Source organism: Pseudomonas sp. S60, from assembly GCF_016647865.1.
Taxonomy (GTDB): Bacteria; Pseudomonadota; Gammaproteobacteria; order Pseudomonadales; family Pseudomonadaceae; genus Aquipseudomonas; species Aquipseudomonas parafulva.
In genome coordinates, this window is record NZ_JACVVH010000003.1 from 56198 (window position 1) to 113868 (window position 57671).

Genomic DNA, 57671 nt, shown 5'->3' on the forward strand with positions numbered 1-57671 from the left:
ACAGCCAGTACAGGCGGTCGCCAATGGCCAGGTTCAGCGGCAGGCCGTACTTGTAGTGCTCGTACATGATGTCGGCACTGTCGCAGGTGGGGCCGGCGATGACCACTTCTTCCATCTCGCCCTTTTTCTCGGTCCAGATCGGGAACTTGATGGACTCGTCCATGGTTTCGATCAGGCCAGAGAACTTGCCCACGTCGGTGTACACCCAACGCTCCACGGCGGTACGAGACTTGCGCGCTACCAGCACCACTTCACTGACCAGAATACCGGCGTTGGCGATCAGCGAGCGGCCTGGCTCCAGAATGATTTCTGGCAGGTCATCACCAAAGTCTTCCTTCAGGAAGCGGATGATTTCCTCGGCATAGGTTTCCAGGCTGTTGGTACGGGTGATGTAGTTGGCCGGGAAGCCACCCCCCATGTTGATCAGCTTCAGTTCGATGCCGTCTTCTTCCTTCAGGCGCTCGAAGATCACCTTGACCTTGGCGATCGCGGCGTCCCACACACTGATGTCACGCTGCTGGGAACCCACGTGGAAGGAAATGCCGTAAGGCACCAGGCCCAGGTCACGGGCCAGGATCAGCAGGTCCATGGCCATGTCGGTCTGGCAGCCGAATTTGCGCGACAGCGGCCAGTCAGCCGTGGTGGAACCTTCGGTGAGGATGCGCACGTACACTTTCGAGCCCGGTGCGGCCTTGGCGATGTTGCGCAGGTCGGCTTCCGAATCGGTGGCGTACAGGCGCACGCCCTTCTCGAAGAAGTAGCGGATGTCCTTGGACTTCTTGATGGTGTTGCCGTAGCTGATACGGTCGGCGCTGACGCCGCGGTCCATCACCTTGTCCAGCTCGTAGATGGAGGCGATGTCGAAGTTCGAGCCTTTGTCCTTGAGCAGGTCGATGATCTCGACCGCTGGGTTGGCCTTGACCGCGTAGTAGACCTTGGCGAATTCGAAGCCGGCGCGCAGGTCGTCGTAGGCCTTGCTGATCATCTGGGTGTCGATGAGTACGAACGGCGTTTCCTGCTTGTCGGCAAAAGCCTTCATTTTCTGGAAGGTGTCGCGTGCGAAATAATCTTCGACCTGGATCGACATGCTCAGGGACTCCATGGGCAAACTGAAAATTTAAGTGGCTGCAAACTGAACGCCCTCCGTATCCCCACTTTGGTTCGCCTACTCAGTACTTGAGCCGGATGGATCGTTTCCAGCATGGACGTTCGGCGCGCACTTTAGGGCGTGAAGAATGCAGAATCAACAGGCAATCCCGGCGTGATCGCCGTGGATACACCCGCCACCCTTCGAATAACCGACTCGTATGACCGGCCGATGTTCCCCAGGCTGTTTCAAGCGTAAAGAATTGTGGAATAGCCCTGTTTCCAGGTGGTGTACACAGGCCCGCCCCCACAAGGACTTGCACGTTCTGGTGGGGGCAGCGCCGGTGGTGAGGGGCGCGGGGGTGTTCATATTTATGGCCACATTTATCGGGTACGGGCGTCCCGGTATTTGTGCATAAATTTTTTGTTACTGACCGGCGATTCCTCGTTTGCGGCTGGCAGGTGGCACGTTACGAGGCGGCCACCTCGGCCGGCGAGACGATACTGGTCTTCATCCCGCGGGAGCGCCCCGAACTCAGGTAGGCGGCGATCGACTCCTGGGTTACCTCGCCCAGGAACACCTGTTCGGCATCCAGTACCGGCAACCAGGCGCGGTTGAACTCGTACATGCGCGACAGCAGGATGCGCAGGTGCTCGTCGTGGGAGGCGGTGGCGTTGAAGGGGCGCAGGAAGTCGGCACAGGTACCTTGCTGGCGATGCATGTCGCGGCGGCGCACGTAGCCCAGTGCCTTGTTCTGGCCATCGGTCACCACCACGTAGCGGCGGTCGTGTTCGTCCAGCAGCTCCAGGGCTTCGCCTACCGGCGTCTGCGGGCTTACCGAGGGCGCGTTGTCTGCCGCGTCTTCGGCACGCACCAGCAACAGGCGCTTCAACGTGCTGTCCTGGCCGACGAAGTTGCTGACGAAATCGTCGGCCGGGTGCGCCAGCAAGGTATCCGGGTGGTCCAGTTGCAGCAGTTTGCCGGCGCGGAAGATGGCGATCTTGTCGCCCAGCTTGATCGCTTCGTCGATGTCGTGGCTCACCATGATCACCGTCTTGTTCAGCGCGCGCTGCATTTCGAAGAACTCGTTCTGGATCATCTCGCGGTTGATCGGGTCCACCGCGCCGAACGGTTCGTCCATCAACAGCACCGGTGCATCTGCCGCCAGGGCACGGATCACGCCGATACGCTGCTGCTGGCCACCGGACAGCTCGCGGGGGTAGCGCTGCAGGTATTGCTTGGGTTCAAGCTTGATCATGTGCATCAGCTCGCGGGCGCGGTCGTGGCAGCGCTGCTTGTCCCAACCGAGCAGCCGTGGCACCACGGTGATGTTCTCTTCGATGGTCATGTTGGGGAACAGGCCGATCTGCTGGATCACGTAGCCGATGTGGCGACGCAGGGTCACCTCGTCCAGGCCGCTGGTGTCCTCGCCATTGATGAACACCTGCCCGGACGTAGGGGTAATCAGGCGGTTGATCATCTTCAGCGTGGTGCTCTTGCCGCAGCCCGAGGGGCCAAGGAACACGCAGATCTCGCCTTCGTTGACGGTGAGGCTGACCGCGTCCACGGCTTTGACATCCTTGCCGTTGGCGTTGAAGGTTTTGCTGAGGTTTTTCAGTTCGATCATGAGCGCATTCCTTCTGGAGTCAGGGCACGTTGCAGGGTTTGCAGCAGCAGGTCGGCAATGATTGCCAGCAGGCTGACCAGTACGGCGCCAACCAGCAGCATCGACATGTCGCTGCGGCTGATGGAGGTGAGGATGAGCACGCCAAGGCCGCCCGCGCCGATGGTGGCGGCGATGGTCATCACGCCGATGTTCATCACCACGGCGGTACGCACGCCGGCCAGGATCACCGGTACGGCGATGGGCAATTCGACCATGCGCAGGCGCTGGCCAAAGGTCATGCCGATACCGCGCGCGGCTTCACGGATGCCTGGCTCGACGTTGGTCAGCGCCAGGTAGGTGTTGCGCAGAATGGGTAGCAGTGAATAAAGGAACACTGCCGTGATCGCCGGCAGCGGGCCCAGGCCCTGGCCGAACTTGGAGTAGAACGGCAGCAGCAACCCGAACAGGGCGATGGAGGGGATGGTCAGCAGCACCGTGGCGCTGGCCTGCAGCGGGCCGGCCAGGAACGGGAAACGGGTCATCAGGATGCCCAGCGGCACGCCGATGAGGATGGCCAGGCCCACGGCGATGCCCACCAGCATGATGTGCTGCCAGGTCAGTTGCAGGACCAATGCCCAGTCCAGGTGGGCGAACGTGTCGAACAGGCTCATGGGGTCACCTCGTGCAAGGGATGCTCACGCAGGAAGGCGGCGGCCACCGAAGACGGGCTCTGGTGCTGGACGTCGACCTTGGCGTTGAGCTGGCGCATGGTCTCGTCATCCAGTTGGTCGGCCAGGGGCGCCAGCAGCTCGGCGAGCTGGGGGTGGGCGTCCAGTACGGCTTTGCGGATCACCGGCCCTGCGGTGTAGTCAGGGAAGTAATGCTTGTCGTCTTCCAGCAGCTTGAGCTCGAACGCGTTGAGCCTGCCGTCAGTGGTGTACACCAGCCCTGCGAACACCTGGTTGTTGCGCAGGGCGGTATAGACCAGCCCTGCATCCATCTGCCGGATGTTGGCCCGGCCCAGGTGCATGCCGTAGCGCGCCTGCAGGCCATCAAGGCCGTCCGGGCGGTTGGCGAACTCGGTGTCCAGCGCCACCAGGTGCTTGCGCGATTGCTCGGCCTCGAGCACTTCGTTCAGCTGGCTGATGGTGTTCACCTGCGGGTACTCACGGGCAACTTCACTGGGCAGGGCCAGGGCATAGGTGTTGCTGAACTTCGATGGCTTGAGCCATACCAGGCCCTTGCGTGCGTCCAGTTCCTTGACCTTGGCGTACGTGGCCTCGGGGCTGGGCATGCGCTCGTCGATGTGGTTGTACGACACCAGCGATACGCCGGTGTATTCCCACATCAGGTCGAGTTGGCCGGTTTCCTGGGCCTGGCGTGCCAGGCTGCTGCCCAGGCCGCCGGTGACGCGAACGTCAAAGCCGTTGGCGCGCAGGTATTGGGCGGTGATTTCGGCCAGCACGGTCTGTTCGGTGAACACCCGGGCGCCGATACGGATCAGCGGTTTTTCCGCTGCCTGGGCAAAACCTGACAACAGCAGGCCCGCGCCCAGGAGCAAGGCGATAACTTTTTTCATGGGTTCCCTCAAGTGGTCAGGCCAGGCCGCGTTCCAGCCAGCGTCTGCTGGAAAAACTCACCAACGCATCCAGCAGTAGCGCCAGCAGTGCGGTGCAAGCTGCGCCAAGCAGCAACTGCGGTTGGTTGTTCAGGGCGATGCCAGGGAAGATCAGGCTGCCCAGGCTGTTGGCACCGATCAGAAACGCCAGCGGCGCAGTGCCCACATTCAGTGCCAGGGCCACCCGCACGCCACCGACGATGATGGGCACGGCGTTGGGCAGTTCCACCTGCCACAGTTGCTGGCGCGGCGTCATGCCGATGCCGGTGGCGGCTTCCTTGAGCGAGGCGGGTACGTTCTTCAGGCCTTCGTAGGTGTTGCGCACGATGGGCAGGAGGGAGGCGAGGAACAGGGCGAAGATCGCAGGCCCTGCGCCGATGCCCAGAACGCTGAGGGCGATGGCCAGTACGGCCAGGGGGGGGATGGTGTTGCCAACGTTGAAGAACTGCATGAAGCGCTCGGCTTTGTCGACCCTGTGCGGTCGACTCAAGGCAATGCCGGCGGGGATACCCACGGCCAATGCCGCCGCCATCGAAGCCAGCACCAGCACCAGGTGCGCTTGCAGGTAGAACGTCAGATCGTCGCGATAGCGCGCGATTGTGTCGAGGCCGATCCAGTGGACCAGCAGGGCCAGGATGACGAGCACGGTGGCCCATCCCAACAGCCCTTTTCCGTAGCGTTTCGCCACAGGTGGACTCCTTATTGTCGTCGGCGAGCACACTTCTTCTTGGCCGGCCCGATCGGGCGGCGGGTGGTGTGTTCGCGAGTAGCAGCGTGATGCCTGCAGGGCAGGGCGGTCATGCCATGAGTCGAGCCCCGTCAGGCTCGTGGATGCTGGTGAAACCAGCCCTGAACCGAGGTGGGTTGCAGGGGAGTGGACGTCTCCGGGGGGCATAAGGTTCCCATCTGAGGCGGCATTTGGCCAGCGCCCATTTCCCTTGCGGTTGCCAATTCCCTAAGCCTTTCACAGCGCTATAGCCCTTAAATATTGAGCTGTGAGGGTGCTCGCGCCCCCAGATAAAAAACTCATTCGGGAGGTTACTCAATGCTTGTTCATGACTATGACCGCTCCTTCGTCGCCCACGTGGCATGCTCGACACCGGGCTTGGAGGGGTTTCTGGATTGCGCAAAATTGGTAGTGCGCGGTGGGGAGGCGGCGCGCGTCGCCGATGACTGGCTGGTTGTGTCGTCACTGGTTGGCCGTGAACCTCACCGGTTCTGGTTCCGGTGCATGGTGGACGAAGCCAGGGGGCGTCGATACTACGACATCCAGTCCTGGAGCCGCCGTACAGGGCGGGACTTCAACTCGAAAAAACGCTACTTGGACCGTAATGGCAATGACTACGGTTGCCTGTACGATGAAAAGGTCGCAGATGAGCGATTATGGAAGGTGATGGCCCTGAACGAGCAAGGAGCCCTCGCAGGTATGGATCGCAGCTTGCAACCGGGTGATCACGTCGCAGCCCGTATCTGGACGCGGACTACCAACCTGGAGCTGTGCGCAACCGAGCGCGAGCACGTGGCAGATCATTGGTTCGCCTGTGCTCGCGCAGGTGAGGGTGAACCGCTCGACTTGCAGATCCGTATTACCGATATCGGTGAAGAACTACTGGACGACCATTGAGCCGCAACCGGCCTGTCGCCTGAACAGGCGGCACGCCGGTGCTTTGGCCCGCCTGTGAATTCGGGTATGATACTGCCCCTTTTCGATCCCAAGTCAGGCGATTTCCCATGACCAACCAGGCCGCCGAAGTCGCGAAGCGCCGCACTTTCGCAATCATTTCCCACCCCGACGCCGGTAAGACCACCATCACCGAGAAGCTGCTGCTGATGGGCAAGGCCATCTCCGTCGCCGGTACCGTGAAGTCGCGCAAGTCCGACCGCCACGCAACCTCCGACTGGATGGAAATGGAGAAGCAGCGTGGTATCTCCATCACTACCTCGGTGATGCAGTTCCCGTACCGCGAGCACATGATCAACCTGCTCGACACCCCCGGCCACGAAGACTTCTCGGAAGACACCTACCGTACCCTCACCGCGGTCGACTCGGCGCTGATGGTGCTTGACGGCGGTAAAGGCGTCGAGCCGCGCACCATCGCCCTGATGGATGTGTGCCGGCTGCGTGACACCCCCATCGTCAGCTTCATCAACAAACTCGACCGCGACATCCGCGACCCGATCGAACTGCTGGACGAGATCGAGGCGGTGTTGAAGATCAAGGCCGCGCCGATTACCTGGCCGATCGGTTGCTACCGCGACTTCAAGGGTGTGTACCACCTCACCGGCGATTACATCGTGGTGTACACGCCGGGCCACGGCCACGAACGCACTGAAGCCAAGATCATCCAGCAACTGGACTCCGACGAAGCCCGTGCCCACCTGGGCGATCAGTACGATGGGTTCGTCGAGCAGCTTGAGCTGGTGCAGGGCGCCTGCCATGAGTTCAACCAGCAGGAGTTCATCGACGGCCAGCTCACGCCGGTGTTCTTCGGTACCGCGCTGGGCAACTTCGGTGTGGACCATGTGCTGGACGCCGTGGTCGACTGGGCGCCGCGCCCGCTGGGCCGGGTGGCACACGAGCGCACCGTGGAGCCGGTGGAAGAGAAGTTCACCGGTTTTGTGTTCAAGATCCAGGCGAACATGGACCCGAAACACCGGGACCGCATCGCCTTCATGCGCATCTGCTCGGGCAAGTACGAAAAGGGCATGAAAATGCGCCATGTGCGCACCAACAAGGACCTGCGTATCGGTGATGCGCTGACGTTCTTCTCCTCCGAGCGTGAACAGCTGGAAGAGGCCTTTGCCGGCGACATCATCGGCCTGCACAACCACGGCACCATCCAGATCGGCGACACCTTCACCGAAGGCGAGGCGCTGGGCTTCACCGGCATCCCGCACTTCGCCCCGGAGCTGTTCCGCCGCGTGCGCCTGAAAGACCCGCTGAAGTCCAAGCAGTTGCGCCAGGGCCTGCAGCAGCTGGCGGAAGAAGGCGCCACCCAGGTGTTCTTCCCCGAGCGCAGCAACGACATCATCCTGGGCGCCGTGGGTGTGCTGCAGTTTGATGTGGTGGCCAGCCGTTTGAAGGAAGAATACAAGGTCGAGTGCGCCTACGAGCCCATCACCGTCTGGTCGGCGCGCTGGATCACTTGTGACGACAAGAAGAAGCTCGAGGACTTCCAGAACAAGGCCATGGAAAACCTGGCCATCGACGGGGGTGGTCACCTGACCTACCTGGCACCGACTCGGGTCAACTTGGCACTGATGGAAGAGCGCTGGCCTGACATCAAGTTCCGCGCTACCCGCGAGCACCACTGACAGCAGCCACAAGCCTCAAGCTGCAAGCTACAAGAAGAAGCGGACCTGTGTCGGGCCGCACTGCTTGCAGCTTGCAGCTTGTGTGGCTTGCAGCCGCTGTCAATTGCCGGCCTTGATGCTGGTCCATATCCGGGTGCGGATGCGGTCGATCTTGGCGGGCATGGCCTCCAGGGCGTAGAGCTTGCCCATCACCGCTTCGCTTGGGTAGATCATGCTGTTGCCCTTCAGGGCCGGGTCCACCAGGCCGTCAGCGTTCAGGTTGCCATTGGCGTACTGCACATGGTTGCTGATGTTGGCCATCACCTGCGGCTCCAGCAGGTAGTTCATGTAGGCATACCCTGCCTTTTCATCCGGTGCATCGGCCGGCATTGCCACCATGTCGAACCACAGCGGGGCTCCCTCCTTCGGGATCGAGTAGCCGACCTTTACCCCGTTATGCGCTTCCTCTGCGCGGTTCTTGGCCTGCAGTACATCCCCCGAGAAGCCCACCACGACGCAGATATCACCATTGGCCAGGTCGCCGGTGTACTTCGATGAATGGAAGTAGCTGATGTAGGGCCGTACCTGCATCAGCAGCGCCTTGGCCTTGTCGTAGTCCGCCGGGTTCTGGCTGTGGTGGGGCAGGCCGAGGTAGTGCAAGGCGATTGGCAGCAGCTCCGGGCCGTTGTCCAGCACCGCCACGCCGCACTGCTTCAACTTGCTCATGTACTCAGGCTTGAAAATCAGGTCCCAGGAGTCGACCGGTGCATTGTCACCAAGCACGGCCTTGACCTTGTCGATGTTGTAGCCGATGCCGGTACTGCCCCACAGGTACGGGAAGCCATACTGGTTGCCTGGGTCATTGACCTCCAGTGCCTTGAGCAGCACCGGGTTGAGGTTTTTCCAGTTGGGCAGCTGGGACTTGTCCAGGCGCTTGAGTGCCTTGCCCTGGATTTGCCGGGCCATGAAGTGGTTGGAAGGGAACACCACGTCGTACCCGGAATTGCCCGTCATCAACTTGCCGTCCAGGGTCTCGTTGCTGTCGTACACGTCATAGGTGGGCACGATGCCGGTGGCTTGCTGGAAGTTCTTCAGGGTGTCGGGGGCGACGTAGCTGGACCAGTTGTAGATCTTTACCGTTTCGGCGGCACCGGCCACGCTGGCGGCCAGCATCAGGGGGGCGATCAGGAGTGTGCGCATGTCGGGTTTACCTTGCTTTGTCTGTTGTTATCGAAGGCAGGCGATCAGCGGATCAGAAAATAAGCACGTACGTCTTGCGCACGGTTTCCTGGATGTCCCAGGTGCCGGTGCTGTTGGCCGGTAGCATCAGTGCGTCTCCGGCTTCTATCACCAAGGGCTCGCCACCGTCGGGGGTGAAGGTGCAGCGGCCTTTGATGAAATGGCAGAACTCTTGCTGCACGATCTGCCGCCTCCAGCGGCCCGGGGTGCATTCCCAGATACCGGTCTCCACCCCGTCGCTGCGTTCCACGCAGGTTACCGAGGTGACCGCCACCGGTTCGCCGAGCGGCACCGCCACCGGGTTGCTGGTTTGCAGCACAGCCGTGTCTGTCTGTTTGAACTGGGTGATGCTCATGAACGAGGTCCTGTCTGGGTGTAGGGAAGTCAGTGCATAAAGCCTTCCATGAAGTCCGCAAGGTGGCTGGCCAGGCGCCGGCGCCAAGGCGGGGTAGCCGGGTTGGCGAGGGTACGGTCCTCGTGGACGAAACTCTGGATGATGGCGTTGTAGCCCAGCCAGCGGCAGGGTTCGGGCGGCCAGCTGGCCAGGCTGGCGAGCGGGCGGTTGTCGTGCACCCAGGGCTGGCCGGTGAGGGCGTTGTGCTGGTTCAGAATCAGCGCCGCCAATGTGCGACCGCCCAGGTTGGTGGCCCCCACGCCCTCACCGCCATACCCGCCCGCCAGGGCAATGCCACGCTGGCGGTCGCACAGCATGTGCGGGCGGAAACGCCGGGCCATGCCCAGGTTGCCGCCCCAGGTGTGGGTAATGCGCGCGTGCTGCAACTGCGGGAACAGGTCGCTGAACAGGTAGCGGCGCAGTTCCACTTCATGGGCTTGGAGGTTGAAGTCGTCCCGCAGCCTGCCGCCAAAGCGGTAGCCGCCCCGTGCGCCGAAAACCAGGCGGTTGTCGGTGGTGCGCTGGCCATAGGTGACCTGGCGGCTGCCTTCGCTGAATGCCTGCCCCCGGTCCAGGCCGATTTCATCCCACGTGGTGTCGGGTAGCGGCTCGGTGGCGACCAGCAGGCTCTGTACCGGCAGTTGATGCTTGCCCAGCGGTGGCAGGCTGGCAGCATAGCCTTCCACTGCCGGCACGATCCACTGGCAGCGGATGCGTGCCAGGGGCGTGCTGACCTCGCCCGACCGCCAGTCAAGCGCGGGCGTGTTCTCATAAATAGGCACCCCCAGGGCTTCTACAGCACGGGCAAGGCCGCGGGCCAGCTTCGCCGGTTGGATGGTGGCGGTGTGCGGGCTGTAGATGGCGCCATAGGCATTGCTGATACGCACCTGGGCGTCCAGCTGCTCGGGGCTTAGCCACCGGTAGTCGTCCTCGGTCATGCCTTGGCGATACAGGTCGTCGAGGTAGGCGCGCAGGCTGCGCTCCTGCTCGGGGTAGCGGGCGGCGCAGTACAGCACGCCCCCCTTGCGGTAGTCGCAATCGATGCCCTCACGCTGCAGCACGGTACCGACCTCGTCGGGAATGGCGTGCAGCAGGTTGATGCTGGCCCGGCGTTGTTGCGGCGAGAGGCTCGCCAGCAGGCGGTCCTCACCCAGCAGGTTGCCCATCAGCCAGCCGCCATTGCGCCCTGACGCGCCGAAGCCGGCGATGTTGGCCTCGATCACCACGATGTTCAGCTGCGGCGCCTGGCGCTTGAGGTAATAGGCGGTCCACAGGCCGGTGTAGCCGGCGCCGATGATGCACACGTCTGCCTCGAGGCTCTCGCGCAGGGCCGGGCGAGCGCACAGCGGCTCGTCAAGCTGGTCCATCCACAAGCTCAGGCTGCGCAGGGGTTGCATTGGGGCGGGCTCCACATCCGGCGGGGTATGTGGCGATCCTAGTGGCGAACCCCGGCGGTTGTCTTACGTGCGTGCACGCAGGGAAATCTGCTTCAGGTACGCCTTGGGCGTAAGGCCGGTGTGTTCGCGGAAGCATTTATAGAACGCCGACAGCGAGTTGAAACCGGCGTTGAACGCCAGGTCGTCGATGGGCGTGGTGGCGCTGTCCTCGTCCAGGGTCGCCATCAGGTGATGCAGGCGCGCCTGGTTCACATAGCGGTAAAAGCTTTGCCCCAGCACTTGGTTCAGCAGGTAGGAGATCTGGTTGCGGCTGTAGCCGCTGGCGTTGGCCACCTGCTGCAGGTCCAGTTCCGGGTCCAGATAGGGGCGATGCCCCTGGAAGTAATGCTCCAGGTCCTGGGCCATGGTCGACAGCTGGCGGGGTGAAAGGCCCAGGCGGCTGGTGGCCGGGCGTAAACCACCGCCGCTGTGGGGGCTGCCGCCCTGGCGCACCAGGGTAGCGTATTCATTCACCCGCCAGATCAGCCCGTCCCGGACCGTGATCGCTTCGCTGGACTGGAACGCCACCAGCCCATCCCCCCCTTGCACGGTGACTTGGTACTGGATGAATGCGGTACAGCCGTCAACGCGTATCCGGTCGCTGTGCACGATGTCTTCCCCGGTCGCGTGGGGCAGGCAGGCGCGCACGTAGTCGCGCAGGTCCTGGTACCCCAGCACGCGGTTCTGGAAGAAGTCGTGGTACTGGACATCGGGGTGATACAGGGCAAGCACGCCATCGAGGTCACGGTACTTCCAGCACAGGTGGTAGCGCAGGACGGTATCGGCAGTGAGCGGCGTCTGGGCCGGGCCATCGGGTAGGGTCATGGGCAAATGATGCCTCGTCGCCCGGCTTGCCACAAGAATGCAGAACACCTGACCCCAGCAGCCCATTCGCGCATTTTGCACGATGAAAAAATGGCGTTTTTTTATAAGTGCTTGATTTGTATAGACGTCATTTTTTGTGACAACTGGCACAGCCGCTGCAACGTTTACTGCGCGAATGGACTTCTCGCTAACAACATACAGGCGAACACATCATGATCCCCTCTGCCGACTACTCCGTTGTCGATACACAAAGCCGCTCAGGTGTTTCCTGGGCGGCGATCTTCGCTGGCGCCGCTGCTGCAGCCGCCGTATCTCTCATACTGGTGGTGCTGGGTGCGGGGCTTGGCTTTGCGGCCACCTCGCCCTGGGCCAATGAGGGGGCAAGCGCGAAAGCCTTGGGCATTTCCACCATTGTCTGGTTGTTGGTGACGCAGATCATCGCTTCCGGCCTGGGTGGCTACCTGGCCGGTCGCCTGCGCGTCAAATGGGCGAACCTGCATGGCGATGAAGTGTATTTCCGTGACACTGCGCATGGCTTCCTGTCCTGGGCTGTCGCCACGCTGGTGGCGGCCATGCTGATACTGGGCACCGCAGGCAACCTGGTAGGTGCCGGCGCCAGTGCTGCGTCGCAGGCAGCAGGTGTAACGGTAGCGGCAGGCGGTGCCGCGGCTTCGCAAGCCTCTGACGACTCCCTGGGCTACTTCGTTGATGGCCTGTTCCGTGGCGAAGGCCCGGCACCGGTCAGCGATGACGCTGCCAATGGTGTAGCGGCCCGCATTCTGGCCAAGGGTGCTGCCGGTGACGGTGCGCTGGCCCCGGAAGACCGCGCCTACCTGGCACAGCTGGTGGCTCAACGTACCCGCATGACCCAGGCTGAAGCTGAAGCCCGTGTTGATCAGGTGATGGCTCAGATCCAGCAGCTCAAGACCGACGCCAAGCAGGCGGCCGACACCGCTGCCAAAGTGGCCGCATGGACTGCCCTGTGGACCTTCGTCGCCCTGCTGTGCGGCGCCTTCTTCGCCAGCGTCGCCGCCCTGTACGGTGGCCGTCGCCGCGATCACGTGCAGTGGGTTGAAGGCGACTACGTCGCTCACCGCACCATTCAACGATAAGCAAGGAGAATAACTATGCGCTCGATTCTACTGTGGATGCTGGGTATCCCAATTCCAATCATCATTCTTATCGCATTGTTCGTGCACTGATCGCTGCACTGACAACATGCACTGAATACAAAAGGGCCGCTGCAAGCGGCCCTTTTGTTTTTGCCTGGCGGCCTGAACCGGCGGCCTGATTCGTTACAGGAACTGCTCGGCGTAGTGGCACGCCACCTGCCGCGTGCCTACCTGCCGGAACCCTGGCAGTTCCTTGCTGCACCGGTCTGTGGCATAGGGGCAGCGCTTGTGGAACGCGCAGCCCTCAGGCGGGTTCAACGGGTTGGGCAGTTCACCGGCAATGCGGATGCGCGGCTTGAGCGGGTCCGGGTGGATAGCCGGTGTGGCTGACAACAGTGCCTGGGTGTAAGGGTGCAACGGCTTTTCGTAGATGTCGGCCTTGGGCCCCATTTCTGCCGGCCGGCCCAGGTACATCACCAGCACCTGGTCCGCCACGTGCCGCACCACCGCCAGGTTGTGCGAGATGAACACATAGCCGGTACCGAACTGCTGCTGCAGGTCCATGAACAGGTTCAGCACCTGGGCCTGGATCGACACGTCCAGTGCCGAGGTCGGCTCGTCCGCCACCAGCACCTTGGGTTGCAGCATCATTGCCCGGGCCAGGGCGATGCGCTGGCGCTGGCCACCGGAGAACATGTGTGGATAGCGCTGGTAGTGCTCCGGGCGCAGGCCCACCTGTTCCATCATCTTCTGCACTTTTTCACGGCGCTCGGCTTTGCTCAGCGACGTGTTGATCAGCAGCGGCTCGGCCAGCTGATCACCAATCTTCTGGCGTGGGTTCAGCGACGCGTAGGGGCTCTGGAACACCATCTGCACATCGCGCCGCAGCTGCTTGCGCTCGGCCTTGCTGGCGCCGTTGACCTCGGTGCCGGCAATCTGCAGGGAGCCGGAGGTGGGTTGCTCGATCAGGGTCAGCGCACGGGCCAGGGTCGACTTGCCACAGCCGGACTCGCCCACCACTGCCAGGGTCTGGCCGGCTTCCAGCTCGAACGACACACCGTTCAGTGCACGTACCAGGGCATGGCCCTTGAACAGCCCGCGAGACACTTCGTAATGCCGGGTCAGGTCCCGGGCGGATAGAACGACGGCCATCACGCCACCTCCTGGTTCAGCGGGTAGAAGCAACGGGCTTGGCTGTGGGCCTTGGCCTCCAGGGCCGGGCGTTGTTGTCGGCAGTTGTCCTGTACATAGGGGCAGCGGGGCGACAGCAGGCAGCCCTGTGGCCGGTCATAGCGGCCAGGCACGATGCCGGGCAGCGTGGCCAGCCGCTCGGCGCCGGCGCTGTGCTCGGGGATCGCTGCCAGCAGCGCCTCGGTGTAGGGGTGGGCCGGGATGTCGAACAGTTCCGGCACCTGGCCCACCTCCACGGCCTGGCCTGCGTACATCACGCACACGCGCCGGGCCGTTTCGGCAACCACCGCCAGGTCGTGGGTAATCAGGATCAGCGCCATGTTGCGCTCCTGCTGCAGGTTCACCAGCAGCTCCATGATCTGCGCCTGGATGGTCACGTCCAGGGCCGTGGTGGGTTCGTCGGCAATCAGCAGTTTCGGCTCGCCGGCAATGGCCATGGCGATTGCCACCCGCTGGCTCATACCGCCCGACAGCTGGTGAGGGTAGGCATCCAGGCGGCTTTCTGCGGCCGGGATCTCGACCTTGTTCAGCAACTCGAGGGCACGCTGGCGCGCCGCCTTGCCCTTCAGGCCCAGGTGCTGGCGCAGCACTTCTTCAATCTGGTAGCCCACGGTGTAGCTGGGGTTGAGGGCGGTCATCGGGTCCTGGAAGACCATGGCGATGTCCTTGCCCACCACCTTGCGCCGCTGGCGGCCGCTGAGGGTGAGCATGTTGGTGCCGTCGAAGGTCAGGGCGTCGGCGGTAATGCGCCCGGGGGCGTCGATCAGCCCCATCAGGGCCATCATGGTCACCGACTTGCCAGAGCCGGACTCGCCGACGATGGCCAGGATTTCCCCGGCCTGCACGCTCAGGTCCAGGCCGTCGACCACGGGCACCGCATTGGCGTCGCCAAAGCGCACGTTGAGGTTGTTGATTTGCAACAGTGACATGGGCGTGCTCCTCAGGCGGCGTTCTTGAGTTTCGGGTCCAGCGCATCGCGCAGGCCGTCGCCCATCAGGTTGATTGCCAGCACGCTGAGCAAAATGGTCAGGCCGGGCAGGCTCACCACCCACCAGGCGCGCTCGATGTAGTCGCGGGCAGAAGCGAGCATGGTGCCCCACTCAGGCGTGGGTGGCTGGACACCCAGGCCAAGGAAGCCAAGGGCTGCCGCGTCGAGAATGGCTGAAGAAAAACTCAGCGTGGCCTGCACGATCAGCGGGGCCATGCAGTTGGGCAGTACGGTGACGAACATCAGCCGCCCCAGCCCGGCACCGGCCAGGCGCGCAGCGGTGACGTAGTCCCGGTTCAGTTCGCCCATGACGGCGGCGCGGGTCAGGCGTACGTACGAAGGCAGCGACACGATGGCGATGGCAATCACGGTGTTGATCAGCCCAGGGCCGAGTATGGCGACGATGGCCACCGCCAGCAGCAGCGAGGGCAAGGCCAGCATCACGTCCATCAGGCGCATGATCGAGGGGCCGAGCAGCTGCGGGAAGAACCCGGCCAGCAGGCCCAGCAGGATGCCCGGGATCAGCGACATCACCACCGACGACAGGCCGATCAGCAGCGACAGCCGCGCACCCTGGATCAGCCGCGAAAGCAGGTCGCGGCCCAGTTCGTCGGTGCCCAGGATGAACTGCCAGGTGCCGCCTTCAAGCCATACCGGCGGCGTTAGCAGAAAGTCGCGGTACTGTTCGCTGGGGTCATGCGGCGCGACCCAGGGTGCGAACAGTGCGCAGAACACCACCACGCACATGAATGCCAGGCCCATCACTGCGCCTTTGTTACGGGCGAAAGCCTGCCAGAATTCCTTGTAGGGCGAGGGGTAGAGCAGGCTGTGGTCTACCGGGCTTGCCGGCGACACGGGTTTTGCAATCGGGTTGTTCATGGCGTGGCCCTCAGCGCTGATGACGGATGCGTGGGTTGGCCAGGCCGTAGAGGATATCCACCACGAAGTTGACCAGAATCACCAGGCAGGCGATCAACAGGATGCCGTTCTGGACCACGGGGTAGTCACGGGCGCCGATGGCTTCGATCAGCCATTTGCCGATGCCCGGCCAGGAGAAGATGGTTTCGGTCAGCACCGCACCGGCCAGCAAGGTACCCACCTGCAGACCGAACACCGTGAGCACCGGGATCAGCGCGTTGCGCAAACCGTGCACGAACACCACGCGGGCCGGTGACAGGCCCTTGGCGCGGGCGGTGCGCACGTAGTCTTCGCGCAGCACTTCCAGCATCGAGGAGCGGGTCATGCGCGCGATTACCGCCAAGGGGATGGTGCCCAGCACGATGGCCGGCAGAATCAGGTGCATCACGGCATCCTTGAACGAGCCTTCTTCGTCGCTGAGCAAGGTGTCGATGAGCATGAAGCCGGTTTTGGGCTCGATGTCGTACAGCAGGTCGATACGCCCGGAAACCGGCGTCCAGCCCAGGCTCACCGAGAAGAACATGATCAGGATCAGGCCCCACCAGAAGATCGGCATGGAGTACCCCGCCAGGGACAGGCCCATCACCCCGTGGTCGAACAGCGAGCCGCGCTTGAGTGCGGCGATCACACCTGCCAGCAGGCCGACGATGCCGGCGAACAGCAGGGCGGCCATGGCCAGTTCCAGGGTGGCCGGGAACAGGGTCATGAACTCGCGCCACACGCTCTCGCGGGTACGCAGCGATTCACCCAGGTCGCCTTGGGCCAGCTTGCCCACGTAGTCCAGGTACTGGGCCGGCAGCGGCTTGTTCAGGCCCAGGCGTTCCATGGCCTGGGCGTGCATTTCCGGGTCGACCCTGCGCTCGCCCATCATCACTTCCACCGGGTCGCCGGGGATCAGGCGTATCAGCGCGAAGGTCAGCAGCGTGATACCAAAAAACGTCGGTATCAGCAGGCCAAGGCGCCGGGCAATAAAACTCAACATCGTCGGGGTACCTCATCAGGCCGTGGGGCTGGCCGCCCTCACGGCAATGCCGCCGGTCCCCGTCTGGGTTGCCGGCGGTCGTTGTTGTTCTACTTCACCTTGGTGGTAGCGAAGTTGTTGGTGGTCAGGGGGCTGATCACATAGCCCTCCACGTTGTCACGCATGGCGGTGAACACCTTGGGGTGGGCCATGCTGATCCAGGGTTGGTCGTCATCGTACACCTTCAATGCCTCGCTATAGAGCGTTGCACGCTCGTCGTTGTCGATCACCTCGCGGGCGCGGGTAATCAGTTGCTGGAATTTCGAGTTGCACCAGCGGGCATAGTTCTCGCCGTTCTTGGCCGCCTCGCAACTGAGCAACGGGGTAAGGAAGTTGTCCGGGTCGCCGTTGTCGCCGGCCCAGCCGCTGGACACAAGGTCTGCCTCGCCTTTTTTGGCCCTGCGCAGCATCTCGGCCCATTCCATGACGCGGATGTCGAGCTTCAGGCCGATCTGCGCCAGGTCAGCCTGCAGCATTTCGGCAGACAAGCGTGGGTTGGGGTTGGTGGGGCCGCCGCCGTTGCGGGTGAACAGCGTGATCACGGTGCCCTCCGGCACGCCGGCCTGGCGCAGCAGGGCACGTGCCTGGTCGAGGTCGCGGGGCAGGTTATGGTTGGTGGTGTTGTAGCCCATCATGGTCGGCGGGTAGGGGTTCACCGCCACCAGCGCATTGCCCTTGCCGAACAGCTGGTCCACGTGGGTCTGGCGGTCGAAGGCCATGTTGATGGCCTTGCGCACGCGCACGTCGCTCAGGTACGGGTGCTGGGTGTTCATGGCGATGTAGCCGGTGACCAGCGCTTCGGTCTGCGCCACCTTCAGGTTGGGGTCCTTGATGATTGACGGCACGTCATCCGGTTTGGGGTAGAGCGCCACCTGGCATTCGTTGGCACGCAGTTTTTGCAGGCGCACGTTGCTGTCGGTGGCAATGGCGAAGATCAGCGCGTCGGCAGGCGGCTTGCCGCGGAAGTAGTCAGGGTTGGGCTTGAAGCGCACCTGGGCGTCCTTGTTATAGCGCTGGAAGATGAACGGGCCGGTACCGACGGGCTTGCTGTTGAGCTCGGCGGTTTTGCCGGCCTTGAGCAGCTGGTCGCCGTACTCGGCGGAATAGATGGAGGTGAAGGCCATGGCCATGTCCCGCAAGAACGGCGCTTCTGGGCGGGTGAGGGTGATGACTACGGTATGGTCGTCTGTCTTTTCCACCGATTTGAGCAATTGCTTGAAGGCCATGCTTTCGAAGTACGGGAAGCCGATGCTGGTCTTGTCGTGCCACGGATGGGCCGGGTCGAGCTGGCGACGCAGGCTCCACAGCACGTCATCGGCATTGAAGTCGCGGGTGGGGGTGAAGTAGCCGGTGGTGTGGAATTTCACCCCCTGGCGCAGGTGGAAGGTATAGGTCAGGCCGTCGGCAGACACCTCCCATCGCTCGGCCAGCGATGGCTGGATGTCGGTGGTGCCAGGCTTGAACTCGACCAGGCGGTTGAACAGTGTTTCGGAGGCTGCATCGAAGGTGACGGCGGTGGTGTACTGCACCACGTCGAAGCCTTCCGGGCTGGCTTCGGAGCATACCACCAGTGGTTTGGCCGCCAGCTGCGCGGTGGCGCCCATTATCATTGCGGCCACTGCCAGGCGCAGTGCCAGTGATCTGTTGACTACCTTGTGCATGGGTTGATGTCTCCCTGCGTGACTGATTCCAGCGTAGCTGCCCCGGCCCGCCAGGAAGCCGGCCGGGGCGGCTGCGGTCAGAGGATGTTGAACGGAATGGTGGTGACGACCCGGAACTCGTCCAGGCTGCCGTCGCCCTGGGCCTTGCTGGCCCGGTGCGTGGTGTAGGTGGCGCGGATACTGGTGTCTTTCAGCGGCCCGCTCTGCACCGCATAGCTGGTGCCGATACCCCACTCGTAATGGGTTTCGCCATCCAGGCCCCTCACGTCGTAGGCGGTGCCTCGGTAGTGGGTGCCGTCAATGCCCCAGCCGCGCGCGTTGTACAGGTTGAACTTGAGGCCTGGCACGCCGTAGGGCGCCATGTTCAGCACATAGGACAGCTGCAGCGACTTCTCGTTGGGGCCGTTGAAGTCCGACAGCAGCGAGTTGGCCAGGTAGATGCCATTGGTTTCGTGCAGATAGTCGAAGTACTCGTTGCCGTTGACCTGCTGCCAGGAGGCCGTCAGGGTGTGCGCCTGGTGCGTCAGGCCCAGCGACAGGCTGTAGGTATCGTTGTCGATCTGCCCCATCTTGCGGCTGCCGGCGTCCTTGGTCTTGTAGTAGTTCAAGCCGGTGGTCAGGCTTAGCACCCCGCTGTCGCCAAGCACATGGCTGGCGCCGAAGTAGTACTGGTTCCAGAAGTCGTCCACCTTGGTGGCGTACAGGCTGGTGGTCAGGCTCTTGAAGGGCTGGTAGTTGATGCCGGTGGTACTGGCGCGGTCGGTTTCCACGCCCAGGGCGCCGTACTCGCTGCGAAACTTGCTCAGGCTCTGCTCGGTGCGCGGCGATACCCGGTCGAAGGTGCCCACGTCGAACGTCAGGTTCTCGAACTCGGCGCTGTGCAGAAAGGCACCCTGAAAGCTCGACGGCAGGGCCCGGTTGCCGATGAAGGCGATCATCGGGGTGTCTACGGACTGGCGGCCCAGGGTAAGGGTGGTGTTGGACACCCGCGCCTTGACGTTGCCCAGGCCGAGCTTGCTCCACTGCCCCAGCGGGTCGCCATCGCTGTGGGTGAGGGTACGGTTGTTGGGCCCGGCGATGGCCTGGCGGCTTTGCTGCAGGGCGATGGCATTGTAGCCAGCAGCTTCCACGGCGAAGCCCACGGTGCCCTGGGTAAACCCGGAGCTGTAATTGAGGATGCTACCCTGCACCCAGTTCTCGCGGCTGTGTGTCGGGTGGCGGGTGCCGTCGCCTTTGTAGTACTTCCACAGCGGCGCGCGGGCGGCACGCTCACGGGCGTACCAGTTGCGCGTGCTGCCAGACAGGCTCTGGCCTTCCAGAAAGCCGCTGGCCTGGCTCTGCTCATTGCCTGAGGCAAGTGTGAGCGGTTGGTAGGCCTGGCTTTGCGGCTCGGCCTGGGCCACGGTGGTTGCGGCACCAATCGCTAGGGCGAGTGCGCTTGAAGTGAACAGTCTCACGTTGGAAGCTCCTTTTCATTTCTAGTTATTGCCGGCCTCGTGGGCCGGGTGGTTGCAGCGGTGTTGCCTGGGGCGCCATGGGATCGCCATGGCTGAAACAGGGCTTTACGCCTGCTGCGCAGGCCCGCCTTGCAGGTCCCTCCCCCCTGCAGGGCGGCGCGGCCGACGGCGCGTCAGTCGACGCTCACGCCAGAAAAGTTGTTGCGGCCGAATGGGCTCACCTTGAACCCGCTCACCTGGGTGCTCAGGGGCTGGTTGACGGTTGAATGGGCGACGGGGGTGATGGGCACCTGTTGCTTGAGCCGCTGTTGGGCCTGCTGGTACAGCGTGGTGCGCTGGGCTGGGTCGGTGACCTGCTTGGCACGCTTGACCAGGCTGTCGTACTGCGGGTCGCACCACAGCGAGTAGTTGTTGCTGCCGATGGCATCGCAGCTGTAGAGCGTGCCCAGCCAGTTGTCCGGGTCGCCGTTGTCGCCGGTCCAGCCGATCAGGGCCACGTCGTGCTCACCACTCTTGAGGCGTTTGACGTACTCGCCCCACTCGTAACTGACGATGCGCACCTTGAAGCCCAGCTTGCTCCAGTCCGCCTGCAGCATCTCGGCCATCAACTTGGCGTTAGGGTTGTAGGGGCGCTGCACGGGCATGGCCCACAGGGTGATTTCGGTACCGGGTGCCACCTTGGCCTGCTCCAGCAGTTGCCGGGCTTTTTCCGGGTCGTAGGGGGCGTCCTTGATGCGCTCGTCATACGACCACTGGGTAGGCGGCATGGCATTGACCGCCCGCTGCCCGGCCTCCTGGTACACCGCCTGCAGGATGGCCTGCTTGTTCACCGCCATGTCCATGGCCTGGCGTACTTCCAGGCGGTCAAAGGGTGGATGCTGGGTGTTATAGGCGATGTAGCCCAGGTTGAAGCCTGCCTGCTGCATGACCTGCAGCTTGCTGTCCTGGCGCAGCGCTGGCAGGTCGGCCGGGCGTGGGTGCAGGGTGACCTGGCATTCGTTGCGGCGCAGCTTCTGGATCCGCACCGACGGGTCGACGTTGATCGAGAACACCAGGTTGTCGAGCTTCACGTTTTCCGGCGCCCAGTAGCTCTGGTTGCCCTTGTAGCGAATCTGCGAGTCCTTCTGGTAGCGCTGGAACACGAACGGGCCGGTACCGATAGGGTGCTGGTTGATGTCGCTGGGGCGGCCGCTTGCCAGCAATTGTTCGGCGTACTCGGCAGACAGAATGGAGGCAAAACTCATGGCCAGGTTCTGGATGAACGCCGCATCGACCGTGTTCAGGGTGAACACCACGGTCATCGGGTCGGTCTTTTCGACGCGGGCGATGTTCTTGTCCAGGCCCATGCTGACGAAGTAAGGGAACTCGGTGGGGTAGGCCTTGCGAAACGGGTGAGCCTTGTCGTGCATGCGGTTGAAGGTGAACAGCACGTCATCGGCGTTGAAGTCGCGGCTGGGGGTGAACCCCTTGTTGCTGTGAAACTTCACCCCTTCGCGCAGGTGGAAGGTGTAGCGCAGGCCATCATCGGAAACCTCCCAGTGGGTGGCCAGCGCCGGCTGCACCGCGGTGGCGCCGCGTTCGAACTCCACCAGGCGGTTATAGAGGGGCTCGGCGGCATCGTTGTCGGTAGCCGTGGTGTATTGGGCGGTATCGAAACCGGCAGGGCTGCCCTCGGAGCAGAACACCAGGTTGCGGGCCTGCAGCGCAGGGGAAAGGCCCAGCACGCCCAGGGCGAGCAGGGTGGTGAAGCAGGTAGCGTTACGCATGGCAAATCCTTGTGCGTCAGGGTTGCACCGCCGTGTGGCAGGAATGGCGGCAACAGTTCGTCGACCCCGCAGCCAGAGGCGGCCGGGCAACACGTTGACTAGCGGAAAACCCGGGCACCCGATGCTGGCGGGTGCCCGATCAGGCTATTGGTCCACGCTGACGCCGTAGAACGCGTTCAGCGAGAAGGGGCTGATCTTGAAGCCCTTCACCTTGGCGCTCATGGGTTGGTAGACGGTGGAGTGGGCGATCGGGGTGATCGGCACCTGCTCCTTGAGGATGTGCTGGGCCTGTTTGTACAGCTCGGTACGTTTGGCCTGGTCGGGGGTGGCCTTGGCCTGTTTGATCAGGTCGTCGTAAGGCTTGTAGCACCATTTCGAGAAGTTGTTGCCGTCGACCGCATCGCAGCCGTACAGGGTGCCCAGCCAGTTGTCCGGGTCGCCGTTGTCGCCGCTCCAGCCAATCAGCATGGCGCCCTGTTCGCCGCCTTTGGAGCGCTTGATGTATTCGCCCCACTCGTAGCTGACGATCTTGGCCTTGATGCCGATCTTGGCCCAGTCTGACTGGAGCATCTCGGCCATCAGCTTGGCGTTGGGGTTGTAGGGGCGCTGCACGGGCATGGCCCACAGGGTGATTTCGGTGCCGTCCTTGATGCCTGCTTCTTTCAGCAGTTGCTTGGCTTTTTCCGGGTCGAAGGGGGCGTCCTTGATAGTGGTGTCATACGACCACTGGGTTGGCGGCATGGCGTTGACCGCCAGCTGGCCGGCGCCCTGGTACACCGACTCGATGATTTTCTGCTTGTCCACAGCCATGTCCAGCGCCTGACGCACCTTCAGCTGGGCCAGCGGGTTGGGCTCGTTGCTGCCCTTTACCTTGTCCATCACGTTGTAGGCGATGTAGCCGAGGTTGAAACCGGCCTGGTGGGGCATCTGCAGGTTCTTGTCGGCCTTCAGCGGCTCGATGTCGGCGGGGCGGGGGAACAGGGTGACCTGGCATTCGTTCTTCTTCAGCTTCTGCATGCGCACCGAAGCGTCAGTGGTGATGGCGAAGATCAGGTTATCGATCTTCACGTCATCAGGTTGCCAATAGTCCTTGTTGCCCTTGAAGCGGATCTGCGCGTCCTTCTGGTACTTGCTGAACACGAACGGGCCGGTGCCGATGGGCTTCTGGTTGATGTCGGCCGGCTTGCCCTGCTTGAGCAACTGGTCGGCGTACTCGGCCGACTGAATGGAAGCAAAGCTCATGGCCAGGTTCTGGATGAACGCGGCGTCGACGTCGTTGAGGGTGAACTTGACCGTGTGTTCGTCCAGTTTCTCCACCTTGGCGATGTTCTTGTCCATGCCCATGTCGGTGAAATAGGGGAACTCGGTGGGGTACGCCTTGCGGAACGGCTGGTCCTTGTCGAGCATGCGGTTGAACGTGAACAGCACGTCGTCGGCGTTGAAGGGCCGGCTGGGCTTGAAGTAGTCAGTGGTATGGAACTTCACGCCTTCGCGCAGGTGGAAGGTATAGGCCTTGCCGTCGTCGGACACCTCCCAGCGGGTGGCAAGGCCCGGCACCACTGCAGTGCCACCGCGCTCGAATTGGGTCAGGCGGTTGAACATGGTCTCGGCCGACGCATCGAAGTCGGTCCCGGTGGTGTATTGCCCCGGGTCGAACCCGGCCGGGCTGCCCTCCGAACAGAACACCAGGTTGGACGCGGCCAGTGCTGACGGTGCGCCGGTGAGCATGCCTGCGCCTAGCAGGAACGGAATGACTGCATGTTTGAGCATGATGGCCTCATTGTTGTCATTGTTCGGATGAGGTGGCCTCGTGAGCCGACCTGCGGATACTCATGCACGGCTGATTGCCAATGCAACAGGCACAAGGATAGATGGCACCAGAAAGGTAGTACGGCCGTACATGGATGTCGCATTCATGTAACTTTAGGCGAAGTTAAACGTTTGCGTTGGCAAAATGATGGCGTTTTTCGGATTATTTCTGCGCAGGGAATGATGTAGGACACATCTCAAATATGTGTAGGACAGGGCTGATATGTGCACCCAGACACGCAAAAGCCCGATCGCATTCACGACCGGGCCCCTGTTTACAGCGCGCTGCCTTCAGGGCATTTGCACCTCGATCAGGCCATCGGCGTTCATGCTGACTTCGCTGGTGCCGGCCTCGATGTCTGGCGCGGGTGCTGCTTCGTCAGCCGCCATGGCTTTCATCGCCATCGGTGCGCTGCGCAGGTACGGGCGTGGATAGCCGCTGCTGTTGAGGTTCAGGTTGACCACTTTGTAACCGGTACCGCCCAGGGCTTCGGTGGCCAGTTGCGCACGTGCCTTGAAGGCATCCACCGCATCCTTGAGCAGGGCGTCCTCGCTGGCTTTGCGGGTAGCCGGGGCGATGGAGAAGTCCATGCCGCCCATTTTCAGGTCCTGCAGCAGGTCGGCGGTCAATTGGGACAGGGCGGGGAAGTCAGCGCTTTCCAGGCGCAGTTCGGCGCGCTCGCGCCAGCCGGTGATCTTCTGGCCCTTGGTGTCGTAAACGGGGTAGCTGTTACGGCTGCCCTGGCTGATCTTGACGTCCTTGACCTGGCGCGACTGCTGCACGGCCTTGTTCATGGTTTCGGTGATCTGCTTGGCAAGCTTGCCTGGGTCGGTGTTCTGCGCTTCGCTGTACAGGGTCACGACCATCAGGTCGCGCGCCACTTCCTTGCTGACTTCGGCGCGCAGCGAGACCTGGTTGAAGCGCGGCTCATCGGCGGCCAGGGCCGGCAGGCTGGCGAGCAGACCACAGGACAGCAGAAGGGCGGCGCCGCGACGTTGAATTTGCATAAGGTGCTCCTTGGCAGAGAAAGGCGTGGGGTGTGGCCATCCATTCCACGCATGGCAGTCAGACCGGAAAACAGTGTAGTGGGTTCAGCGGTGCCATCGGCAACCTGTGACAAAGTGTGGCGCTTTGCCGCATTGCTGCAGCGAGGCGCCCGGCTTCGGTATACTCCAGCCGATTTTCTGGAGCACTCATCAGGAGAGCTCATGCTCGCCGCCGTACAACCGCTGTCCGCTACCCGCCAGAACCTCTGGCGCCTGACTGTCATCCGGGTTCTGGTCCTGGCCGCCCAGGCGGGTTCCGTGGGCGTGGCCTACTGGACCGAACTGCTGCCGCTGCCCTGGCTGTCGTTGGCTGGCACCTTGGCCTTGTCCTCGTTGCTGTGCGCGTTCACGGCCCTGCGCCTGCGCTTGTCGCTCCCGGTCACCGAACTGGAATACGCCCTGCAACTGGCCTGCGACCTGCTGATCCACAGTGCGCTGCTGTATTACTCAGGCGGTTCCACCAACCCGTTCGTGTCGTATTACCTGGTGCCTCTGGCGATCGCGGCGGTGACGCTGCCCTGGCTGTACTCGCTGATACTGTCCGGCATCGCGCTGACCGCCTACAGCCTGCTGCTGGTGCAGTTTTACCCGCTGGAAGGCCTGCCCCTGGCGCGGGACAAGATGCAGGTGTACGGCATGTGGCTGAGCATTGCCTTGGCCGCTGCGGTGATCACCTTCTTTGCCGCACGCATGGCCGAAGAGCTTCGGCGCCAGGAGCAACTGCGTTCCGAGCGGCGCGAAGAAAGCCTGCGCGACGAGCAATTGCTGGCGGTGGCTACCCAGGCTGCCGGCGCGGCCCACGAACTGGGCACGCCGCTGGCGACCATGAGTGTGCTGCTGAACGAAATGCGCCAGGACCACCACGACCCGCTGCTGCAGGAAGACCTGCAGATCCTTCAGGACCAGGTAAAGCTGTGCAAGCAGACCTTGCAGCACCTGGTGCGCGCTGCTGAAGCCAATCGGCGCCTGGCGCTGGTTGAGCAGGACGTGACCGCCTGGCTGGACGAGGCGCTGAACCGCTGGCACCTGATGCGCCCCGAAGCCAGCTACCGCTTCCAGCGCCTGCGCGATGGCCAGGTGCCCCGCCTGACCCCACCGCCAGACCTGACCCAGGCGTTGCTGAACCTGCTGAACAATGCTGCCGATGCCTGCCCCGATGACCTGGAAGTGCGCCTGGACTGGGACGCCCAGGACATCGTCATCAGCATCCGCGACCATGGCCCGGGTGTGCCACCGGCCATTGCCGAAGCCATTGGCAAACCTTTCATCACCACCAAGGGCAAGGGTTTTGGCCTGGGCCTGTTCCTGAGCAAGGCCAGCGTGACCCGTGCGGGTGGTTCGGTGAAACTCTATAGTCATGATCAAGGTGGCACCCTGACCGAATTGCGCCTGCCCCACGGCACGCGAGGAGAAGAAAGATGAGCGAAGAAAACCAGGTCGAAAGCGAAGAGCTGCCCCACCTGTTGCTGGTGGATGACGACGCCACCTTCACCCGGGTGATGGCCCGGGCCATGAGCCGTCGTGGCTTCCGGGTGAGCACCGCAAGCTCTGCCGAAGAGGGCCTGGTGCTGGCCCAGCAGGACCTGCCGGACTACGCCACCCTGGACCTGAAAATGGAAGGCGACTCGGGGCTGGTGTTGCTGCCCAAGCTGCTGGCCCTGGACCCGGAGATGCGCGTGGTGATCCTGACCGGTTATTCCAGCATCGCCACAGCGGTGGAAGCCGTGAAGCGCGGTGCCTGCAATTACCTCTGCAAGCCGGCCGATGCTGACGATGTACTGGCGGCGCTGCTGTCGGAGCACACCGACCTGGACACCCTGGTGCCGGAAAATCCCATGTCGGTCGACCGTTTGCAGTGGGAGCACATCCAGCGCGTGCTCAATGAGCACGAGGGCAATATCTCGGCCACCGCACGCGCCCTGGGCATGCACCGCCGTACCCTGCAACGCAAGCTGCAGAAGCGCCCCGTCCGCCGCTGAGTCGCTGCCCCTAGTTGGCGCGCGCCATGCACGCGCCGACCGGTGTATCATTAGCCGCCTAACGGTAACCCCCACCCGGATGGTGCGCGCATGCTTGCCCTTCTCGTCCAGACGCTGAACATTACGGCGCCTGTCTTTGCCATGCTGTTCATGGGCGTGCTGCTGCGGCGCATCAACCTTATCGACGACAACTTCAACCGTGTTGCCTCACAGCTGGTGTTCAACGTCTGCATGCCCGCGTTGCTGTTTCTGGGCATCTACCACGCCGACCTGGCCGCCGCAGTAAAACCAGGCGTGATGCTCTACTTCGTGATTGCCACCCTGGTCGGGTTTGCCATCGCCTGGGGCATGGCAGTATGGCGCAGCCCGGTGGCAGACCGTGGTATCTACACCCAGGGTGCGTTTCGCGGCAATAACGGCGTCATCGGCCTGGCCCTGGCAGCAAGCCTGTATGGGGACTACGGCATTTCTCTGGGGGCAGTGCTCGCCGGGCTGGTCATCCTCATGTACAACTCGCTGTCGGCGGTGGTGCTGGCGGTCTACAGCCCAGACCTCAAGTCCGATCCGTGGAGCATCTGCAAGAGCATCTTCAGGAACCCGCTGATCATCAGCGTGCTGGTGGCTACCCCCATGGCCTACGGCCAGGTACCGCTGCCCAACTGGTTGCTCACCTCGGGTGACTACCTGGCCCAGATGACCCTGCCGTTGGCGCTTATCTGCATTGGCGGCACCCTGTCGCTAACGGCGCTGCGCGACAGCGGCCGGCTGGCCATGGATGCCAGCCTGGTGAAAATGGTCTGGCTGCCGCTGGCCGGCACCCTGGGTGCGTGGCTGTGCGGTTTTCGTGGCGCCGAGTTGGGCATCCTGTTCCTGTACATCGGCAGCCCCACCGCTGCGGCCAGCTACGTGATGGCCAGGGCGGCCAATGGCAACCATGAACTGGCAGCCTCTATCATCGTGATTACTACGCTAATGGCGGCAATTACCACCAATATTGGTATTTTCATCTTGCAGTGGGGCGGATGGATCTAGATCCTTGGCCGACAACCAAAGCAATAACACTGCCCCACCAGCGAAAGGACACTTCATGCAAGACCAGAACAGGCCCGAGCAGTTACAGCGCGGGCTGAAGAACCGCCATATCCAGCTGATCGCACTGGGCGGCGCCATTGGCACCGGGTTGTTCCTGGGCATCGCCCAGACCATCCAGCTGGCCGGCCCCTCGGTGCTGCTGGGCTATGCCATCGCCGGCCTGATGGCCTTCCTGATCATGCGCCAGCTGGGTGAAATGGTAGTGGAGGAGCCGGTAGCCGGCAGCTTCAGCCATTTTGCCCACCGCTACTGGAGCGAGTTCGCAGGGTTCGTTTCAGGCTGGAACTACTGGGTGGTCTACGTGCTGGTGGGCATGGCAGAGCTGACCGCTGTGGGCATTTACGTGCAGTACTGGTGGCCAGGCTTCCCCACCTGGGCGACAGCGGCGATCTTCTTCGTGGTGATCAACCTGATCAACCTCACCCAGGTGAAGGTGTATGGCGAAATGGAGTTCTGGTTCGCCCTGATCAAGGTCGTGGCCATCCTCAGCATGATCGGCTTTGGCGCCTGGCTGTTGGCCAGCGGCACGGGCGGCCCGGATGCCAGTGTCGCCAACCTGTGGCAGTACGGCGGGTTCTTCCCCAATGGCGTCACCGGGCTGGTCATGGCCCTGGCCGTGATCATGTTCTCGTTCGGTGGCCTGGAGCTGGTGGGCATCACCGCTGCAGAAGCCGACAACCCGCGCCAGAGCATCCCCAAGGCCACCAACCAGGTGGTGTATCGCATCCTGATCTTCTACATCGGCGCGCTGGCCGTGCTGCTGTCGCTGTACCCGTGGCAGAAGGTGGTGCAGGGCGGTAGCCCCTTCGTGATGATCTTCCACAATGCCAACAGCGATGTGGTGGCCACCATCCTCAACGTCGTGGTGCTCACGGCAGCCCTGTCGGTCTACAACAGCTGCGTGTATGCCAACAGCCGCATGCTGTTTGGCCTGGCCAGCCAGGGTGATGCGCCGCGCCAGTTGCTCAAGGTCAGCCGCAGTGGCGTACCGCTTACAGCCCTGGGCGTGTCGGCACTGGCTACGGGCCTGTGTGTGGTGATCAACTACCTGATGCCGGGTGAAGCCTTTGGTTTGCTGATGGCCCTGGCGGTGTCGGCGCTGGTGATCAACTGGGCGAGCATCAGCATTACCCACCTGAAGTTCCGCAAGGCCAAGCTCGCAGCAGGGGTGACGCCGTTCTACAAGAGCCTGTGGCACCCGCTGAGCAATTACCTGTGCCTGGCGTTCATCGTGTTGATCTTGGTGGTGATGTACCTGACCCCGCCGATTCGCATTTCGGTGATGCTGATCCCGGCCTGGATTGCTGCGTTGTGGGTGGCGTTCAGGCTGAAAAAGGCTCGCCAGGCCAGCTAGGCAGGGCTGGCCTCATCGCGGGTAAACCCGCCTCTACAGGGCTTTACCCGCGAAAAGGGCGTCGCCTGCCGCTAATGCTGGCGGCGCCAGGCTCGCACGGTGGTGTACAGCAGCACCAGTGCAAGCACTGGCAGTACATAGAGCAGCATCAGGCGTTCCAGGCGGCCAGCCAGTGGCATGCCCATGGTGAATGCTGCAACGTGTAGCCCATACGCCAGGTACAGGCACAGAAACACAAGCCCTTCTGCGCGGGTGATGCGGTAGCCCGAATAGAACACGGGCAGGCTCAGCACCGCCACGCCAAGCATCACAGGCAGGTCGAAATCCAGTGCGTTGGGTGATATCGACAGTGGCTCGGGGGTGACCAGGGCCGTGAGCCCCAGCACGCCGAGCAGGTTGAACAGGTTGCTGCCGATTACCGTGCCCACGGCAATTTCGCGCTCGCCGCGCAGGGCGGCGATCAGCGCCGCCGCCAGTTCGGGCAAGGAGGTGCAGATGGCCACCACGGTCAGGCCGATCACTCGTTCCGACAGCCCAAGGTCGGTGGCCACTTCCACCACGGCGTCCAGCAACAGGTGGCCGGCAAGGGTCAACAGGCCCAGGCCGGTCAGCACCTGCAGGGCCGTGCCCGCCCAGAAATGGCCGGCGCTGGAGGTGGCCGTGCGCGGGGCCGGGTACGTGCGCGCGTAGTGGCGGGACTGATGCCACAGCATCGCCAGGTAACCCACAAGCCCAAGCAGCAGCAATGCCCCCTCCAGCCTCCCCAGGTAGCCGTTGGCGGCCAAGCCGTAGACCAGCAGGCTTGCCACGATCATCAGAGGGATGTCCAGGCGTACCAGCTGGCGCGATACCCGCAGCGGAATAATCAGCGCGGCCAGGCCGAGGATGGCCAGTACGTTGAAGATGTTGCTGCCGATCACGCTGCCTACGGCAACGTCCGGCGCGCCCTGGTAGGCGGCCTGCAGGCTGACGGTGAGCTGGGGTGCCGTGCTGCCGAAGGCCACCAGGCTCAGGCCGATGATCAGCGGGCGAACATGCAGCCTTTGCGCCAGGCGCAGCGACGCACGCACCAGTAATTCGGCGCCGCCGACCAGCAGCAGCAGGGCGATGCCCAACTGCAGAAGGCTGAAGGTGGGAAGGGTGGCCAGGTCGAAAATGATAGGGCTCCAGTCGTGTCAGTCACTAAGCCCTTGTACCCGCACGCGCGCTGTTCCGCTACGCAGCATGCCGATTTTTTCTGCGGCGGCGCGTGACAGGTCGATCAGGCGATTGCGGGCATGTGGGCCGCGGTCGTTGATGCGCACCACCACGCTGCGCTGGTTGGCCAGGTTGGTCACCAGTACGCGGCTGCCGAATGGCAAGGTGCGGTGGGCGGCGGTCAGGCCGTGCTGGTTGAAGGGCTCGCCGCTGGCTGTGCGTTTGCCGTGGTGGCGTGAGCCGTAATACGAGGCGGTGCCGGTCTTGTCATAACCGCGTGGGTCGATGTCATGGCTGGCGCAGCCTGCCAGAAGGGCGAAGAGGGCGAAGGTGCCCAGGGATCGTTTCAGCAAGTCGGGCGCTCCAGTATGGCCACATCGCGGGTAAACCGCGCCCACAGCCCATTGAATGGGGCCGCTGTGAGCGCGGGTCAGGCCGCGAACGAGGGCCAGGCCCTCGCAGGTCTACATGGGTAAAACAGTCAGCCTTCGAGCTTGGCCTTGAGCAGTTGGTTCACCTGCCCGGGGTTGGCCTTGCCTTTGGATGCTTTCATCGCCTGGCCAACGAAGAAGCCGAACATCTTGCCGCGCTTGGCCTCATCGGCTGCCCGGTACTGCTCGACCTGTTCGGCGTTGGCCGCCAGCACTTCGTCGAGCATCTGCTCGATGGCACCGCTGTCGGTCACCTGTTTCAGGCCGCGGCTTTCGATGATGCTGTCGGCATCCCCTTCGCCGGCAGCCATGGCTTCGAATACCGTCTTGGCGATCTTGCCGCTGATGGTGTTATCGCGGATGCGCAGCAGCATGCCACCCAGGTGCGCAGCGCTGACCGGGGCCTGGTCGATTTCAATGCCCAGCTTGTTCAGCAGGCTGCCCAGCTCGACCATGACCCAGTTGGCCGCAAGCTTCGCATCGCCACCGATCTTGACCACTTCCTCGAAGTAGTCGGCCTGCTCACGGCTGGAGGCCAGTACGTTGGCGTCATAGGCCGACAGGCCGTACTGGCTCTGGAAGCGCTCGACTTTCTGCGGCGGCAGTTCCGGCAGGCCGGCACGCACGGTTGCCAGGAAGCTATCTTCGATCACCACTGGCAGCAGGTCTGGGTCGGGGAAGTAACGGTAGTCGTTGGCTTCCTCCTTGCTGCGCATGGAGCGGGTTTCGTCTTTGTTCGGGTCGTACAGGCGGGTTTCCTGCACCACCTTGCCGCCGTCTTCGATCAGGTCGATCTGGCGCTGGATCTCGCTGTTGATCGCGCGCTCGATGAAGCGGAACGAGTTGACGTTCTTGATCTCGCAGCGGGTGCCGAACTCGGTCTGGCCCTTGGGGCGGATCGACACGTTGCAGTCGCAGCGCAGCGAGCCTTCGGCCATGTTGCCGTCACAGATGCCCAGGTAGCGCACCAGGGCGTGGATGGCCTTGACGTACGCCACGGCCTCCTTGGCGCTGCGCATGTCTGGCTCGGAAACGATCTCCAGCAAGGGTGTGCCGGCGCGGTTCAAGTCGATGCCGGTGGAGCCGCTGAAGTCTTCGTGCAGGCTCTTGCCGGCGTCTTCCTCCAGGTGCGCACGGGTGACCCCGATGCGCTTGAGGGTGCCGTCTTCAAGGGCGATGTCCAGGTGACCCTTGCCGACGATTGGCAGGTCCATCTGGCTGATCTGGTAGCCCTTGGGCAGGTCGGGGTAAAAGTAGTTCTTGCGGGCAAACACGTTGCGCTTGCCGATTTCAGCATCGATGGCCAGGCCGAACATGCACGCCATGCGCACGGCTTCCTGGTTGAGTACCGGCAGTACGCCGGGCATGCCCAGGTCGACCAGGCTGGCCTGGGTGTTCGGTTCCGAGCCAAACGTCGTGGCACTGCCGGAAAAGATCTTCGACTGGGTGGCGAGCTGAGTGTGGATTTCCAGCCCGATCACAACTTCCCATTGCATGTGTGAATTCCTCAGAAGCCGTTAGGGGCGCGGGTGTGCCAGTCGGTCACCTGCTGGTAGCGGTGCGCGACATTGAGCAGGCGGCCTTCCTGGAAGTACGGTGCCAGCAGCTGTACACCGACCGGCAAGCCATCGACGAAGCCGGCCGGCATCGACAGGCCAGGCAGCCCGGCGAGGTTGGCGGTGATGGTGTAGACGTCCTCAAGGTAGGCGGCGACCGGGTCGCTGCTCTTGGCGCCCAGCTTCCAGGCCGGGTTCGGCGTGGTTGGGCCGAGGATCAGGTCGACATCGTTGAAGGCGGCCATGAAGTCGTTCTTGATCAGGCGGCGGATCTGCTGCGCCTTGACGTAATAGGCATCGTAGTAGCCGGCCGACAGGGCATAGGTGCCGACCATGATGCGGCGCTGCACTTCGGCGCCGAACCCTTCGCCACGGGAGCGCTTGTACAGGTCGGTGAGGTCTTTCGGGGCGTCGCAGCGGTGGCCGAAGCGCACGCCGTCGAAACGCGACAGGTTCGAAGACGCTTCGGCCGGCGCGATCACGTAGTAAGCCGGGACGGCATGCTGCATGTTCGGCAGGCTGATTTCCTTCACCACCGCGCCAAGCTGTTCCAGTTCCTTGACGCTGGCCTGGACCAGGTCGGCGATACGCGGGTCGAGGCCCGCGCCGAAGTACTCCTTGGGCAGGCCGATGCGCAGGCCCTGCAGGGGCGCATTGAGGTTGGCGCTGTAGTCCGGCACCGGTTCATCGATGCTGGTGGAGTCTTTGGCATCGAAACCGGCCATGCCTTGCAGCAGCAGGGCGCAGTCCTCGGCGGTACGGGCCAGCGGGCCGCCCTGGTCGAGGCTGGAGGCGTAGGCGATCATGCCCCAGCGCGAAACGCGACCGTAGGTCGGTTTGAGGCCGGTGAGGTTGGTCAGCGCGGCAGGCTGGCGGATCGAGCCGCCGGTGTCGGTGCCGGTGGTCACCGGCAGCAGGCGGGCCGCTACGGCAGCGGCCGAACCGCCAGAAGAACCGCCTGGCACGTGGTCGAGGTTCCAGGGGTTTTTCACCGCGCCATAGTGGCTGGATTCGTTGGCCGAACCCATGGCGAACTCGTCCATGTTGGTTTTGCCCAGGGTGACCATGCCGGCTTCGGCCAGCTTGGCTACCACGGTGGCGTCGTAAGGCGCCTTGAAATTGTCGAGCATCTTCGACGCGCAGCTGGTGCGCACGCCCAGGGTACAGAACAGGTCCTTGTGGGCAATGGGCGCACCCAGCAGCACGCCGGTGTCACCGGCAGCGCGGCGGGCGTCGGCGGCACGTGCCTGGCTGATGGCCAGGTCGTCGGTGACGCTGATGAAGCTGTTGAGTTGCGGGTCGATCTGCTTGATGCGGGCCAGCAGGGCGCTGGTCAGCTCTTCGGAAGAAAACGACTTGTCGGCGAGCCCGCGGGCGATCTCGGCCAGGGTCAATTGATGCATGGCAGGCGCTATCCCTTACTCGATGACTTTGGGAACCAGGTACAGACCGCTTTCGGTCTTCGGTGCGATGGCCTGGTAGGCCTCGCGCTGGTTGTGCTCGGTGACCTGGTCGGGACGCAGCCGCTGGCTGGCCTCCAGGGGGTGAGCCAGGGGCTCGATGCCAGTGGTATCGACCGCTTGCATCTGGTCGACCAGCCCGAGGATGCTGTTCAGGGCGTCGGTAATGCGTGGCAGTTCGCCATCATTCAGCCCCAGTCGGGCCAGATGGGCGATCTTTTCCACGTCGCAGCGTTCAAGCGCCATGGTGATCTCCAAGGGAAACAAAGAACGGAATTAGTGTCCGCGGTGAGGAACATGTCAGCTTTTTGGCGGTCCAACGGCCGCGATCATCGGCTGGCATGCTCGGAAAAACAGCCAATTTAACATATTGGCTCCTTGCCCAAAATCCCTGCCATTGTTAGAGTTTGCCGCACTTTTTTACCCACGCTTTCCCCAGGGTCACTTTCCCATGTTCAAGAAACTGCGTGGCATGTTTTCCAGCGATCTGTCCATCGACCTGGGTACTGCCAACACCCTTATTTACGTGCGTGAGCGCGGTATCGTCCTGAATGAGCCCTCGGTTGTTGCCATCCGTACCCATGGCAATCAGAAAAGCGTCGTCGCCGTCGGTACCGAAGCCAAGCGCATGCTGGGCCGTACGCCTGGCAACATTGCTGCCATTCGTCCGATGAAGGACGGCGTTATCGCCGACTTCAGCGTTTGCGAAAAAATGTTGCAATATTTTATCAACAAGGTTCACGAGAACAGCTTTCTGCAGCCCAGCCCCCGTGTGCTGATCTGCGTACCGTGCAAGTCCACCCAGGTTGAACGCCGCGCCATCCGCGAATCGGCCCTGGGTGCAGGTGCCCGTGAAGTGTTCCTGATCGAAGAGCCCATGGCCGCTGCCATCGGTGCTGGCCTGCCGGTTGAAGAAGCCCGCGGTTCGATGGTGGTGGATATCGGTGGTGGCACCACCGAAATCGCGCTCATCTCCCTGAACGGTGTGGTCTACGCAGAATCTGTCCGCGTGGGCGGCGACCGTTTCGATGAAGCCATTGTCACTTACGTACGCCGCAACTACGGCAGCCTGATCGGTGAATCCACCGCCGAGCGCATCAAACAGGAAATCGGCACTGCCTACCCAGGTGGCGAAGTGCGTGAAGTCGATGTGCGCGGCCGCAACCTGGCCGAAGGCGTACCACGCGCGTTCACCCTCAATTCCAACGAGGTGCTCGAAGCCCTTCAGGAATCGCTGGCCACCATCGTTCAGGCGGTCAAGAGCGCCCTGGAGCAGTCTCCGCCAGAGCTGGCCTCGGACATTGCCGAACGTGGCCTGGTGCTGACCGGTGGTGGTGCGCTGTTGCGCGATCTGGACAAGCTGCTGGCCCAGGAAACCGGCCTGCCGGTGATCGTTGCCGAAGATCCGCTGACCTGTGTTGCCCGTGGCGGCGGTCGCGCCCTGGAAATGATGGACAAGCACGCGATGGACCTGCTCTCCAGCGAGTGATCCCCTCGCTGTTCACGAGCCCCGGTTTACAGGTAGTGCGCACAGTGCTACCTGTATGTGCTGGGCTGGCGCCCGCCCGGGCGCCTTATCCGTCAACCCGCAACCAGGCTGGTGCGTTGTCCCATGTCCAATGACCTCCTGAGTCGTCCACGAGGAACGGCCCATTAAACCGCTTTTCTCCAAGGGCCCTTCGCTGGGCGTGCGCCTGCTTGTTCTGGTAGTGATGTCGGTCGCGTTGATGGTTGTCGACGCGCGCTTCGACCTGCTTAAACCTGTGCGCAGCCAGATGGGCCTGGTGCTCATGGAATCCTACTGGATCACCGACCTGCCACAGCGTGCCTGGCAAGGGGTGGCGGGGCAGTTCGGCAGCCGCAACGAGCTGATTGCCGAAAACGAGAAACTCAAGACCGAAGCCCTGCTGCTGCAGGGGCGCCTGCAGAAGCTGGCAGCCCTCACCGAGCAGAACGTGCGCCTGCGCGAGTTGCTCAACTCATCGGCACTGGTTAACGAAAAGGTCGAGGTGGCCGAACTGATCGGTGTCGACCCCAACCCGTTCACCCACCGTATCCTGATCAACAAGGGTGAGCGTGACGGTGTGTTCCTGGGCCAGCCGGTGCTCGATGCGCGTGGCCTGATGGGCCAGGTGGTCGAGTTGATGCCCTACACCTCACGGGTGCTGCTGCTCACTGACACCACCCACAGCATTCCGGTACAGGTCAACCGTAACGGCCTGCGCGCCATTGCCAGCGGTACCGGCAACCCCGAGCGCCTGGAGCTGCGTCACGTGGCCGACACGGCAGACATCAAGGAAGGGGATTTGCTGGTCAGCTCCGGCATGGGCCAGCGTTTCCCGGCAGGCTACCCCGTTGCCACGGTCAACGAAGTGATCCACGACTCCGGCCAGCCGTTTGCCATCGTGCGCGCCATCCCCACTGCCGCGCTGAACCGCAGCCGCTACATGTTGCTGGTGTTCAGTGATCGCCGCACCCCTGAAGAGCGCGCCACCGATGCTGCCATCGCTCAGGAAGAGGCCGACCGCAAGGGTGCGCCGGCAGCCGGGCAGGGCACAGCCGCACCCGAGCAGGCTGCGCCGGCAGCGACCACGCCCGCCACACCGGCTGGCACCACGCCAGCCAAGCCGGCCACACCCGCAGCGCAACCTGCCACACCGGCTGCGGCGCCGGCGGCAACCGCTCAACCCAGGAGGCCGTGATGGCAGCGTCGCGCCGCAACAACGGCTGGTTCATCTGGCTGACCTTCGCCATCGGCCTGCTGCTCAGCGTGTCGCCCATGCCTCAGTTCATGGAAGTGTTCCGCCCCATGTGGCTGGCCTTGCTGGTGTCGTTCTGGACCCTCGCCGTGCCGCACAAGGTCGGCATGACCACGGCATTCGTGCTCGGCCTGGCCGAAGATGTGCTCTACGGCACCCTGCTTGGGCAAAACGCGCTTATTCTCACCCTGATCACCTTCCTCGTGCTGTCGCTGCAACAGCGCTTGCGCATGTTCCCCATGTGGCAGCAGAGCCTGGTCATCCTGGTGGTGTTCGGTATTGCCCAGCTGGTTCAGCTGTGGCTCAGCGCGCTCACCGGTAACCGCCTGCCGACCCTGGCACTGGTCTGGTCGGCCGTGATCAGTGCTCTGCTCTGGCCATGGATAAGCTTTGCCTTGCGCGACGCACGCCGACGCCTGCACATCAATTGACGGCCACGGTGCCACTGACAGGGAGATGTCCGATGACCCCGCTTTACCTGGCTTCTGGCTCACCCCGTCGGCGCGAACTGTTGGCTCAGATCGGTGTCGACTTTTCCGTTGTCAGTGCCTCTGTCGACGAAACCCCGCTGCCGGATGAAGGCGTCTCCGAGTACGCCCTGCGCCTTGCCCGTGCGAAGGCTGCTGCCGGCTTGGCCGGGCTCGACGGCCCCGGTGTGGTGCTGGGTGCCGATACCGTGGTGTCGATTGGCGGCCAGATCCTTGGCAAGCCCCGTGACCGCGAACACGGGTTGGCCATGCTCGCGCAGCTGTCAGATGACCATCATCAGGTGATCACCGCCGTGGCCGTGACCGACGGCGCTCGCTGCCTGGACGTGTGCGTAGGTACTCATGTCTATTTCCGTGCCATCAGCCCAGAAGAAGCGCAGCGCTACTGGGCCACCGGTGAGCCCCATGACAAAGCCGGCGGCTACGCCATCCAGGGCCTGGGCGCAGTCTTCGTCAGGGAACTGATGGGCAGTTACTCGACCGTGGTCGGCCTGCCCCTGTTCGAAACTGCGCGCCTGCTGGATGCGTTTTCCATCGCGTGCTGGCAGCAACACGGCGTATCAGCGCCGCGCTAGCCAACCACCCCACTGCGATCCATCATTACCGAACATCCTTGACGAGAGCGTGCCATGAGTGAAGAGATCCTGATCAACATCACCCCGATGGAGTCACGCGTGGCGGTGGTGGAAAACGGGGTACTGCAGGAGGTGCACGTCGAGCGCACCCAGCGCCGTGGCATCGTCGGCAACATCTACAAGGGCAAGGTGGTACGGGTATTGCCGGGCATGCAGGCGGCCTTTGTCGATATCGGGCTGGAGCGGGCGGCGTTCATTCACGCATCGGAAATTTCCCAGCGCGAAGGCTCTGCGGTGGAAAACATCACGGCCCTTGTCCATGAAGGCCAGGCCCTGGTGGTTCAGGTCACCAAGGACCCGATCGGCACCAAGGGCGCGCGCCTGACCACCCAGCTGTCGATCCCCTCGCGCTACCTGGTGTACATGCCGCGCAGCAGCCATGTGGGCATTTCCCTGAAGATCGAGGACGAAGCCGAGCGCGAGCGCCTCAAGCGTGTGGTCAGTGACTGCATGGACAGCGAAAATATCAAGGACGCCGGTGGTTTCATCCTGCGCACCGCTGCAGAAGGTGCCCGGGCCGAGGAAATCCTGCAGGACATCCGCTACCTGCGCAGGCTGTGGGAGCAAATCGGCGCGCAGATCAAAAGCTGCGGTGCCCCCATGGTCATTTACGAAGACCTGGGGTTGGCCCTGCGCACCCTGCGTGACCTGGTAAACCCCAAGATCGAGAAGATCCGCATCGACTCCCGGGAAACCTTCCAGAAAACCACGCAGTTCGTCGAAGAGCTGATGCCGGAGATCGCCGACCGCCTCGAACACTACCCGGGCGAGCGGCCAATTTTCGACCTGTATGGCGTGGAGGACGAAATCCAGCGTGCCCTGGAGCGCAAGGTGCCGTTGAAGTCTGGTGGCTACCTGGTGGTCGACCCGGCCGAAGCCATGACCACCATTGACGTGAACACCGGTGCCTTTGTCGGCCACCGCAACCTCGAAGAAACCATCTTCAAGACCAACCTGGAAGCCGCTACCGCCATCGCCCGGCAACTGCGCCTGCGCAACATCGGTGGCATCATCATCATCGACTTCATCGACATGGAAGATGAAGAGCACCAGCGCCAGGTGCTGCGCACCCTGGAAAAACAGCTGGAGCGTGACCACGCCAAGACCAACATCATCGGCATCACCGAACTGGGGCTGGTGCAGATGACCCGCAAGCGGACCCGCGAGAGCCTGGAGCAGGTGCTGTGTGAGCCGTGCCAGGCGTGCCAGGGCCGCGGCAAGTTGAAAACCCCTGAAACCATCTGTTACGAAATCTTCCGTGAGATTCTGCGCGAGGCTCGCGCCTACCAGGCCGAGGGCTACCGCGTGCTGGCCAACCAGAAGGTAGTGGACCGTCTGCTGGATGAGGAATCCGGCAACGTCGCTGAACTGGAGGCCTTCATCGGTCGAACCATTCGCTTTCAGGTCGAGTCGATGTATTCGCAGGAGCAGTATGACGTGGTGCTGCTCTGAGGCCGCCTGACGCCCGCCGTGGCCTGGCAAAACCCATTCCACGGGCCATGCTGCATAGACGACCTGGAGGGCCTTGGCCATGGCGCGTGTAAGCCGCGTTCTTGTCGTCCTGACCCGCTGGGGGCTGGGCGTTTGCGCCCTGCTGGTGGTATTGCTGGCGCTTTACGCCAGCCTGGGGCGCGAACTGGTACCCCTGGTGGCCGAGTACCGCGCCGACGTGGAGCGCAAAGCGGCCGAGGCGCTCGGTGTACCCGTGCACATCGGCGCCCTGGAGGGCCATTGGAGCCGGCTGGCCCCGGTGTTCAAAGTACGCGACCTGCAATTGGGCGAGGGCGCATCGGCCCTGCGCCTGGACGATGTGCGGGTAGTGCCGGACATCTGGGGCAGCCTGCTGGCCCGTGAAGTCAGGCTGTCACGCATTCAGCTCAGCGGCCTGCAACTGATTGCCCGTGAAGACGAGCAGGGCGGCTGGCAACTTGAGGGCCTGCCCAAGCAGGACGACGCGCCACTGGACCCGGCAAAACTGTTGCAGCGCCTTGGCCAGCTCGGGCGCCTCGATATTTTCGATAGCCAGGTGACCTTGCAGGCCTGGCAGCGCGACCCGTTGACCCTCACTTATATGAGTGCAGGTTTGCGTGCCGGCAGCGCTCGCCAGGTGCTGGAACTGCGCGCCACCCTGCCTGATGGGCAGCCCCTGGCACTCAACCTGCGCAGCCGCGCCTCCGCCGACGCCTGGCGCGATGCCCAGGTGCAAACCTACCTGAGCCTGCCGCAAAGCGACTGGGCGCGCTGGTTACCGCCCCGCCTGCTGGGCCAATGGCACGCCGACACGTTGCAGGCCGGTGGTGAGTTCTGGGTAGACTGGCGCGACCGCCAGTTGCAACAGGCGACAGTGCGGCTCAACGCGCCGCAATTGCAAGGCGCGCTCGAGGGCCGCAAGCCGGCGAAAGTGAACAACCTCGCCTTCAATGCCTGGTTCCAGCGCCAGGGCGACGGTTTTGATGTGGTGGTCGACTCGCTGGCCATGGACCTAGCCAAGCAACGCTGGGAGTCGCACCTGCAACTGCAGCAACGTGCAGGTCAAGCCCCGGCCGATGAAACCTGGCACCTGCAGGCAGACCGCCTCGACCTCACGCCCCTGACCCCGCTGATCCATGCGCTGGCGCCGTTGCCCTCACAGGCGATGGCCGTGGTTGATGGGTTGCAGGTGACCGGTGCGCTGCGCAATGTGCGAATGCAGGCAAAACCCAAGGCTGAAGGTGATCAGCGCCTGCAATTCGAAGCCAACCTGGAAAAGGTCGGCTTCAACGCCTACCACAACGCGCCTGCCGCCGGTAACGTCAGCGGCAGCATCAGTGGCGACCTGGGCCACGGCGAGCTGCGCCTGGACACCGACGCGTTCATGCTGCACCTGTACCCTATCTTCGCCAAGCCCTGGCACTACCAGAAGGCCAACGCGCGCCTCACCTGGGCCCTCGACAAGCAAGGGTTCACCCTGGTTGCCCCTTATCTCAAGGTAGTGGGCGACGAGGGCAAGATTGCCGGTGATTTCCTCATCCGCCTGTGGTTCGAAAAAGGCCGCGAGGATTACATGGACCTGCGGGTTGGCCTGACCGACGGCGACGGCCGCTACACTGCCAAATACTTGCCCGAGGTGCTGACCCCGGCCCTTGACCAGTGGCTGCGCAGCGCCATCGTCAAGGGGGCAGTGGACGAAGGCTACTTCCAGTACCAGGGTTCGCTCAACCACGGTGCCGTGCCTGAGGCGCGCAGCATCAGCCTGTTCTTCAAGGTGCATGACGCTGCCCTGGACTTCCAGCCTGGCTGGCCACAGGTGCAGCAGGTGGCTGGTGATGTGTTCATCGAAGACAGCGGGGTGCGCATCCGGGCGCGCCAAGGCTTGTTGCTCAATACCAAGGTCAGCGACGTCAAGGTCGATATTCCCCACGTTGCAGAGGGTCGGGACAGCCACCTGTATCTGGACGGCAGCTTCGATGGTCGCCTGGCCGACGGCCTCAGCATCCTCAAGGAAGCTCCCATCGGCACCAGCGACATCTTTGCCGGCTGGGAAGGCGAGGGCCCGCTCAAGGGCAAGGTCAAGCTCGACATCCCCCTGGCGCATGGGCAGCAGCCAAAAGTGCAGGTGGACTTCGCCACGCGCGATGCCCGGCTGAAGGTTGCGCCGCCCACGTTGGAACTGAGCCGGCTCAAGGGTGATTTCAGCTTCGACTACGACAAGGGCCTGAGCGGCAAGGGCATCACCTTGCAGGCCTTCGGCAAGCCGGTGACGGCGCAAATTGCCGCAGAAGGCCAGCCGGGGGAGATGCAGACGCGCATCAGTGCTAACGGCCAGGTGCCGCTCAATGCGTTGACCCGATGGCTGCAGTTCGATCAGGCTCTACCGGCATCCGGCGACTTGCCATATGACCTGCAGTTGAGCCTGGGCAGCCGGGAAAACCTGCTCACCGTCAATTCCACCCTCAAAGGGCTGGCAATCGACCTGCCTGCACCTTTCGGTAAAGCCGCAGGTGATAGCCGCGCCAGCCGCTTCAGCATGACACTACAGGGCCCGCAGCGACGGATCGATGCCGCCTACACCGACCTTGCCCAGCTGGCCTACACTGCGCCAGCCGACAAGCTGACCCAAGGCGGCGGTGAATTGCTGCTTGGCCCGGGGCGGGCTCAGCCTCCTGCAGGCCAGGGGCTGCGGGTACGGGGCCGGCTGGAGGCCCTCGACCTGGCGCCCTGGCAGGCGCAAGCCGAAAAGCTGGGTGGCAGCGACCCTGGTGGCAGTGCCAAGCAACTGCTGCAGAGCGTGGACCTGACCATTGGCCAGCTCAAGGCGTTTGGCACGCAGCTGAACCAGGCCGTGGTGCGCCTGGCCCGCAGTGGCCCGGCCTGGGCGCTGCGCCTGGACAGCCGCGAAGTGATTGGGGACGCCCGCCTGCCTGACGCCAAGGGCGCGCCCATGACGGTGCACCTGCAAACGCTTCGCCTGCCTGCCAGCGATGCCGGGCAGGCACAGGCCGAAGAGGGTGCCGACCCGCTGGCGTCTTTCGACCCGCGCAAAGTGCCACCGCTGGACCTGCGCATCGACAAGCTGTACCGCGGGGATGAACTGTACGGCAGCGCCGCCATCAAGCTGCGGCCAACCACGCGTGGCGTTGCTGCCAGCGACCTGGACCTGGACCTCAAGGGCCTGCGCATCAATGGCGGCGGCGGCTGGGAGGCAGGTGTGGGCAGTGCCAGTAGCTGGTACAAGGGGCGGTTGCAGGGCAAGAACCTGGCCGATGTACTCACTGCCTGGGGCTTTGCCCCGACCGTGAGCAGCCGCGATTTCCGCCTGGATGTGGACGGCCGTTGGCCGGGGTCGCCGGCTGCGATCAGCCTCAAGCGCTTCTCGGGGAGCCTGGACGCAGCACTGCGGTCCGGCCAGTTCGTCGAAGTGGACGGTGGTGCCCAGGCATTGCGGGTGTTCGGCCTGCTCAACTTCAACTCCATTGGGCGGCGCCTGCGCCTGGACTTCTCTGACCTGTTCGACAAGGGCCTGGCCTACGACCGGCTCAAGGGCTTGCTGGTGGCGAGCAACGGCGTATACGTGACGCGCACGCCGATCTCGGTCACCGGGCCTTCGAGCGATTTCGAACTCGATGGCACGCTGGACATGGTGCGCGACACGGTCGCGGCCAACCTGCAGGTCAGCCTCCCGGTCACCAACAACCTGCCACTGGCGGCGCTGATCGTGGGTGCCCCGGCAGTGGGGGGCGCACTGTTCCTGGTCGATCGGCTGATTGGTGACCGCGTCTCACGCATCGCCAGTGTGCACTACCGGGTAGAAGGCCCGTGGAAAGAGCCTAGAATCACCTTTGTGAAACCTTTCGAGAAGTCCCGCTAGGAGTGCCCATGAAGGCTGCGGTCATCCAGATGGTCAGCCAGGACGGCGTACTGGAAAACCTGGCGCGTGCCAGTGCCTTGCTGGAGCAGGCAGCAGCAGGCGGCGCGCGCTTGGCCGTGCTGCCGGAAAACTTCGCCGCCATGGGCCGCAAGGACGCCGCCGCCATTGGTCGCGCCGAAGCGCTGGGGCAGGGGCCGATACTGCCATGGTTGAAACGCGTCGCCCGCGACCTCAAGTTATGGGTAGTGGCAGGTACATTGCCATTGCCGCCTGCAGGTCAACCGGATGCCAAGGCGCATGCCTGCTCGCTGCTCATCGATGAGCACGGCGAGCAGGTGGCACGTTACGACAAGCTGCACCTGTTCGACGTGGATGTGGCCGATAACCGTGGCCGCTACCGCGAGTCTGATGACTATGCCCACGGCGCCCAGGTGGTGGTGGCAGATACACCGGCGGGGCGTGTGGGGTTGAGCGTGTGCTACGACCTGCGCTTCCCCGAGCTGTACAGCGAATTGCGGGCGGCGGGTGCCGAACTGATTACAGCACCTGCCGCCTTCACCGCTGTGACGGGAGCGGCGCACTGGGACGTGCTGGTGCGTGCCCGTGCCATCGAAACCCAGTGCTATGTACTGGCGGCGGCGCAGGGCGGTACGCACCCTGGCGAGCGCCACACTTACGGCCATGCAGCGATCGTGGACCCGTGGGGGCGGGTCGTTGCACAACAGGCGCAAGGTGAAGCGGTACTGCTTGCCGAGCGCGACAGCGAACAACAGGCGTCCATCCGGGCGCGCATGCCGGTGATCGAACACCGGCGCTTTTTCTCGCAGGGCGCGTTGCGGCCTGCGCACACCTCGGAGTGACTATGAGCCAGATGTTATCCACCGTCAGCGAACAGCTCCTGACACCAGGCGGCCTGACCCTGGACAGCCTGCAGAGCGTGCTGGGTGAATTGGCCGGCCCCGGTATCGATGCGGCCGATCTGTATTTCCAGGGTCAGGTATCCGAAACCTGGGCGCTGGAAGACGGCATCGTCAAGGAAGGCAGCTTCAACCTCGATCAAGGCGTCGGCGTACGCGCCCAGGCCGGTGAAAAAACCGGCTTTGCCTACAGTAATGCGATCAACCTTGAGGCGCTGACCTCCGCTGCCCGTGCCGCGCGTTCAATTTCCCGCGCCGGGCAGAACGGCAGCGTGCAGGCCTTCCGCACACAGCAGGTGCCAGCGCTGTACACGGCGGACAGCCCGCTGGACGTGCTCAGCCGTGCCGAAAAGGTCGAGCTGCTCAAGCGTGTCGATGTGGCCACCCGCGCGCTGGACCCGCGTATTCAGCAGGTCAGCGTGAGCATGGCCGGGGTCTGGGAACGCATCCTTGTTGCGGCAGCCGATGGCAGCCTGGCTGCAGACGTGCGCCCGCTCGTGCGCTTCAACGTCAGTGTCATCGTCGAGCAGAATGGCCGCCGCGAGCGGGGCGGGCAGGGCGGTGGCGGGCGTACCGACTACCGCTTCTTCACCGAAGAGCGGGTGATGGGCTATGCCCGCGAGGCCCTGCGGCAGGCCCTGGTAAACCTGGAGGCCATACCGGCGCCGGCAGGTACTCTGCCGGTGGTACTGGGCTCCGGCTGGTCCGGTGTGCTGCTGCACGAGGCTGTGGGCCACGGCCTGGAAGGTGACTTCAACCGCAAGGGCAGTTCGGCGTTCAGTGGCCGCATCGGTCAGAAGGTGGCCTCCAGCCTGTGCACCATCGTCGACGACGGCACCTTGGAAGGGCGGCGGGGTTCGCTGAGCGTGGACGACGAAGGGACCCCGACCGAATGCACCACCCTGATCGAGAACGGCGTTCTGAAGGGCTACATGCAGGACAAGCTCAACGCGCGTCTGATGGGCATGGCGGTGACGGGCAATGGGCGCCGTGAGTCCTACGCGCACCTGCCGATGCCGCGCATGACCAACACCTACATGCGCGCAGGCGAGAGCGACCCGCAGGAAATCATCGCGTCGGTGAAAAAAGGCATCTACTGCGCCAACCTCGGTGGTGGGCAGGTCGATATCACCAGCGGCAAGTTTGTGTTTTCAACCAGTGAGGCTTACCTGATCGAAGACGGCAAGATCACCGCACCGGTAAAGGGCGCTACCCTGATCGGCAATGGCCCGGAAGCCATGAGCCGGGTGTCGATGGTCGGCAACGACCTTGCCCTGGACAGTGGCGTAGGCACCTGCGGCAAGGATGGGCAGTCGGTGCCGGTGGGGGTGGGCCAGCCAACCTTGAAGCTGGACGCAATCACCGTCGGTGGTACCGGCGCGTGAATACGCCCGCAGGCTGCCGGCCGCGGGGGGGGGGGGGGGGCCCCCCCCGGGGGGGGGGGGGCCCCCCCCCCCCCCCCCCCCCCCCCCCCCCCCCCCCCCCCCCGGCCCCCGCCCCCCCCCCCCCCCTCCTGTAGGACACTTCACAAGTCACACTTTCACGCACGTTCATATCTAATAAACTGTCGGCGCACTAAGCACGCTGCACCTCGTCCGGCACGTTGCAATCACTGCTTGTTGTTCCAATCCTCGAGTCGCTCGCACATGTCAATCACTACCACTCTCTCGGCAGTGCTTGCATCTGCGCCCTTTGACAAAACGTACTCATCAAGCTGGTCATACCTGAACACACGCCCCTGGCAAACCAAGTCTTCGTAGCAATCTTCGATGTCTTCCAAGCCGGAGTCCGAGCGCGTCATCACCACTTTCGTCTCAGGGTCGAACGCCTGTAGCAAATGAATCAGCTCAGCGACTTTCATGGACTCACCTCATACCCGACGACCAGCCGACCTGGCGTCAGCATAGAAGACCTCAAGGAGCTCACAGTGCGAGGACTTCTCCTTCACTTATTTTTCACACCAAAGTAGGCACCCGAAGCTCAGGCACCAATTGAAGATCAGCGGGATTCCGCTCAATCCACCATTTCAGCCATCTGCATCCTCACCAACTGCGCAAGCTGAGGGTTTTTGATGACCCGCATCCCACGCTCGATCGGCCCATCAATCTCCGACATCAATACACGAGCACGATGCGCAACATCGGTCAGCCCTACAGCCTCAGAGGCGATGGCGATATGGTTGAGGCGCACCCAAACACCATGGATGAGGTTCTGAGTGAGTTTCAGGTGCTCCATCGCGAAGTTCAAGCCAGTCGAGAGGTAGCTATCTATGTTGCTATCGAGGCTCCGTGAAAGGTAACGAGACAAGCTGTATTCTTTTTCGAGCTCGCCCTCTATGAAGCCAGCTGGGTCAGCCGCCCCCCGTACCGCGAAGGTCATCAGATCTGGGTGGTATCGGTAGGTATTTACCTTCATGTCATTGTTGAAAAAGGTGAGGTACTCGTTTTCGTGCAAGAAATTGACCACGATCTCATCAAGCTCGGGTTGCTTAACCAGCATATCCCCCACATCGTTTATGGTCTGAATGTCATATGTGGCATTTAGTTCTGGATTGGACTGGACTAAGGCCCTGACCTTCGCCAACCACTCAAAGGTAATTTCCGCATTCTTCTTAAGGGGGTCATTGGACTTAGCGAACTCAACTTCATCTGGAAGGGCCTCCCGAACCACGCCCGGAACAACTTCAAATGCCTTGGTTCTGGCGAGCTTGCCCGGCGTGCAGTAGTGAGGCGAGTTGAGGTTGATGAAGTCGTAACCAATCTCAGCATAAGCCAGGGCAACAAGCCGTGAGCAGAATTGTTTCTTGGTTGATTCGAGCTTCATCAAGCGCCGTGGGAGAGCGAGAGTAGCCTCATCCAGCGCGTACAAGGAACCAACCTGATTGCGTGCGTAAAGACAGATCTGATCCAGCTCCTGCTCGCTCAGAGGTTTCTTGCTCCGCAGTACCACACAGTGGCTCGGCTTATCCAAAATGATCCGCTGAGGGTTCTTCGAGAAGACTCCTGCCTGTACCGCCTCGATCAGCGTACCTTCCACCCATATCGACGCATGCGAGTAGCGTGATGCGGTACCCAGTCGCACTCCCTTGCTGATCAAGGTGTTCTCAGCAGTCAGGACGATGTCGCCCCGCTTGAGCAGTGAACGCTCAATTGTGTATTTCTTTTCCATCGATGTACGCCTCATGAGATTGGAGGCGCAGCTCAGGGACGTAATCGATGTAGGTGACGTTGCCCATTTCGAATGAGGTTCACCACATGCTTCAGTACGAAATCAAGGCCGCGCACACCAGCGAAATGAGGGCACAACGCCATCCTTCAAGCTGACCGCAGCCGGTGAATAGATGACAAATTGTTTCCACGACACGATGAAGGTAGATCAGGTGCCTCTTGGCTTTGCCCGCGCTGTGGCTTGAGCAACAAGTGGATCATCAGGCCAAAAATGCTTTGGGTACCTACCTTTCAAATCCTTCTTCACCTCAATGTAGGTGGACGCCCAGAAGTTCGCCAAATCCTGTGTCACCTGTACTGGGCGGCGCGCTGGGGATAGCAAATGCAGCTTGAGAACTTGGCGACCATTAGCAATCCGTGGCGTATCTGCTTGGCCAAACAGCTCCTGCAATCTCACTGCAAGAACCGGCGGACGTTCACTGTAGTCAATTCGAATATTCGACCCGGACGGTACCGAAACCGTCTGGGGCGCCTGCGCTTCCAACTGCTGCGGAAGAGGCCACGGTAGCAGGTTGCGTATGATAGAAGACAGATCGAGCTGACCAAAATGGCTGAGCCGTGTGACCTTACCGACATAGGGGCCGAGCCAATCCTCGAGCGACATTAGCAAGGCTTCATCACGAAGATCGGGCCACTCGCTCTGCTTACCCGACTCTTCATCCAACAGGCGCAGCAGCTCAACCCTTGCTTGCCACTGACGAAGTTCGGGCGCCCACGGAAGAAGCTCCAGTCCCTTCCGGCGAACGTAGTTGAGCAAGGCCTGAACGCGCGCTTCATCGCTAAGGTCGGCCAGAGGCGCACGCGACAAAATCAACTCCCCGACTTTCACCTGCCGCTCGGCGCGGAGCACACCCTCACGCTCATCCCAATCAAGCTCGTCGATCAAGCTGACCTGCTCTTTAAGGACAGTGTCGAACAATGCTTCATCCAGATCGGCAGCCAGATAGATCCGTTCTTCACGCTGGCCCAGCCGGCTTCCCAGGTCGGCGACTACCAACCAGGGATGCTTCATCAACGCATCGGTCTCGGTGAACATCGCTGCACGGCCATTAGCCAAGCGATACTCAGCCCCACCAGCACGACGCTGTTGTGCAACACGATCTGGATACGCCAAGGCAAGCAAGCAGCCCACCCACCTCGAGTGGTCTGAATCAGCGACTGGTTGCGATGCTGGGCCGCGCAAGTACGACCGGTATTGCCTCGCTAGTTGCTTCGCTCTTTGAGCACCGCCTTGCTCACTCCTCTGTGCTCTCTGCTCACCGGACAGGATGGCCAAGCGACTATGAAGGTATGCACCACCACCACGCTGGATATCCCGCTCGCCAAGCAAAGCAGCGATATTGCACGCTGTCTCTGTCAGACCCAGTTCGTGACCTCGCAACAGTAGATGGGCGATTCGAGGGTGGCTTGGCAGCTCGGCCATCGCTTGGCCGTGCTTTGTCAGTTGCCCATCAGGCTGTAATGCGCCAAGGCGCCGAAGCAAGTCGTTGGCTTGGGAGTAAGCAGCTGCGGGCGGAGCATCAAGCCACTTTAGGTCGCCCGGCTGAACGCCCCATTTAGCCAGTTGAAGCGCCAAGCCAGTGAGGTCAGCCTGCTGAATTTCAGGCGAGCTGAAAGAGGCCATTTGGTCATGCTGCGTCTCAGACCAGAGTCGATAGCAGACACCGGGCTCGACTCGACCTGCCCGACCTGCTCGTTGAGTTGCACTAGCCTTGGATATTCGCTGAGTATCGAGTCGCGTCATCCCACTACGAGGATCGAAGCGTGGAACCCTCTCAAGACCGGCATCGAGCACGACCCGCACACCGTCGATGGTGATACTGGTCTCAGCGATGTTTGTGGCCAGCACAACCTTCCGCTTTCCTGCCGGTGCCGGATCCATCGCAGCCCGCTGCTGACTCAGATCGAGCTCACCATGAAGGGGGCAAAGAAGAACGTCACGCTGAAGTGATGCCGACTGGGTCAAAGCATCTTCCAGGCCTGTTACGACTCGACGGATCTCGGCTTGACCAGGAAGGAAAACCAGCAAGCTGCCAGGCTGATCAGCAAGTGCTTCAAGGCACGCACTGATGACTCGCGGCTCGATGTATTCTCCAGGTTGCTGAGGTTTTCCCCAGACTGTCGAGACCGGGAACATGCGTCCCTCGCTCGTCACGATCGGAGCGTCATCCAGCAGGCGCGATAACCTTTCACCTTCGAGCGTTGCCGACATCAGCAGCACCTTCAGTGGGGCATCGTCCCGGAAAAGCTCGCGCCCATTGAGCGTCAGCGCCAAGGCGAGATCGGCATCTAGATTTCGCAAATGGAATTCGTCGAAGATTACGAGCCCCACACCTTCAAGTGCAGGATCGCTCTGCAGACGACGCGTCAGTATTCCTTCTGTCACCACCTCGATCCGCGTCTTTGGCCCGACTTTGCTGTCCAGGCGAATCCGATAGCCAACGGTCTCACCGACCTTCTCACCTAGCTCGCTGGCCATTCGCTCCGCAGCAGCTCGCGCAGCAAGACGGCGAGGTTCCAACATGATGATCGTCTGCCCTTGGAGCCATGGCTCATTGAGCAAGGCAAGCGGGACACGAGTCGTTTTACCGGCGCCAGGCGGTGCTTGAAGCACCACCTCATTTCGATTTTGAAGGGCTTCAAGAAGGGCCGGCAACGCGGCGTTGATTGGCAACGAACTCATGTGTACTCCTGCGGCAGGAGCGCAGTATACAAAGGTTCACCAGGGGTAGATGCGATGGATGAGGACTCACGAACCCCGTGCCCTCTCATGTGCAGCCTCAACCGTGCTGCGATTGGGTTTATCTGCTAAACCTCTTGGGAAACGCCTCTCGAAATTCGACATGAGAGTGCGTTTTAAATTGTGTAATGGCCCCTAGCCACAAAACCTGTTCATGTATACAGTATTAGTAAGCAGCATCCGTGCAGAATGACCTTTCGGCGAATACGTAGGCCAAATGGATTGATCTCGTATAAGCTTTGCCGCCGAAAAAATGCACGCCCACAATGCCCACGTTCGTCGCTGAGGCGACAGGAAGGATTCGAATGAGCAAGCGGCTTCCCAACCTGAGGCTTACGTCGCGTAGATGTGCGTTCTGTGGTGCCTCCTGGCAACCAGCGGAAGGCATCGACGCGCTCAAATCGTATTGCCCTTGTTGTGCTGATGCTCGTCGCGCCCTTGCTGAGGCTCACTTCCAGCTTAAGCCGCTGAGCGCTGCCGACTTCAGCGGCGGGTACCTACTACCTTGCCGCCTGCGAAGCGCTGCCGGCTAAAGCACCGCTTACCGAAAGTACGCTTCCAGTTCGCGATCAACCTGATTGCGGCCTATGACCTTCGTGGATGCGCCCAGGCTCCGATTGTTACCTTTGCCCAAAGGTTGGCTCCAGGCCCGCCACTCATGCTGGCGTTGACCATGAATGTTCCACTCAACGACGTTTAGCCGCTTGGGCGACTGCAGTTCCCACCTCACCAGATCCTCAGTCACCATAGGCACTGTCCACTCAGGCTCAGTCGGCAAAGCCGAAATGGCATTGAGTACCTCTTGGGTAGTCGCATAACGATCGTTGGTGTTATCAGCCATCATCTTTCGAATGACCTTACGCCACGGCTTGGGAACATGTGGCAGCCAGCGCAGACGTTCAATGAAGCCGCCTTGGGCGATGACATCTGCAGGACACTCGTTCTGGAACACGTACCAGACCTGTCCGTGCAACAACCGGAACAGCGTCATACCCAAGGCCCAGATATCGCTCTTGATACTGGTACCCCTGCCCTGCCACACCTCCACAGCAATATGGTCTGCGTACCCCGCAGCTGAGCCGTAGCCAAGGAGCAACCTGTCGGTGACCAGACCGAAGTCACCGAGCTTTGCCATGCCGAGATGGTCGAGCAGGATGTTGCCTGGCTTGATGTCCCTGTGAAGCATCTCGCGCCCGTGCAATGCGTGCAGCCCGATCAGCACATCGATCGCGACCTTCCGCACGGCAGCGAGAGTCATCGGCCCCCGTTCAAAATGAGCTTGCAGGGAGCCACCGGGGCAGTACGCCATCGTGAAGCGGATGGCATCCTCCACCTCGTCTATACCGTAAACCTGAACGACATTGCGGTGAGTGGCGGTCTTCAGGTGCTGAGCCTCGGCGAGGAATTCCCTCCTGATATCCACCCACTCTTCATCGTCGTTTTCCGCCTTACGGGAAACCACTTTTACTGCCACTTGCCCATGAACGGCGTCTTGACCAAGGAACACTTCACCGAAGTGCCCGTTCCCCAATTTGTCCAGGATTTGGAGTTTCGGAACGACACTGGTCATGGTCGAGCTCTGTGTGCAATCACAAGCATTGCGGCCTCACGACTCCCCTTGCGCAGCTTCGCTCCCTCTAGCTTCTCTGCCCAAAACGCATCGTCGTTCACGCAATCATCGACCTTCCGACCGTAGGTTCGGCTGATCACTTCTTTCTTGAGAACACGGGTCTCACAGGCAGACGCAGCAGCGCACATGATCACACCACGAAGCTCTGCGCTATCGAGAAGCCCCCCGTGGGCCTTGCCTTGAGGTACTGAGCTCGCCTTGACCACTACCTGGTCAATTCCATTCACTTCAAGGTAATCCTTGCACCGATGGAAAAGCGTTTCGTATCCCTTCTGCCGATCCCCTGTGGGCAGCTTCCAGGTCACATCGGTAACCAGTGAGATAGGGGCATCACAGTCATCCGGAATCTGCGTATCAACGACAGTCACTTCCCCGGAACCTACCATCAGACCAACGCAGCGTGTTGCCATGTACTTTTCCTTGTGAAGGCAATTAAATATCACGCCATGGTATTACAGCCGCTTACACCGTCAATTGCCTAGTTGTGTGTGTGAACGTTGCCAGACCACCGAATTCGGGGCCAACGCCGTCTAGCCTGCTGGTTTCAACGAAACAAGAGATCCGACGGTTGGTTCAAACCTGAGCGTCTGGGGACGAATGTTGGCGGCCAAGATCCTGCGAGCCATTGGGAGGCCAAGCGGGCGTCTTTAGCTGGGTTTGTGAGTGGAGTTCGATAGACGCTGGAAGCTGAACGCAACAAAGGGACATGGCCCGATTGGCCATTCGTAACGGCACTACTTGGGACTGAACAGTGGATGACTGGCAGGTAACAAAACGAAAAATATGGGCCACCGCGAAGGCTTGCTTGTTCTGGACTGGACGTCAGATCAAGAAAGTCTTCATGGGCATGTGCATGCTGGTGGGCACCACCTGGGGCTCCATGATCATCGCCCTACTCACCATCGGCAGCGCCGCGATGATCTCCGTGATGAGCGGCGACATCAAAAACGAGTACACCGCCGTACACACCTGGCCCGAGTTCTTCGCAACAGACTACCTGTGGCCGTCCATTCAGCTCTCCATCGCCGCAGTCATCTTGGTGTTCTTACGTGAGGTAGGGGTAGTCACCTCAACCCGGAAGAAGGAAAAAGAGCTGCAGGATCGCCTGACCACCATGCCGCCCAAGCAGTTTCTCGCCGCCTACAGCGACGCGATGATCGACATTCGGCAGCTTTACGAGGGCCTACTAGAAGAAAATGCGCCGCCGTTGACCCGTAAAGGTCTCGCAGGCGACATCCGCATGATGCTCACTAAGATTCTGGTCTTGGCACAGAACTGGGACAGTGCGCCCTCCGAAACGTACAGGGCCAACATCATGATGATTGAGGAAGACAAGGATCTCATCCGCAGGGAGTACTCGAAGCAGGTAAACGACAGCCCCTTCTTCCTGTTCAACTCCAACATCGATGCTCGCTTGGATAACGCAGACGGCATCCTACACATCACAGACCTTGAGCTCTCAACCTTGGTCGGCGCCCAGGTTTTGGCAAAGCCGGACACCGATATCGTGCCGATTTGCTTCCCGTTCAAAATGGATGCGTCGGATCACGCCAAATCGCACCCGAATCTACCCGGCGGGCCTGTAGCGGTCTCTACCATGGCATCTCAATACATCGAAGACTCCCGCACACACTTCAAGCAGTGGCTAGATGATGAGGCACTACAAAATCCGCATATAACTGAACACTATAAAACGACAATCTCCCGTTATTACAACTCTCATCGCTACGCTACGTCCATTCTTTCCATTCCCTTAGTTTCTCGTAATAATGGTGAGGGGATGCCACACCCAATTGGATGTTTAAATATCTACAACAATAAAGCGAACATCCTTATGGGTGATAGCCGCAATGCACAATTCGTACAGTTATTGCAACCAATTTGCGCGTATTTGCATGATATGATATTCTTATACCGTGAAACTAACGACATGGAGGCTAGTTAAAATGACCGAACTTGCCAGAACTGAAGACGTTGCTGAGACTACAGGTGACGTAGCAGTAGAGGTCTCCAATGCTCGGAAGAACAAAGCTTTCGCGAAGATTTACAATAGCCGTATGTCTCGCGAAGAGCTTAGGGCTTCTATGCTGGAGAAGGCGAAGAACGTTGTCGAGAAAGGCATCGGCTCGCTCGATCTGGTAACCGTAGTCGAGCACCGCTAGCCGCTCAGTACCCCATCACTGCGATGCGCTAGCAGCTTACTTGAAGGCCACCGAAAGGTGGCTTTCTCGTTTCTGTCTTCAATGCAACCATCCGCCCCGCAAGGCAAGCCACCACACATGCTTACAGCAACACTCACGTCCCTCATACGTACACGCTCTGGTGGCAAAAACTCTCTTGTGGCCTCAGTCGCGCTGTGTCGGGATTCGTCGTTTTGCAGTCGCACATTCGGCAACGCCGGCTTGGCTCTTGTGATCTTAGCTCTGAGGCTCCTGCTGCTCTAAACTAGCTGGAGTGACATCCACTTCTCGGCATACGCTCCAAATATCACGCTCGTCCAGGTAGGTCGTCAGAACGGTAGCGTCGGTGGCATGCACCACTACTTTCGAATTCCTGTCACCCTCTAGCTCACTATAGAAAACATACTCGACTTTGGTGTACATCCTGACAATTCTTGGCGCCTGCATTACCTGCCCAAAGACTTCAAACTTCCAACCCTCATCGTCAGAAATCCTGATCACCTCACCAGAACCATCATTCTCGATGCTCGCGAACGAACATCCTTCATGGTAATTAAACCCTCCAGTGCATATCTTGTGAGGCTGCTGATGACTTACCACCGGCGCCTTCACTAGTCGCGAATAGTATTTCAGGGTTGCGTATGTTTCTTTATCGATTTCAATATTGGTTATGACCAGAGGCTCAGCGCACTTCTCAGCCAGCGTCCTGACATAGCCAATATAATTAATTAAGAATTTAACTTGAGCATGGAAGCCTTCAGCATCCGAACTAGTTCGCGAATTGAAAGATGCCTCTCCCTGACCAATTTCGATTTCAACAACGAGACGCCCTATATCTAATTGCTGAGCGGCCTTAATAAGCTTATGGAAGCGAGGAACCTCAAGTACATTCTTGCCAATCCAAGGCTCTAAGCTAAAGGACAAGTTAAAATTCGAATCAGATCCATCGTGCGAGCAGTAAGCCTTGAGCTTGAAGAAATCGTCAAAAGCGCTTCCCTCAAAAACCGTCCTCACTGAGCCTGAGCTGTAGTAGCAAGGGAAAGTATCGAGCACTGTTTCGTGCCCCTCCGGCGTCCTGACATAAAGAGTCGTACGCGCCTCCTTCTTGGGCGCAGACATTGTCAGTACCGCTTGTTCAACCCCATAGATGCTCTGATGGATAGCTTCGAAAAGCTTAGAGCCTATGACCTTGAAATGCGCACCTGGGATTGTTAGCTCTCGTCCCTCCTCCAGAAAAGCTTTCTCGGCTGCTAGATATCCGTCAATTTTATCAAGGTCTTCGATAACAAGATTGACTACAACGTCTTCGTCGATCGCACGGATGACATGCGTATATGTGTCTCCAGTTTTGTTTAACTGCACAGTGAATCGCGGATCTAGGTCAGCCAGATTAGATTCGTAGCCTTTAATAATTTCGGCTACTGGCGTCTGCAGTGGGTCATCGGCTCTGTTAATGAATCGATGGAGCAGATCGGTTGAACCTTTATCTGCAGCAGCTTTGACTTCTTTCTCAGTGAAGCTCTTTTGGTTCAGGAGGGAGTTGGATCTAGCCTCAGCATCGCGCTTCCACTGGAGTAGCGTTGTGACGCTGTAGGGGGACTCGTCAGCATCAATGAGCTTCGAATGTGTTTGGCACATCCAAATGCCATTGTCGAAGTGCTTACGCTCTTCTGGAGACTGGTGCTCATCGTATCGTGGGCCTCCTGGTGCAGCAGCTTTGATGTGGCATGCGACACCAATGCCTACAGTGCCTTTTCCGTTCGATTTCGCGCCATGGGTATGTACGTAGCAACCCGGGAAAGAACACACGTTTCCAGCGCTGTCGCGAAGCTTCTGCGTTGTCGTTCCTAGGAAGTTGTCGCGCTTTGGAGCTGTCGCTGCCTTCTTCTTTGCGCTGGTCTTTGGCTTGGATTTCGGCCCGCTCATGCACTGTCCCGGTGATGAATTTGGATGTGCTGATGATGCTTGGAAATGGAGCGGATTGCGATGGTTGGAGGGGTGATGGTGTGGTTGGGTGGGAGGGGTCTGGAGGGCTTTTGGGTGTTGCTCTGATCGACGTGGTTGAGTGGGTTGGGTTTGAGATCGTGGCACCTACCGGAGGTGGGATTTGGGATCGCACCGAGGTTGCTTGGTGAAGGGAGGCTAAAGCGCAATGCTTGGGAGGTTCACTGACTCGAAGGCAAGGGCAGCGTGTGTAGATGTGAAGACTGGAATGGCGGGAGAGAGATCTTGGTGAGTGATTTTTGACAAAATCACTGCCTATTTCGGTGTAAATGGCAAAACGTGGAATTCGTCGAAAATCAGCAACCCCACCCCCTCCAACGCGGGGTCGGCCTGCAAGCGGCGGGTCAGGATGCCCTCGGTCACCACTTCGATGCGCGTCGCGGGCCCTACCTTGCTGTCCAGCCGAATGCGGTAGCCCACCGTTTCGCCCACCTTTTCCCCCAGCTCGCTGGCCAACCGCTCGGCAGCAGCCCGAGCTGCCAAGCGGCGCGGTTCGAGCATCAGGACCTTCTGGGTGCCCAGCCAGGGTTCATTCAGCAATGCCAATGGCACACGGGTGGTCTTGCCGGCGCCGGGCGGTGCTTCGAGCACCGCTTCGTCACGGGTGTGCAAGGCCTGGCGCAGCGCAGGCAAAACGGCATCGATCGGTAAAGAAATCATGGTGGCCCTCGAACTGTGACGCGAGTATAACGGCGAACCGACCCTGCTCTATCATGGTCTTAGCTGTTGGTTGCGGGCGCCTTGCCTGCCCTGCTGAATGCCCTCCGGAGATCTACATGCGCATCCCATCCCGCGTAATCGGTGGCGCCCTCGTCGTCACCCTGCTGACCCAGCTGACGGCTTGCGGCACGATTTTCTACCCAGACCGTCGCGGCCAGATCGACGGCAAGGTCGACCCGGCCATTGCCGTGCTCGATGCCATCGGCATTCTGTTCTACGTGATCCCGGGGCTGGTCGCCTTTGGCGTCGACTTCGCCACCGGTGCCATCTACTACCCGCGCGGCCAAACCGCCCAGGTGGACCCCGCCAAGCTGCGTAATGCCGTCACCCCGGATGGCAAGGTGGACAACCTGAAGCTGCAAGCCATTCTTGAAAGCGAACTGGGCCAGCGCCTGCCGCTGGACGACCCACGGCTTATCCAGCACCGCGGCAGCGCGGAGCAGCTGGCCAGCCTGGGCCTGGCACCTGCGGCCTGACCCCGCGAGGCCCTGCCATGACGACCCCGGCCGAACACCAGCGCCTGCTGCGCCTGGCTACCCGCGCCTCGTTGGCAGTAGCCAGCATTCTGGTGGTGAGCAAGGCGCTGGCCTGGTGGCTGAGCGGTTCGGTCAGCCTGCTGGCCGGGCTGACCGACTCGGCACTGGATGCAGTGGCTTCCTTCCTCAACCTGCTGGCTGTGCACTATGCGCTGCGGCCCGCCGATGACGACCACCGCTTCGGCCACGGCAAGGCCGAAGCCCTGGCCGGCATTGCACAAGCGCTGTTCATCGGCGGCAGTGCGGTGCTGATCGGCCTGCAGGCGGTCGAGCGCCTGCAGGCACCGCAACCCTTGGGCGACACGGCAGTGGGTATCGCCGTGATGCTGTTGTCGCTGGCACTCACCGTCGCGTTGCTCGCCTTGCAGCGCAAGGTCATCCGGGTGACGGGCTCCACGGCAGTGCGCGCCGACTCGCTGCATTATCGCTCCGACCTGCTGCTCAACGGCAGCATCCTGCTGGCCTTGCTGCTGGCCCGTTTCGGCTGGCCACAACTTGACGCCTTGTTCGGCCTGGGCATCGCTTTCTACATCTTGTGGAGCGCCTTGCAGATTGCCCGTGAAAGCACGGCCATCCTCATGGACAAGGAGCTGCCGGGTGATGTCAGCGATGACATGGCCCGCCGAGTGCTGGCTATCGACGGGGTACAGGGGGTGCACGACCTGCGCACGCGCATGTCAGGCAACCAGTGGTTCGTGCAGTTGCACATCGAACTGCCCGGCCAGTTGCCTCTGCACCAGGCCCACAGCTTGTGCGTGCAGGCCTCGGAGGTGATCCGCCAGCATTACCCGAAGGCGGATGTGATCGTGCACGCCGACCCTCTTTGACGGGCACGCCTCAGTTGATGCTGTAACCCCTGCCGCTGAAGCAGGCGCCCAGCGCCCGGCGGTAGTTATCCACAACCGGCGCCGGGGGCGCATAGGCTGCGGTGGCGGGGTCGAAGCCTGACT

Annotated in this window: 49 protein-coding genes and 1 pseudogene (2 of these 50 running past the window's edge); 19 read left to right on the forward strand and 31 right to left on the reverse strand. The window is 61.7% G+C overall.

Translation table 11 applies throughout. The features are described 5' to 3' along the window. The 5 genes from IAE33_RS02205 to IAE33_RS02225 all read right to left on the reverse strand — a co-directional run. On the reverse strand, positions 1-1087 hold the 5' portion of the coding sequence (locus IAE33_RS02205) for a type III PLP-dependent enzyme (RefSeq protein ID WP_028631575.1). It extends 77 nt beyond the left edge of the window; only the first 1087 of its 1164 coding nucleotides appear in the window; its start codon is at positions 1085-1087; its stop codon lies beyond the left edge, outside the window. A 469-nt stretch (positions 1088-1556) separates the two neighbouring features. Beyond that, positions 1557-2714, reverse strand: coding sequence for an osmoprotectant ABC transporter ATP-binding protein OsmV (locus IAE33_RS02210; protein ID WP_028631574.1), 1158 nt, complete (start codon positions 2712-2714; stop codon positions 1557-1559). Further along, a complete protein-coding gene (locus tag IAE33_RS02215; protein WP_028631573.1) occupies positions 2711-3364 on the reverse strand; it encodes an ABC transporter permease in 654 nt (217 codons plus the stop codon). Before IAE33_RS02215 ends, IAE33_RS02210 begins: the two co-directional genes overlap by 4 nt. Then, positions 3361-4272 (reverse strand): glycine betaine ABC transporter substrate-binding protein, encoded by a 912-nt coding sequence (locus IAE33_RS02220; RefSeq protein WP_201161916.1) that lies wholly within the window; start codon positions 4270-4272, stop codon positions 3361-3363. The genes IAE33_RS02215 and IAE33_RS02220 overlap by 4 nt, the downstream gene beginning before the upstream one ends. A 16-nt stretch (positions 4273-4288) precedes the next feature. After that, positions 4289-4999: an ABC transporter permease gene (locus IAE33_RS02225; protein ID WP_028631571.1), complete on the reverse strand. Its 711-nt coding sequence runs from the start codon at positions 4997-4999 to the stop codon at positions 4289-4291. A gap of 357 nt (positions 5000-5356) precedes the next feature. Between IAE33_RS02225 and IAE33_RS02230 the strand changes: the two genes are divergently transcribed. Both IAE33_RS02230 and IAE33_RS02235 read left to right on the forward strand, forming a co-directional pair. Further along, complete coding sequence (locus IAE33_RS02230) at positions 5357-5935, forward strand: hypothetical protein (protein WP_201161917.1); 579 nt, start codon at positions 5357-5359, stop codon at positions 5933-5935. Between the two features lie 107 nt (positions 5936-6042). Continuing rightward, entirely contained in the window at positions 6043-7626 is a 1584-nt protein-coding gene (locus tag IAE33_RS02235) for a peptide chain release factor 3 (RefSeq protein WP_201161918.1), read from the forward strand. A gap of 99 nt (positions 7627-7725) precedes the next feature. Here the strand turns inward: IAE33_RS02235 and IAE33_RS02240 are convergent, their stop codons facing one another. The 4 genes from IAE33_RS02240 to IAE33_RS02255 all read right to left on the reverse strand — a co-directional run bounded on the left by IAE33_RS02240 (position 7726) and on the right by IAE33_RS02255 (position 11499). Then, positions 7726-8805, reverse strand: a complete 1080-nt coding sequence (locus IAE33_RS02240; protein ID WP_201161919.1) for a polyamine ABC transporter substrate-binding protein — start codon at positions 8803-8805, stop codon at positions 7726-7728. Between the two features lie 52 nt (positions 8806-8857). Further along, positions 8858-9199, reverse strand: a complete 342-nt coding sequence (locus IAE33_RS02245) for a cupin domain-containing protein (RefSeq protein ID WP_028631568.1) — start codon at positions 9197-9199, stop codon at positions 8858-8860. A gap of 29 nt (positions 9200-9228) precedes the next feature. Continuing rightward, positions 9229-10635 (reverse strand): NAD(P)/FAD-dependent oxidoreductase, encoded by a 1407-nt coding sequence (locus tag IAE33_RS02250; RefSeq protein ID WP_201161920.1) that lies wholly within the window; start codon positions 10633-10635, stop codon positions 9229-9231. A 63-nt stretch (positions 10636-10698) separates the two neighbouring features. After that, positions 10699-11499, reverse strand: coding sequence for an AraC family transcriptional regulator (locus IAE33_RS02255; RefSeq protein WP_201161921.1), 801 nt, complete (start codon positions 11497-11499; stop codon positions 10699-10701). Positions 11500-11711: 212 nt separating this feature from the next. On the opposite strand from IAE33_RS02255, the gene IAE33_RS02260 reads away from it, so the two are divergent. Beyond that, positions 11712-12611, forward strand: a complete 900-nt coding sequence (locus IAE33_RS02260; RefSeq protein ID WP_028631565.1) for a hypothetical protein — start codon at positions 11712-11714, stop codon at positions 12609-12611. Positions 12612-12794: 183 nt separating this feature from the next. On the opposite strand, the gene IAE33_RS02265 is transcribed toward IAE33_RS02260, so the two are convergent. From IAE33_RS02265 to IAE33_RS02305, 9 genes are all read right to left on the reverse strand, one after another. Continuing rightward, positions 12795-13763: a peptide ABC transporter ATP-binding protein gene (locus tag IAE33_RS02265; protein ID WP_201161922.1), complete on the reverse strand. Its 969-nt coding sequence runs from the start codon at positions 13761-13763 to the stop codon at positions 12795-12797. Further along, positions 13763-14731: an ABC transporter ATP-binding protein gene (locus tag IAE33_RS02270; RefSeq protein ID WP_028631563.1), complete on the reverse strand. Its 969-nt coding sequence runs from the start codon at positions 14729-14731 to the stop codon at positions 13763-13765. The genes IAE33_RS02265 and IAE33_RS02270 overlap by 1 nt, the downstream gene beginning before the upstream one ends. Positions 14732-14742: 11 nt before the next feature. After that, the gene (locus IAE33_RS02275; protein WP_028631562.1) at positions 14743-15669 is read right to left on the reverse strand and encodes an ABC transporter permease subunit; all 927 of its coding nucleotides are present in this window, start codon (positions 15667-15669) and stop codon (positions 14743-14745) included. 10 nt (positions 15670-15679) lie between these two features. Beyond that, entirely contained in the window at positions 15680-16690 is a 1011-nt protein-coding gene (locus IAE33_RS02280; protein ID WP_028631561.1) for an ABC transporter permease subunit, read from the reverse strand. An 89-nt stretch (positions 16691-16779) separates the two neighbouring features. After that, entirely contained in the window at positions 16780-18390 is a 1611-nt protein-coding gene (locus IAE33_RS02285; protein WP_201161923.1) for an ABC transporter substrate-binding protein, read from the reverse strand. A 77-nt stretch (positions 18391-18467) separates the two neighbouring features. Next, positions 18468-19847, reverse strand: a complete 1380-nt coding sequence (locus IAE33_RS02290; RefSeq protein WP_201161924.1) for an OprD family porin — start codon at positions 19845-19847, stop codon at positions 18468-18470. A 173-nt stretch (positions 19848-20020) separates the two neighbouring features. After that, positions 20021-21613: an ABC transporter substrate-binding protein gene (locus IAE33_RS02295; protein WP_201161925.1), complete on the reverse strand. Its 1593-nt coding sequence runs from the start codon at positions 21611-21613 to the stop codon at positions 20021-20023. A 144-nt stretch (positions 21614-21757) separates the two neighbouring features. Then, the gene (locus tag IAE33_RS02300) at positions 21758-23383 is read right to left on the reverse strand and encodes an ABC transporter substrate-binding protein (protein ID WP_060482234.1); all 1626 of its coding nucleotides are present in this window, start codon (positions 23381-23383) and stop codon (positions 21758-21760) included. A 330-nt stretch (positions 23384-23713) separates the two neighbouring features. Further along, positions 23714-24430, reverse strand: a complete 717-nt coding sequence (locus IAE33_RS02305; RefSeq protein WP_201161926.1) for an SIMPL domain-containing protein — start codon at positions 24428-24430, stop codon at positions 23714-23716. Between the two features lie 201 nt (positions 24431-24631). On the opposite strand from IAE33_RS02305, the gene IAE33_RS02310 reads away from it, so the two are divergent. The 4 genes from IAE33_RS02310 (at position 24632) to IAE33_RS02325 (ending at position 28894) form a co-directional block, all read left to right on the forward strand. After that, a complete protein-coding gene (locus IAE33_RS02310) occupies positions 24632-25891 on the forward strand; it encodes an ATP-binding protein (protein WP_028631556.1) in 1260 nt (419 codons plus the stop codon). Beyond that, the gene (locus IAE33_RS02315) at positions 25888-26448 is read left to right on the forward strand and encodes a response regulator transcription factor (protein ID WP_028631555.1); all 561 of its coding nucleotides are present in this window, start codon (positions 25888-25890) and stop codon (positions 26446-26448) included. The genes IAE33_RS02310 and IAE33_RS02315 overlap by 4 nt, the downstream gene beginning before the upstream one ends. A gap of 90 nt (positions 26449-26538) precedes the next feature. After that, positions 26539-27480 (forward strand): AEC family transporter, encoded by a 942-nt coding sequence (locus IAE33_RS02320; protein WP_201161927.1) that lies wholly within the window; start codon positions 26539-26541, stop codon positions 27478-27480. 55 nt (positions 27481-27535) lie between these two features. Next, positions 27536-28894: an amino acid permease gene (locus IAE33_RS02325; protein ID WP_060482233.1), complete on the forward strand. Its 1359-nt coding sequence runs from the start codon at positions 27536-27538 to the stop codon at positions 28892-28894. Between the two features lie 71 nt (positions 28895-28965). Here IAE33_RS02325 and IAE33_RS02330 read toward each other — a convergent pair whose 3' ends face one another. From IAE33_RS02330 to gatC, 5 genes are all read right to left on the reverse strand, one after another. Then, positions 28966-30009 (reverse strand): calcium/sodium antiporter, encoded by a 1044-nt coding sequence (locus IAE33_RS02330; protein ID WP_201161928.1) that lies wholly within the window; start codon positions 30007-30009, stop codon positions 28966-28968. Between the two features lie 60 nt (positions 30010-30069). After that, positions 30070-30444: a septal ring lytic transglycosylase RlpA family protein gene (locus tag IAE33_RS02335; protein ID WP_201161929.1), complete on the reverse strand. Its 375-nt coding sequence runs from the start codon at positions 30442-30444 to the stop codon at positions 30070-30072. Between the two features lie 128 nt (positions 30445-30572). Continuing rightward, on the reverse strand, positions 30573-32018 hold the full coding sequence (gene gatB, locus IAE33_RS02340; protein ID WP_028631550.1) for an Asp-tRNA(Asn)/Glu-tRNA(Gln) amidotransferase subunit GatB: 1446 nt from the start codon (positions 32016-32018) through the stop codon (positions 30573-30575). A gap of 11 nt (positions 32019-32029) precedes the next feature. Then, positions 32030-33481, reverse strand: a complete 1452-nt coding sequence (gatA, locus tag IAE33_RS02345) for an Asp-tRNA(Asn)/Glu-tRNA(Gln) amidotransferase subunit GatA (protein ID WP_201161930.1) — start codon at positions 33479-33481, stop codon at positions 32030-32032. A gap of 15 nt (positions 33482-33496) precedes the next feature. Further along, positions 33497-33784, reverse strand: a complete 288-nt coding sequence (gene gatC / locus IAE33_RS02350; protein ID WP_028631548.1) for an Asp-tRNA(Asn)/Glu-tRNA(Gln) amidotransferase subunit GatC — start codon at positions 33782-33784, stop codon at positions 33497-33499. A 205-nt stretch (positions 33785-33989) separates the two neighbouring features. Between gatC and mreB the strand changes: the two genes are divergently transcribed. The 8 genes from mreB (at position 33990) to tldD (ending at position 45069) form a co-directional block, all read left to right on the forward strand. Beyond that, on the forward strand, positions 33990-35027 hold the full coding sequence (gene mreB / locus IAE33_RS02355) for a rod shape-determining protein MreB (RefSeq protein ID WP_003255163.1): 1038 nt from the start codon (positions 33990-33992) through the stop codon (positions 35025-35027). A gap of 223 nt (positions 35028-35250) precedes the next feature. Then, positions 35251-36240 (forward strand): rod shape-determining protein MreC, encoded by a 990-nt coding sequence (gene mreC / locus IAE33_RS02360; RefSeq protein ID WP_060482229.1) that lies wholly within the window; start codon positions 35251-35253, stop codon positions 36238-36240. Beyond that, positions 36240-36728 carry a rod shape-determining protein MreD gene (gene mreD / locus IAE33_RS02365; RefSeq protein WP_060501773.1) on the forward strand — a complete coding sequence of 163 codons (489 nt, stop codon included), beginning with the start codon at positions 36240-36242 and terminating at the stop codon, positions 36726-36728. The genes mreC and mreD overlap by 1 nt, the downstream gene beginning before the upstream one ends. A gap of 32 nt (positions 36729-36760) precedes the next feature. Beyond that, positions 36761-37360 carry a Maf family protein gene (locus IAE33_RS02370; protein ID WP_201161932.1) on the forward strand — a complete coding sequence of 200 codons (600 nt, stop codon included), beginning with the start codon at positions 36761-36763 and terminating at the stop codon, positions 37358-37360. Between the two features lie 54 nt (positions 37361-37414). Next, on the forward strand, positions 37415-38872 hold the full coding sequence (gene rng / locus IAE33_RS02375; protein ID WP_028631544.1) for a ribonuclease G: 1458 nt from the start codon (positions 37415-37417) through the stop codon (positions 38870-38872). 79 nt (positions 38873-38951) lie between these two features. After that, a complete protein-coding gene (locus tag IAE33_RS02380; RefSeq protein ID WP_201161934.1) occupies positions 38952-42767 on the forward strand; it encodes a YhdP family protein in 3816 nt (1271 codons plus the stop codon). An 8-nt stretch (positions 42768-42775) separates the two neighbouring features. Next, the gene (locus IAE33_RS02385) at positions 42776-43627 is read left to right on the forward strand and encodes a carbon-nitrogen hydrolase family protein (RefSeq protein WP_201161936.1); all 852 of its coding nucleotides are present in this window, start codon (positions 42776-42778) and stop codon (positions 43625-43627) included. A gap of 2 nt (positions 43628-43629) precedes the next feature. Then, entirely contained in the window at positions 43630-45069 is a 1440-nt protein-coding gene (gene tldD / locus IAE33_RS02390; RefSeq protein ID WP_060482225.1) for a metalloprotease TldD, read from the forward strand. 224 nt (positions 45070-45293) lie between these two features. On the opposite strand, the gene IAE33_RS02395 is transcribed toward tldD, so the two are convergent. The 5 genes from IAE33_RS02395 to IAE33_RS02415 all read right to left on the reverse strand — a co-directional run bounded on the left by IAE33_RS02395 (position 45294) and on the right by IAE33_RS02415 (position 51691). Continuing rightward, complete coding sequence (locus IAE33_RS02395; protein WP_201161938.1) at positions 45294-45545, reverse strand: hypothetical protein; 252 nt, start codon at positions 45543-45545, stop codon at positions 45294-45296. A gap of 152 nt (positions 45546-45697) precedes the next feature. After that, entirely contained in the window at positions 45698-46852 is a 1155-nt protein-coding gene (locus IAE33_RS02400) for a YiiX/YebB-like N1pC/P60 family cysteine hydrolase (protein WP_201161939.1), read from the reverse strand. A 207-nt stretch (positions 46853-47059) separates the two neighbouring features. Further along, positions 47060-49594 (reverse strand): ATP-dependent helicase HrpB, encoded by a 2535-nt coding sequence (gene hrpB, locus IAE33_RS02405; RefSeq protein WP_201161941.1) that lies wholly within the window; start codon positions 49592-49594, stop codon positions 47060-47062. A gap of 598 nt (positions 49595-50192) precedes the next feature. Then, entirely contained in the window at positions 50193-51221 is a 1029-nt protein-coding gene (locus IAE33_RS02410; protein WP_201161943.1) for a serine/threonine-protein kinase, read from the reverse strand. After that, the gene (locus IAE33_RS02415) at positions 51218-51691 is read right to left on the reverse strand and encodes a hypothetical protein (protein ID WP_201161945.1); all 474 of its coding nucleotides are present in this window, start codon (positions 51689-51691) and stop codon (positions 51218-51220) included. The genes IAE33_RS02410 and IAE33_RS02415 overlap by 4 nt, the downstream gene beginning before the upstream one ends. Positions 51692-52032: 341 nt before the next feature. On the opposite strand from IAE33_RS02415, the gene IAE33_RS02420 reads away from it, so the two are divergent. Further along, positions 52033-53226, forward strand: a complete 1194-nt coding sequence (locus IAE33_RS02420) for a hypothetical protein (RefSeq protein ID WP_201161947.1) — start codon at positions 52033-52035, stop codon at positions 53224-53226. A 1-nt stretch (position 53227) separates the two neighbouring features. After that, positions 53228-53443 carry a hypothetical protein gene (locus IAE33_RS02425; RefSeq protein WP_201161949.1) on the forward strand — a complete coding sequence of 72 codons (216 nt, stop codon included), beginning with the start codon at positions 53228-53230 and terminating at the stop codon, positions 53441-53443. Between the two features lie 255 nt (positions 53444-53698). On the opposite strand, the gene IAE33_RS02430 is transcribed toward IAE33_RS02425, so the two are convergent. Both IAE33_RS02430 and IAE33_RS02435 read right to left on the reverse strand, forming a co-directional pair. Then, positions 53699-55387 (reverse strand): hypothetical protein, encoded by a 1689-nt coding sequence (locus IAE33_RS02430; RefSeq protein WP_201161950.1) that lies wholly within the window; start codon positions 55385-55387, stop codon positions 53699-53701. A 357-nt stretch (positions 55388-55744) separates the two neighbouring features. Next, positions 55745-56125 (reverse strand): annotated as a pseudogene (locus tag IAE33_RS02435) (DEAD/DEAH box helicase); the annotation flags it as partial. A 116-nt stretch (positions 56126-56241) separates the two neighbouring features. On the opposite strand from IAE33_RS02435, the gene IAE33_RS02440 reads away from it, so the two are divergent. Together IAE33_RS02440 and IAE33_RS02445 are read left to right on the forward strand one after the other, a co-directional pair. Continuing rightward, the gene (locus IAE33_RS02440) at positions 56242-56661 is read left to right on the forward strand and encodes a hypothetical protein (protein ID WP_060481673.1); all 420 of its coding nucleotides are present in this window, start codon (positions 56242-56244) and stop codon (positions 56659-56661) included. A 17-nt stretch (positions 56662-56678) separates the two neighbouring features. After that, positions 56679-57548: a cation diffusion facilitator family transporter gene (locus tag IAE33_RS02445; RefSeq protein WP_060481674.1), complete on the forward strand. Its 870-nt coding sequence runs from the start codon at positions 56679-56681 to the stop codon at positions 57546-57548. A gap of 10 nt (positions 57549-57558) precedes the next feature. Here IAE33_RS02445 and IAE33_RS02450 read toward each other — a convergent pair whose 3' ends face one another. Next, positions 57559-57671 carry the final stretch of a DUF6515 family protein gene (locus IAE33_RS02450; RefSeq protein ID WP_201161954.1) on the reverse strand. It continues 736 nt past the right edge of the window, so the window shows 113 of its 849 coding nt (coding positions 737-849); the start codon falls outside the window, past its right edge; it ends in the stop codon at positions 57559-57561.

What these genes read in the sequence shown, in the direction of transcription:
- IAE33_RS02370 (WP_201161932.1), top strand. Translation starts at nt 36,761, where the DNA reads ATGACCCCGCTTTACCTGGCTTCTGGCTCACCCCGTCGGCGCGAACTG.
- IAE33_RS02305 (WP_201161926.1), bottom strand. Translation starts at nt 24,430, where the DNA reads ATGCAAATTCAACGTCGCGGCGCCGCCCTTCTGCTGTCCTGTGGTCTG.
- IAE33_RS02260 (WP_028631565.1), top strand. Translation starts at nt 11,712, where the DNA reads ATGATCCCCTCTGCCGACTACTCCGTTGTCGATACACAAAGCCGCTCA.
- tldD (WP_060482225.1), top strand. Translation starts at nt 43,630, where the DNA reads ATGAGCCAGATGTTATCCACCGTCAGCGAACAGCTCCTGACACCAGGC.
- gatC (WP_028631548.1), bottom strand. Translation starts at nt 33,784, where the DNA reads ATGGCGCTTGAACGCTGCGACGTGGAAAAGATCGCCCATCTGGCCCGA.
- IAE33_RS02210 (WP_028631574.1), bottom strand. Translation starts at nt 2,714, where the DNA reads ATGATCGAACTGAAAAACCTCAGCAAAACCTTCAACGCCAACGGCAAG.
- IAE33_RS02385 (WP_201161936.1), top strand. Translation starts at nt 42,776, where the DNA reads ATGAAGGCTGCGGTCATCCAGATGGTCAGCCAGGACGGCGTACTGGAA.
- IAE33_RS02380 (WP_201161934.1), top strand. Translation starts at nt 38,952, where the DNA reads ATGGCGCGTGTAAGCCGCGTTCTTGTCGTCCTGACCCGCTGGGGGCTG.
- IAE33_RS02415 (WP_201161945.1), bottom strand. Translation starts at nt 51,691, where the DNA reads ATGGCAACACGCTGCGTTGGTCTGATGGTAGGTTCCGGGGAAGTGACT.
- IAE33_RS02255 (WP_201161921.1), bottom strand. Translation starts at nt 11,499, where the DNA reads ATGACCCTACCCGATGGCCCGGCCCAGACGCCGCTCACTGCCGATACC.
- IAE33_RS02230 (WP_201161917.1), top strand. Translation starts at nt 5,357, where the DNA reads ATGCTTGTTCATGACTATGACCGCTCCTTCGTCGCCCACGTGGCATGC.
- hrpB (WP_201161941.1), bottom strand. Translation starts at nt 49,594, where the DNA reads ATGAGTTCGTTGCCAATCAACGCCGCGTTGCCGGCCCTTCTTGAAGCC.
- IAE33_RS02285 (WP_201161923.1), bottom strand. Translation starts at nt 18,390, where the DNA reads ATGCACAAGGTAGTCAACAGATCACTGGCACTGCGCCTGGCAGTGGCC.
- gatA (WP_201161930.1), bottom strand. Translation starts at nt 33,481, where the DNA reads ATGCATCAATTGACCCTGGCCGAGATCGCCCGCGGGCTCGCCGACAAG.
- IAE33_RS02320 (WP_201161927.1), top strand. Translation starts at nt 26,539, where the DNA reads ATGCTTGCCCTTCTCGTCCAGACGCTGAACATTACGGCGCCTGTCTTT.
- IAE33_RS02215 (WP_028631573.1), bottom strand. Translation starts at nt 3,364, where the DNA reads ATGAGCCTGTTCGACACGTTCGCCCACCTGGACTGGGCATTGGTCCTG.
- IAE33_RS02400 (WP_201161939.1), bottom strand. Translation starts at nt 46,852, where the DNA reads ATGGAAAAGAAATACACAATTGAGCGTTCACTGCTCAAGCGGGGCGAC.
- IAE33_RS02445 (WP_060481674.1), top strand. Translation starts at nt 56,679, where the DNA reads ATGACGACCCCGGCCGAACACCAGCGCCTGCTGCGCCTGGCTACCCGC.
- IAE33_RS02410 (WP_201161943.1), bottom strand. Translation starts at nt 51,221, where the DNA reads ATGACCAGTGTCGTTCCGAAACTCCAAATCCTGGACAAATTGGGGAAC.
- mreB (WP_003255163.1), top strand. Translation starts at nt 33,990, where the DNA reads ATGTTCAAGAAACTGCGTGGCATGTTTTCCAGCGATCTGTCCATCGAC.
- mreD (WP_060501773.1), top strand. Translation starts at nt 36,240, where the DNA reads ATGGCAGCGTCGCGCCGCAACAACGGCTGGTTCATCTGGCTGACCTTC.
- IAE33_RS02440 (WP_060481673.1), top strand. Translation starts at nt 56,242, where the DNA reads ATGCGCATCCCATCCCGCGTAATCGGTGGCGCCCTCGTCGTCACCCTG.
- IAE33_RS02220 (WP_201161916.1), bottom strand. Translation starts at nt 4,272, where the DNA reads ATGAAAAAAGTTATCGCCTTGCTCCTGGGCGCGGGCCTGCTGTTGTCA.
- IAE33_RS02270 (WP_028631563.1), bottom strand. Translation starts at nt 14,731, where the DNA reads ATGTCACTGTTGCAAATCAACAACCTCAACGTGCGCTTTGGCGACGCC.
- IAE33_RS02275 (WP_028631562.1), bottom strand. Translation starts at nt 15,669, where the DNA reads ATGAACAACCCGATTGCAAAACCCGTGTCGCCGGCAAGCCCGGTAGAC.
- IAE33_RS02240 (WP_201161919.1), bottom strand. Translation starts at nt 8,805, where the DNA reads ATGCGCACACTCCTGATCGCCCCCCTGATGCTGGCCGCCAGCGTGGCC.
- IAE33_RS02395 (WP_201161938.1), bottom strand. Translation starts at nt 45,545, where the DNA reads ATGAAAGTCGCTGAGCTGATTCATTTGCTACAGGCGTTCGACCCTGAG.
- IAE33_RS02250 (WP_201161920.1), bottom strand. Translation starts at nt 10,635, where the DNA reads ATGCAACCCCTGCGCAGCCTGAGCTTGTGGATGGACCAGCTTGACGAG.
- IAE33_RS02280 (WP_028631561.1), bottom strand. Translation starts at nt 16,690, where the DNA reads ATGTTGAGTTTTATTGCCCGGCGCCTTGGCCTGCTGATACCGACGTTT.
- IAE33_RS02235 (WP_201161918.1), top strand. Translation starts at nt 6,043, where the DNA reads ATGACCAACCAGGCCGCCGAAGTCGCGAAGCGCCGCACTTTCGCAATC.
- IAE33_RS02295 (WP_201161925.1), bottom strand. Translation starts at nt 21,613, where the DNA reads ATGCGTAACGCTACCTGCTTCACCACCCTGCTCGCCCTGGGCGTGCTG.
- IAE33_RS02325 (WP_060482233.1), top strand. Translation starts at nt 27,536, where the DNA reads ATGCAAGACCAGAACAGGCCCGAGCAGTTACAGCGCGGGCTGAAGAAC.
- IAE33_RS02245 (WP_028631568.1), bottom strand. Translation starts at nt 9,199, where the DNA reads ATGAGCATCACCCAGTTCAAACAGACAGACACGGCTGTGCTGCAAACC.
- gatB (WP_028631550.1), bottom strand. Translation starts at nt 32,018, where the DNA reads ATGCAATGGGAAGTTGTGATCGGGCTGGAAATCCACACTCAGCTCGCC.
- IAE33_RS02265 (WP_201161922.1), bottom strand. Translation starts at nt 13,763, where the DNA reads ATGGCCGTCGTTCTATCCGCCCGGGACCTGACCCGGCATTACGAAGTG.
- mreC (WP_060482229.1), top strand. Translation starts at nt 35,251, where the DNA reads ATGTCGGTCGCGTTGATGGTTGTCGACGCGCGCTTCGACCTGCTTAAA.
- IAE33_RS02430 (WP_201161950.1), bottom strand. Translation starts at nt 55,387, where the DNA reads ATGAGCGGGCCGAAATCCAAGCCAAAGACCAGCGCAAAGAAGAAGGCA.
- IAE33_RS02425 (WP_201161949.1), top strand. Translation starts at nt 53,228, where the DNA reads ATGACCGAACTTGCCAGAACTGAAGACGTTGCTGAGACTACAGGTGAC.
- IAE33_RS02310 (WP_028631556.1), top strand. Translation starts at nt 24,632, where the DNA reads ATGCTCGCCGCCGTACAACCGCTGTCCGCTACCCGCCAGAACCTCTGG.
- IAE33_RS02300 (WP_060482234.1), bottom strand. Translation starts at nt 23,383, where the DNA reads ATGCTCAAACATGCAGTCATTCCGTTCCTGCTAGGCGCAGGCATGCTC.
- rng (WP_028631544.1), top strand. Translation starts at nt 37,415, where the DNA reads ATGAGTGAAGAGATCCTGATCAACATCACCCCGATGGAGTCACGCGTG.
- IAE33_RS02315 (WP_028631555.1), top strand. Translation starts at nt 25,888, where the DNA reads ATGAGCGAAGAAAACCAGGTCGAAAGCGAAGAGCTGCCCCACCTGTTG.